The organism is Janthinobacterium sp. GMG1 (assembly GCF_034427795.1).
Taxonomy (GTDB): domain Bacteria; phylum Pseudomonadota; class Gammaproteobacteria; order Burkholderiales; family Burkholderiaceae_D; genus Janthinobacterium.
Genome location: NZ_JAXQNT010000016.1, coordinates 55586 through 112509 on the forward strand (window position 1 = coordinate 55586; position 56924 = coordinate 112509).

51 protein-coding genes (2 of these 51 running past the window's edge) are annotated in these 56924 nt (G+C 62.3%); 32 read left to right on the plus strand and 19 right to left on the minus strand.

Annotation, left to right across the window (positions count from 1 at the left end; all coding sequences use genetic code 11):
• Together SJI03_RS27270 and SJI03_RS27275 are read left to right on the plus strand one after the other, a co-directional pair.
• A protein-coding gene (locus SJI03_RS27270) for an IPT/TIG domain-containing protein (protein WP_322429276.1) crosses the window boundary here: on the plus strand, positions 1 to 1987 show its 3' portion. Its footprint begins 479 nt before the window's first position; only the last 1987 of its 2466 coding nucleotides appear in the window; the start codon falls outside the window, past its left edge; its stop codon occupies positions 1985 to 1987.
• A gap of 158 nt (positions 1988 to 2145) precedes the next feature.
• Positions 2146 to 2553, plus strand: coding sequence for a tautomerase family protein (locus SJI03_RS27275; RefSeq protein WP_176389135.1), 408 nt, complete (start codon positions 2146 to 2148; stop codon positions 2551 to 2553).
• On the opposite strand, the gene SJI03_RS27280 is transcribed toward SJI03_RS27275, so the two are convergent.
• From SJI03_RS27280 to def, 3 genes are all read right to left on the minus strand, one after another.
• Complete coding sequence (locus SJI03_RS27280) at positions 2554 to 3456, minus strand: LysR family transcriptional regulator (RefSeq protein ID WP_322429277.1); 903 nt, start codon at positions 3454 to 3456, stop codon at positions 2554 to 2556.
• A gap of 30 nt (positions 3457 to 3486) precedes the next feature.
• Positions 3487 to 4443 (minus strand): methionyl-tRNA formyltransferase, encoded by a 957-nt coding sequence (gene fmt / locus SJI03_RS27285; protein WP_322429278.1) that lies wholly within the window; start codon positions 4441 to 4443, stop codon positions 3487 to 3489.
• Between the two features lie 97 nt (positions 4444 to 4540).
• A complete protein-coding gene (gene def / locus SJI03_RS27290; RefSeq protein ID WP_099379962.1) occupies positions 4541 to 5083 on the minus strand; it encodes a peptide deformylase in 543 nt (180 codons plus the stop codon).
• 300 nt (positions 5084 to 5383) lie between these two features.
• Between def and dprA the strand changes: the two genes are divergently transcribed.
• The 3 genes from dprA to SJI03_RS27305 all read left to right on the plus strand — a co-directional run bounded on the left by dprA (position 5384) and on the right by SJI03_RS27305 (position 9983).
• Complete coding sequence (gene dprA / locus SJI03_RS27295; RefSeq protein ID WP_322429279.1) at positions 5384 to 6487, plus strand: DNA-processing protein DprA; 1104 nt, start codon at positions 5384 to 5386, stop codon at positions 6485 to 6487.
• Positions 6488 to 6581: 94 nt separating this feature from the next.
• On the plus strand, positions 6582 to 7046 hold the full coding sequence (locus tag SJI03_RS27300) for a DUF494 family protein (protein WP_099379960.1): 465 nt from the start codon (positions 6582 to 6584) through the stop codon (positions 7044 to 7046).
• A 273-nt stretch (positions 7047 to 7319) separates the two neighbouring features.
• Complete coding sequence (locus SJI03_RS27305; protein ID WP_035824548.1) at positions 7320 to 9983, plus strand: DNA topoisomerase III; 2664 nt, start codon at positions 7320 to 7322, stop codon at positions 9981 to 9983.
• 68 nt (positions 9984 to 10051) lie between these two features.
• Here SJI03_RS27305 and SJI03_RS27310 read toward each other — a convergent pair whose 3' ends face one another.
• From SJI03_RS27310 to SJI03_RS27325, 4 genes are all read right to left on the minus strand, one after another.
• Entirely contained in the window at positions 10052 to 10777 is a 726-nt protein-coding gene (locus SJI03_RS27310) for a hypothetical protein (protein WP_322429280.1), read from the minus strand.
• Positions 10778 to 10851: 74 nt separating this feature from the next.
• Positions 10852 to 12261, minus strand: coding sequence for an alkaline phosphatase (locus SJI03_RS27315; protein ID WP_416208792.1), 1410 nt, complete (start codon positions 12259 to 12261; stop codon positions 10852 to 10854).
• A gap of 29 nt (positions 12262 to 12290) precedes the next feature.
• The gene (locus tag SJI03_RS27320; RefSeq protein WP_416208793.1) at positions 12291 to 13742 is read right to left on the minus strand and encodes an alkaline phosphatase; all 1452 of its coding nucleotides are present in this window, start codon (positions 13740 to 13742) and stop codon (positions 12291 to 12293) included.
• A gap of 113 nt (positions 13743 to 13855) precedes the next feature.
• On the minus strand, positions 13856 to 14545 hold the full coding sequence (locus SJI03_RS27325; protein WP_322429281.1) for a hypothetical protein: 690 nt from the start codon (positions 14543 to 14545) through the stop codon (positions 13856 to 13858).
• A 99-nt stretch (positions 14546 to 14644) separates the two neighbouring features.
• On the opposite strand from SJI03_RS27325, the gene SJI03_RS27330 reads away from it, so the two are divergent.
• From SJI03_RS27330 to SJI03_RS27350, 5 genes are all read left to right on the plus strand, one after another.
• The gene (locus SJI03_RS27330; RefSeq protein WP_322429282.1) at positions 14645 to 15562 is read left to right on the plus strand and encodes a LysR family transcriptional regulator; all 918 of its coding nucleotides are present in this window, start codon (positions 14645 to 14647) and stop codon (positions 15560 to 15562) included.
• An 88-nt stretch (positions 15563 to 15650) separates the two neighbouring features.
• The gene (locus SJI03_RS27335) at positions 15651 to 16520 is read left to right on the plus strand and encodes an MBL fold metallo-hydrolase (RefSeq protein WP_322429283.1); all 870 of its coding nucleotides are present in this window, start codon (positions 15651 to 15653) and stop codon (positions 16518 to 16520) included.
• 20 nt (positions 16521 to 16540) lie between these two features.
• Entirely contained in the window at positions 16541 to 17197 is a 657-nt protein-coding gene (locus tag SJI03_RS27340; protein ID WP_322429284.1) for a DsbA family protein, read from the plus strand.
• 92 nt (positions 17198 to 17289) lie between these two features.
• Positions 17290 to 18753: a catalase gene (locus SJI03_RS27345; protein WP_322429285.1), complete on the plus strand. Its 1464-nt coding sequence runs from the start codon at positions 17290 to 17292 to the stop codon at positions 18751 to 18753.
• Positions 18754 to 18923: 170 nt separating this feature from the next.
• Positions 18924 to 19307, plus strand: coding sequence for a hypothetical protein (locus SJI03_RS27350; RefSeq protein ID WP_099379952.1), 384 nt, complete (start codon positions 18924 to 18926; stop codon positions 19305 to 19307).
• Between the two features lie 52 nt (positions 19308 to 19359).
• On the opposite strand, the gene SJI03_RS27355 is transcribed toward SJI03_RS27350, so the two are convergent.
• From SJI03_RS27355 to SJI03_RS27370, 4 genes are all read right to left on the minus strand, one after another.
• Positions 19360 to 22938 (minus strand): ABC transporter permease/M1 family aminopeptidase, encoded by a 3579-nt coding sequence (locus tag SJI03_RS27355; RefSeq protein ID WP_322429286.1) that lies wholly within the window; start codon positions 22936 to 22938, stop codon positions 19360 to 19362.
• A gap of 10 nt (positions 22939 to 22948) precedes the next feature.
• Positions 22949 to 23842, minus strand: a complete 894-nt coding sequence (locus SJI03_RS27360; RefSeq protein WP_034784750.1) for an ABC transporter ATP-binding protein — start codon at positions 23840 to 23842, stop codon at positions 22949 to 22951.
• Between the two features lie 170 nt (positions 23843 to 24012).
• The gene (locus SJI03_RS27365) at positions 24013 to 25209 is read right to left on the minus strand and encodes an ABC transporter permease (protein ID WP_322429287.1); all 1197 of its coding nucleotides are present in this window, start codon (positions 25207 to 25209) and stop codon (positions 24013 to 24015) included.
• Positions 25210 to 25212: 3 nt separating this feature from the next.
• Positions 25213 to 25992 (minus strand): ATP-binding cassette domain-containing protein, encoded by a 780-nt coding sequence (locus SJI03_RS27370; protein WP_322429288.1) that lies wholly within the window; start codon positions 25990 to 25992, stop codon positions 25213 to 25215.
• Between the two features lie 148 nt (positions 25993 to 26140).
• Here SJI03_RS27370 and SJI03_RS27375 point away from each other — a divergent pair, with 148 nt between their 5' ends.
• Together SJI03_RS27375 and coq7 are read left to right on the plus strand one after the other, a co-directional pair.
• Positions 26141 to 26572, plus strand: a complete 432-nt coding sequence (locus SJI03_RS27375) for a hypothetical protein (RefSeq protein ID WP_099379949.1) — start codon at positions 26141 to 26143, stop codon at positions 26570 to 26572.
• Positions 26573 to 26659: 87 nt separating this feature from the next.
• Entirely contained in the window at positions 26660 to 27304 is a 645-nt protein-coding gene (coq7, locus tag SJI03_RS27380) for a 2-polyprenyl-3-methyl-6-methoxy-1,4-benzoquinone monooxygenase (protein WP_099379948.1), read from the plus strand.
• A gap of 38 nt (positions 27305 to 27342) precedes the next feature.
• Here the strand turns inward: coq7 and SJI03_RS27385 are convergent, their stop codons facing one another.
• Positions 27343 to 27765: an OsmC family protein gene (locus SJI03_RS27385; protein WP_034749235.1), complete on the minus strand. Its 423-nt coding sequence runs from the start codon at positions 27763 to 27765 to the stop codon at positions 27343 to 27345.
• 225 nt (positions 27766 to 27990) lie between these two features.
• On the opposite strand from SJI03_RS27385, the gene rplM reads away from it, so the two are divergent.
• The 5 genes from rplM to erpA all read left to right on the plus strand — a co-directional run bounded on the left by rplM (position 27991) and on the right by erpA (position 30970).
• Positions 27991 to 28419, plus strand: a complete 429-nt coding sequence (gene rplM / locus SJI03_RS27390; protein WP_010393282.1) for a 50S ribosomal protein L13 — start codon at positions 27991 to 27993, stop codon at positions 28417 to 28419.
• A gap of 9 nt (positions 28420 to 28428) precedes the next feature.
• A complete protein-coding gene (gene rpsI / locus SJI03_RS27395) occupies positions 28429 to 28821 on the plus strand; it encodes a 30S ribosomal protein S9 (RefSeq protein WP_010393285.1) in 393 nt (130 codons plus the stop codon).
• Between the two features lie 170 nt (positions 28822 to 28991).
• Positions 28992 to 30029, plus strand: a complete 1038-nt coding sequence (gene argC / locus SJI03_RS27400) for an N-acetyl-gamma-glutamyl-phosphate reductase (protein ID WP_322429289.1) — start codon at positions 28992 to 28994, stop codon at positions 30027 to 30029.
• Between the two features lie 90 nt (positions 30030 to 30119).
• Positions 30120 to 30509, plus strand: a complete 390-nt coding sequence (locus SJI03_RS27405; RefSeq protein WP_035828615.1) for a bactofilin family protein — start codon at positions 30120 to 30122, stop codon at positions 30507 to 30509.
• A 98-nt stretch (positions 30510 to 30607) separates the two neighbouring features.
• Positions 30608 to 30970: an iron-sulfur cluster insertion protein ErpA gene (erpA, locus tag SJI03_RS27410; protein WP_029496047.1), complete on the plus strand. Its 363-nt coding sequence runs from the start codon at positions 30608 to 30610 to the stop codon at positions 30968 to 30970.
• 74 nt (positions 30971 to 31044) lie between these two features.
• Here the strand turns inward: erpA and SJI03_RS27415 are convergent, their stop codons facing one another.
• Both SJI03_RS27415 and SJI03_RS27420 read right to left on the minus strand, forming a co-directional pair.
• Positions 31045 to 32136, minus strand: coding sequence for an anhydro-N-acetylmuramic acid kinase (locus SJI03_RS27415; RefSeq protein ID WP_322429290.1), 1092 nt, complete (start codon positions 32134 to 32136; stop codon positions 31045 to 31047).
• 122 nt (positions 32137 to 32258) lie between these two features.
• Entirely contained in the window at positions 32259 to 33626 is a 1368-nt protein-coding gene (locus SJI03_RS27420; RefSeq protein ID WP_099379945.1) for a M23 family metallopeptidase, read from the minus strand.
• Positions 33627 to 33780: 154 nt separating this feature from the next.
• On the opposite strand from SJI03_RS27420, the gene tyrS reads away from it, so the two are divergent.
• The 11 genes from tyrS (at position 33781) to SJI03_RS27475 (ending at position 42890) form a co-directional block, all read left to right on the plus strand.
• Positions 33781 to 35046, plus strand: a complete 1266-nt coding sequence (gene tyrS / locus SJI03_RS27425; protein WP_322429291.1) for a tyrosine--tRNA ligase — start codon at positions 33781 to 33783, stop codon at positions 35044 to 35046.
• Entirely contained in the window at positions 35043 to 35492 is a 450-nt protein-coding gene (gene dtd / locus SJI03_RS27430) for a D-aminoacyl-tRNA deacylase (protein ID WP_099379943.1), read from the plus strand. The genes tyrS and dtd overlap by 4 nt, the downstream gene beginning before the upstream one ends.
• Before the next feature lie 26 nt (positions 35493 to 35518).
• Positions 35519 to 36157, plus strand: a complete 639-nt coding sequence (locus tag SJI03_RS27435) for a YbhB/YbcL family Raf kinase inhibitor-like protein (RefSeq protein ID WP_322429292.1) — start codon at positions 35519 to 35521, stop codon at positions 36155 to 36157.
• A gap of 3 nt (positions 36158 to 36160) precedes the next feature.
• Complete coding sequence (locus SJI03_RS27440; RefSeq protein WP_322429293.1) at positions 36161 to 36805, plus strand: histidine phosphatase family protein; 645 nt, start codon at positions 36161 to 36163, stop codon at positions 36803 to 36805.
• 118 nt (positions 36806 to 36923) lie between these two features.
• On the plus strand, positions 36924 to 37976 hold the full coding sequence (gene dusB, locus SJI03_RS27445) for a tRNA dihydrouridine synthase DusB (protein ID WP_099379940.1): 1053 nt from the start codon (positions 36924 to 36926) through the stop codon (positions 37974 to 37976).
• A gap of 168 nt (positions 37977 to 38144) precedes the next feature.
• Positions 38145 to 38378 carry a helix-turn-helix domain-containing protein gene (locus tag SJI03_RS27450; protein WP_008445162.1) on the plus strand — a complete coding sequence of 78 codons (234 nt, stop codon included), beginning with the start codon at positions 38145 to 38147 and terminating at the stop codon, positions 38376 to 38378.
• Between the two features lie 102 nt (positions 38379 to 38480).
• Positions 38481 to 40067, plus strand: a complete 1587-nt coding sequence (gene purH / locus SJI03_RS27455) for a bifunctional phosphoribosylaminoimidazolecarboxamide formyltransferase/IMP cyclohydrolase (RefSeq protein WP_322429294.1) — start codon at positions 38481 to 38483, stop codon at positions 40065 to 40067.
• A 98-nt stretch (positions 40068 to 40165) separates the two neighbouring features.
• Positions 40166 to 40705 carry a crossover junction endodeoxyribonuclease RuvC gene (gene ruvC / locus SJI03_RS27460; protein WP_099379939.1) on the plus strand — a complete coding sequence of 180 codons (540 nt, stop codon included), beginning with the start codon at positions 40166 to 40168 and terminating at the stop codon, positions 40703 to 40705.
• Positions 40706 to 40740: 35 nt separating this feature from the next.
• A complete protein-coding gene (gene ruvA / locus SJI03_RS27465) occupies positions 40741 to 41319 on the plus strand; it encodes a Holliday junction branch migration protein RuvA (protein ID WP_099379938.1) in 579 nt (192 codons plus the stop codon).
• Positions 41320 to 41325: 6 nt separating this feature from the next.
• On the plus strand, positions 41326 to 42381 hold the full coding sequence (gene ruvB, locus SJI03_RS27470; protein WP_034749202.1) for a Holliday junction branch migration DNA helicase RuvB: 1056 nt from the start codon (positions 41326 to 41328) through the stop codon (positions 42379 to 42381).
• Between the two features lie 32 nt (positions 42382 to 42413).
• Complete coding sequence (locus SJI03_RS27475) at positions 42414 to 42890, plus strand: YaiI/YqxD family protein (RefSeq protein ID WP_099380012.1); 477 nt, start codon at positions 42414 to 42416, stop codon at positions 42888 to 42890.
• Positions 42891 to 42931: 41 nt separating this feature from the next.
• Here SJI03_RS27475 and SJI03_RS27480 read toward each other — a convergent pair whose 3' ends face one another.
• The 4 genes from SJI03_RS27480 to SJI03_RS27495 form a co-directional block, all read right to left on the minus strand.
• Positions 42932 to 44071: an OmpA family protein gene (locus SJI03_RS27480; protein WP_322429295.1), complete on the minus strand. Its 1140-nt coding sequence runs from the start codon at positions 44069 to 44071 to the stop codon at positions 42932 to 42934.
• Positions 44072 to 44084: 13 nt separating this feature from the next.
• Positions 44085 to 45602, minus strand: coding sequence for an ice-binding family protein (locus SJI03_RS27485; RefSeq protein ID WP_322429296.1), 1518 nt, complete (start codon positions 45600 to 45602; stop codon positions 44085 to 44087).
• 282 nt (positions 45603 to 45884) lie between these two features.
• On the minus strand, positions 45885 to 46352 hold the full coding sequence (locus tag SJI03_RS27490; RefSeq protein ID WP_099379935.1) for a DUF2147 domain-containing protein: 468 nt from the start codon (positions 46350 to 46352) through the stop codon (positions 45885 to 45887).
• 115 nt (positions 46353 to 46467) lie between these two features.
• Positions 46468 to 49275 carry a valine--tRNA ligase gene (locus tag SJI03_RS27495; protein WP_322429297.1) on the minus strand — a complete coding sequence of 936 codons (2808 nt, stop codon included), beginning with the start codon at positions 49273 to 49275 and terminating at the stop codon, positions 46468 to 46470.
• 248 nt (positions 49276 to 49523) lie between these two features.
• Here SJI03_RS27495 and SJI03_RS27500 point away from each other — a divergent pair, with 248 nt between their 5' ends.
• Both SJI03_RS27500 and SJI03_RS27505 read left to right on the plus strand, forming a co-directional pair.
• On the plus strand, positions 49524 to 51830 hold the full coding sequence (locus tag SJI03_RS27500; RefSeq protein ID WP_322429298.1) for an ankyrin repeat domain-containing protein: 2307 nt from the start codon (positions 49524 to 49526) through the stop codon (positions 51828 to 51830).
• Between the two features lie 469 nt (positions 51831 to 52299).
• A complete protein-coding gene (locus SJI03_RS27505) occupies positions 52300 to 53379 on the plus strand; it encodes a porin (protein WP_322429299.1) in 1080 nt (359 codons plus the stop codon).
• Here SJI03_RS27505 and SJI03_RS27510 read toward each other — a convergent pair.
• Positions 53376 to 55460 (minus strand): putative bifunctional diguanylate cyclase/phosphodiesterase, encoded by a 2085-nt coding sequence (locus SJI03_RS27510; protein ID WP_099379931.1) that lies wholly within the window; start codon positions 55458 to 55460, stop codon positions 53376 to 53378. The genes SJI03_RS27505 and SJI03_RS27510 overlap by 4 nt on opposite strands.
• A gap of 235 nt (positions 55461 to 55695) precedes the next feature.
• On the opposite strand from SJI03_RS27510, the gene SJI03_RS27515 reads away from it, so the two are divergent.
• Both SJI03_RS27515 and SJI03_RS27520 read left to right on the plus strand, forming a co-directional pair.
• Positions 55696 to 56436, plus strand: a complete 741-nt coding sequence (locus SJI03_RS27515) for a Crp/Fnr family transcriptional regulator (protein ID WP_099379930.1) — start codon at positions 55696 to 55698, stop codon at positions 56434 to 56436.
• 49 nt (positions 56437 to 56485) lie between these two features.
• A protein-coding gene (locus SJI03_RS27520; RefSeq protein WP_233516299.1) for an ATP-binding protein crosses the window boundary here: on the plus strand, positions 56486 to 56924 show its 5' portion. 1466 nt of this gene lie beyond the right edge of the window; the window shows 439 of its 1905 coding nt (coding positions 1-439); it begins with the start codon at positions 56486 to 56488; its stop codon lies off the right edge, out of view.

The window sequence follows — 56924 nt, forward strand, 5'->3', positions numbered from 1 at the left end:
GGCCAGCAGCGTGACGGTGCTGGTGCCTGCGGGCGCCGCGACTGGCGCGCTGACGGTGCGCGGTCCCTACAACGATGTCGCCAGCGGCGACGCATACACGGTCCTGGCCAGCGTGGCGGTGACGTCGATCACATCGGCCGTCAACGGCACGACCTTGTCGGTGACGCTGCAGGGCAGCAATCTCGACCAGGTCAGCTCGGCTTCGGTGGGCAATACGCCGGCCGTCATCGTCAGCGCCAGCACCAGCCAGTTGCTGCTGTCCGCGCCAGCCTCGGCAACGGGCAACGTGATGCTGTCGGCCGCGTCGCGCATCGCCGTGAATGCGGGCACGGTGTCGGCCTTTACCCTGGGCAGCATTGATTTCGCGCAAGTACTGAATTTGAACGCCAGCAATACGGCCTTGCGCCTGACGCGCGGCAAGCCGGCCGCCGTACGGGTGTCCGTGCTGGCCACGCAGGCGGGCCAGACCAGCCCGGCTGTCACCTTGAATGCGACGGCCGCCAATGGCAGCAATCTGGGCAGCATCGCGATGACGGGGCCGGCGCTCTTGCCGGCGACGAAGAACGATGACAGTTTCAACGGCAATTTCAGTGCCGTCCTGCCTTCCGGCTGGATCTTGCCCGGCGTGCGCGTGCGCGTGACGGCCGTCGGCAATGACGGCGTGCAAGTGAGCCAGGAAGCGGCGCCCGTGGTGGCCAGCCTGGCCAAAATTCGTCTGGTGCTCGTGCCCTTGAGCACCGATGATGGCGTGGCGCAACTGCCTGACGCCGAAGTAATCCGTGCTGCGTTGCTGCGCGTGTATCCGTATGCGACGGAAAATATCAGCATCACCACGCGCACTGCGCTGAGCATGCCAGGCAGCAGCACGGCCGACAGCTGGTGGAGCGATGCCCTGGGCAAGCTGGAAAACCAGCGCGCGCTGGAAGACAGCGGCGCCTATTATTATGGTTTCGTGCCGAAGATGTCCGTCAACAACGCCGCCGGCCTGGCCTACATCAACCAGCGCAGCAGCGGCAGCGACTTTACGTCGGCCATCGGCCTCGATGCCCATTCCAACCGCATCGCAGCGGTCGACCCCTTCGGCAATCAATGGCCTCTATGGCTGACCACGCTCGTGCATGAGCTGGGCCACAACCACTCGCTGCAGCACGTTGCCTGCGGCGGTCCAGCCAATGCGGCTCCCGACTACCCGTATGCCAATGGCGATCTGGGCCCGCAAGCGCTGTACAACAGCAACTACGCGGGCAGCATCGGCCAACTGAGCAAGGCAGTCTACGGCAACACGCCGATGAAGGACGTGATGAGCTATTGCAGCGGCGCCTGGTTCTCCGACTACAGCTATGCGCGGGTGCAGCAATTCCTGGAAAAACGCAGCACGCAAGTTACGGGCAGCAATGTGCTGGCCGCCAGCATGTCCGTGGCCGAGAATGGCTATCTGACGATTTCCGGCCGCATCACGCCATCGGGCGTGGGTCTGCGTCCTGCCGTTGCTTCGTCGGTGCGCATCGGCGTCGCTGCCAGTGGCAGCGGCCATGCTTATACCTTGCGCGTGCTGACGGCGTCGGGGCAGACTATCGACTTGCCCTTCGATGCCGTCTCCGTGGCCGACCATGGCGGTAACGCCATGAGCCATTTCCGCGTCAGCTTCGCCAACCCGGGCGACATCAGCGACGTGCAAGTGCTGCAAAATGGCAAGGCTTTAGCCAAGCTGGAGCGCCCGGCGCGCCGCAGCAAGGTCGCCGCCAACGATGCCACGTTCGATGCGACACAAAGCGGCGGCAAGCTGGCGCTGGTCTGGAATGCCCAGTCGGAACCGTACGCCGCCGTGCTGCACGTGGCCGCCGATGGCCGCAAGACGGTGGTCGCCACTGACTTGACGGGTGGCAAAGCCAGCGTCGACGTGAGTGCCTTGCCGGCCGGCGGCCGTTTCGAGGTCAGCCTGTCGTCGTCCGTGGGCGCACGCCTGATGAAGGTGCAGCGCCGCTAAGCCAGGGCGCTGGATGCAACAAGGGCTTGCCGCGGCAAGCCCTTTTTTTATGTGCGCAGCATTCGTGCGCAAACTGCACAGATCCTGTGCCGGGCGCAGGCTGCCATTTCTCATCCCGCCTGCCTAGAATGGGACTTCATCCACTTGCGGAGCATCCCATGCCCATCCTGAACCTGCGTTTGTCCACCGCGCCCGATGCGCGCCAGTCGGCCGCCATCGCCGCCACCCTGAGCCAATTGACGGCGCAGCTGCTGCACAAGGCGCCCGAACTGACGTCGGTGGCGATCAGCCATCTTGACGCGGCGCACTGGTTTGTCGGCGGGCCATCCTTGCAAGCGCAAGGCAAGGCCAGTTTTTTCCTCGATATCCTGATCAGCGATGAAACGAATACGGCCGCCGAAAAGGCCGCGTATATCGCTGCCGTGTTCGCCGCCATGCGGGAGTATCTCGGCGCCTTGCATGACGTCAGCTACATCCACGTGCATGACGCGCGCCAGGCGGCCTGGGGCTACGGCGGCCTGACGCAGCAGTTCCGCGCCGTGCGCAAGGTGCTGCAGCAGCCGTGATCAATCCCAGCGGCGATCTTGATAGTGTTGCACGGCAAAATCGATGAAGGCCCTGACCTTGGGCGACAGCTGGCGGCTGTGCGGATACAGCGCGTACAGGGTGCGTGGACGCAAGGTGTAGCCGGGTAGCACTTCCACCAGCTGGCCGCTGCGCAGCGCGTCGCGCACGATGAAGGCGGCCGCGCCGGCAATCCCCATGCCGCCCACGGCCGCCTCGCGCAAGGCGACGCTGGTATTGGCTTGCAGGCTGCCGCGCACGGCCACCTTGTGCGCGGCGCCATCGCTATCCGTGAACGACCACTCCGCCGGCTTGTCGCCGGACGTGTACATCAGGCAATTGTGCTGCGCCAGCTCTTGCGGCGTGGCCGGATGGCCATGGCGCGCCAGGTAGGCGGGCGAGGCGACGGCCACCGTGCGGCTACTGGCCAGCTGGCGCGCCACCAGGGTGGAATCGGGCAAGCCGCGCGCGAGGCGCAGCGCCACGTCGAAGCCATCGTCGATCAGGTCGACGATGCGGTCATTGCAGACGAGGTCGATGTGGATGTGCGGGTATAGGCGGGAAAAATCGGGCAGCCAGGCGGCCAGTTCCAGGGTGCCGAAAGCCATCGGCGCATTGATGCGCAGGCTGCCGGACGGCTGCGCCTGGTGCATGGCGACGGCGCGGTCGGCCGCGTCAAGGGCGTCGAGGATGTCGCGGCTGGCCAGGTAGTATTCCTGGCCGGCGGCCGTCAGGGCGAAGCGGCGCGTGGTGCGGTTGAGCAGCTGGGCGCCCAGCTGGCTTTCCAGCTGGCGGATCTGGCGCGAGACGATGGAGTGGGAGATGCCCAGCGCGGCGCCTGCGGCCGTGAAACTGCCCAGTTCCACGACGCGGCGCAAGGCGCGCAGGGCGGTCAGCTGGTCCATGGGCGCGTGCCGCCGGTAGCGATTGCCGGCTTAAACGAAGCGTTTGCCTTCGAGGGGGAAGCCCTTGATGAACTCGGCAGCAGGCAGGCGCTTGCCGCCCGGTTTTTGCAGTTCCGTCAGACGCAGGGAACCATTGCCGCAAGCGACGACGATGCCGTGCTGGGCGTCGGCCGCCAGCACCTGGCCGGGCGCTTCCTTGCTGTCCGCTTCGATTACCTCGGCGGCCCAGATCTTGATGGTGGTGCCATCGACCTGGCCGCAGGCGCCGGGAAACGGATTGAAGGCGCGGATTTTCAGGCCCAGCTCCAGCGCCGGCAAGCTGAAATCGAGCGCCGCTTCTTCCTTGGCGATTTTCGCCGCGTAGGTCACGCCCGCCTCCGGCTGCGGCACGGCTTCGAGCGGTTGCTGCTGCATCTTGCGCAGGGTTTCGACAATCATCTTGCCGCCCAGGGTGGCCAGCTTGTCGTGCAGGGTGGCGGTGGAGTCGCCCGCTTCGATGGGCGTGCGCTCGATGGCCAGCATGGGGCCCGTATCGAGGCCTTCTTCCATCTGCATGATGGTCACGCCCGTTTCATCGTCGCCCGCTTCGATGGCGCGGTGGATCGGTGCGGCGCCGCGCCAGCGCGGCAGCAAGGAACCGTGGATATTGATGCAGGGTTTGAGGTCGAGCGTGCTGCGAGGCAAGATCAAGCCGTAGGCCGCCACCACCATGACATCGTAGTCCGTGGCCAGCAGGCGCTCGTGGGCCGCCTTCGCTTCGGCGGCGCGCTGCGGGTCCTTGCTGTCCATGCGCAGGGACAAGGGCTGCAGCACTTCGATGCCGTGCTGCTGTGCGTACTGCTTGACGGCCGAGGCGTGCAATTGCATGCCGCGTCCGGCAGGGCGGTCGGGCTGGGTCAGCACCAGCGGAATCTCGAATCCCGCTTCGTGCAAGTCTTTCAGGGCCGTGGCGGCGAATTCAGGCGTGCCTGCGAAGATCACTTTCATATGGTTCCTTGACGTGAGGTGCGCAGGCCCGCGCCCGAGGGCGCCAGGCTGGCGTGGTAAGACGACTACTGTTGCTGCTTAGTCTATCAGCAGTAGCTTAGAAACGGCGGTTCTGTGCACGCAAGCTCGCTTCGCGCTCGAGACCACGGATTTCCTTGATCATCTTGGTCTTGATGCGGTTGCGCTTGAGCGGCGACAGGTATTCGACGAATACCTTGCCCAGCAAGTGATCCATCTCATGCTGGATGCAGACGGCCAGCAAGCCATCGGCTTCCAGTTCGAACTGCTTGCCGTGGCGGTCCTGGGCGCGCACCTTGATGCGGGCCGGGCGCTCGACGCCGTCGTAGACGCCAGGCACGGACAGACAGCCTTCGTCGTAGACCTGCTTTTCCTCGCTGGCCCAGGTGATTTCCGGGTTGACGAACACTTGCAGCTGGTTTTTCTCTTCGGTGGTGTCGATCACCATCATCTGGATGTGTTCGTCCACTTGCGACGCGGCCAGACCAACGCCAGGGGCGTCGTACATGGTTTCAGCCATGTCATCGATCAGGGTTTGCAGGCGCGCGTCAAATTCGGTGACGGGCTTGGCGATCGTGTGCAGGCGAGGATCGGGGTAACGCAGGATATTTAATATGGACATACGGATTCGACTGGTTAAGGTGGGCGCCGGTGCGCCGGATTATTCATGCCTGGGCCATGCGAACGATGGCAGGGCTATTTTATTTGTGTACGCCTTGGGCGCGCATGGCACAACGACGCGGCAGATGCGTTTGCCAGTGCGCTAATCGTTTGCTGCAAAGGGAAATTTTATCACAGACGCCCATGCTCCTGTGGAGGAGGGACCGTTTTGCACGGCCATTGCACGCATTCTTGCGCGCGTCGGTATCGCGTGCGCGCCATGGCGCTAGCATGGGATGGCACAGTACACAGTGAGGTTGTCATGCATGCACTTGCCACGATGGCAGACACGGCCACGGAACTGGCGGGCTGGCTGCGCCTGCAGCATCTGCCCGGCGTGGGGCCGGTGGCGGCGCGCGCCTTGCTGGCCCGCTTCGGCTTGCCGCCGGCCATCTTCGCCGCATCATTCGAGGCCCTGCGCGAAGTGGTGCCGGCCAGCGCGGCGCGCGCCATCGTGCAGCCGCCCAAGCCGGTGGCCAACAGCCAGCTCGATCTCACCCTGCAATGGCTGCAGCGGCCCGGCAACGCCGTGCTGACCCTGGCTGATGCCGCGTATCCGCCCCTGTTGCTGGAAATCGCCGATCCGCCGCTGTTGTTATATGTGCGGGGGCGGGCGGAATTGCTGTCGCGTCCCGGCGTGGCCATTATCGGCAGCCGCAATGCCAGCGCGCAAGGCATGCAGAATGCGGACGCCTTTGCGCAGGCCCTCAGCGCGGCAGGCCTGACCATCATTTCCGGGCTGGCGCTGGGCATCGACACGCACGCGCACGAGGGCGGCTTGCGCGGCGCGGGCGGTACGGTGGCCGTGATCGGCACGGGCGCCGATCTGGTGTACCCGCGACGTAACCTTGATCTGGCGCAAAGAATCGCCGAACAGGGTTGCATCGTCAGCGAGTACGCACTGGGCTTACCCGCCATGCCAGGTAACTTTCCGCGTCGCAATCGCCTGATCAGCGGCCTGGCGCGCGGCGTGCTGGTGATCGAGGCGGCCGCGCAATCGGGTTCATTGATCACGGCGCGCCTGGCGGGCGAGCAGGGGCGCGATGTGTATGCCTTGCCCGGCTCCATCCATGCGACGTTGGCCAAGGGTTGCCATGCGCTTATCAAGCAAGGCGCCAAGCTGGTCGAGTCGGCCGATGACGTGCTGCAGGAGCTGCAATGGCTGGGCGGTGCTCCCTACGTACCTCCAACGGTGGAAGACGAACCGCCGCTGCTGGCCGCGCTGGGCCACGATCCCCTCGATGCCGATACCCTGGCCGCGCGCAGCGGCCTGGCCATGGGCACGCTGATGGGCGAATTGCTGGCGCTGGAGCTGGCGGGCCGGGTGGAACGCTTGCCCGGGGGACTGTTTCAACGCTGTAAATGACAGCTTGTCACTTGTGTGGCGGCCTTGCCGCACGGCGGCGCTTTGTCGGCGCGCACCCTTGTGTCGCAGCGAACTTAGCTGATAGAGTAGAGCCATGTTCGATATCCTGGTGTACCTCTACGAGACTTACTATCGCCCCGATGCCTGCCCCGAGCCGGCAGTCCTGGCGCGCAAACTGTCGGCCGTCGGTTTCGACGACGTGGAGATTTCCGAAGCGCTCGTGTGGCTGACGGATTTAAATGCCATGGCCGGCGTCGAACACACCCTGACGGCCAGTTCCACGGGCACGCGCTTTTATGTGCAGCAGGAAAGCGACGTGCTGGGTACGGCCGCCATCGGCTTCATCCAGTTCCTCGAAAGCGCCAAGGTGCTGTCGCCGCTGCAGCGCGAAATCGTCATCGAACGGGCGCTGGCGCTCGACGAGGCGCCCGTGTCGCTGGGCAAGCTGAAAGTCATCGTGCTGATGCTGCTGTGGAGCCAGGGCAAGGAACCGGACGCCCTGATGTTCGACGACCTGTTTGTCGACGATGAAGATCTGCCGCCGCGCCTGCTGCACTAATATATAAACGCCCTTGGCCGCACCTGGCGCCACTGCCGCGCCATCTCCCTTACTATATGCTGCGGCACCGCGCCCGCCAGCCCATTGTATTTGCGCTGGCGCATTCTTGCTTGCAGATAACTTGCCGAATTCTTCAATAGGCGCTTATCATTGGCCGCTTGACAAGACCACAAGTCACAAGGCCTTGCGCAGACAAAAGCGTCGGCGCCTGGCAATGCACTGTATGATGCGCATGCTGAAACTATCCTAGAGCATTTTTCGAGACTAAAAAATATGACAAAAACCCTCATCATCGCCGAGAAGCCTTCTGTCGCGAACGATATCGCGAAGACGCTTGGCGGCTTCACCAAGCACGATGAGTACTTTGAATCGGATGAATACGTCCTGTCGTCGGCGGTCGGCCACTTGCTGGAGATCGCCGTACCGGAAGAATTCGACGTGAAGCGCGGCAAATGGAGTTTCGCGCACTTGCCGATGATTCCACCGTATTTCGCGCTGAACCCGATCGCCAAGACGGAAGCGCGCCTCAAAGTATTAAACAAGCTGATCAAACGCAAAGACGTTACCACCCTCATCAACGCATGCGATGCGGGGCGCGAAGGCGAGCTGATTTTCCGCCTGATCGCGCAAAACGCGAAAGCCAAGCAACCGGTCAAGCGTTTGTGGCTGCAGTCGATGACGCCAGGCGCCATCCGCGACGGTTTCTCGCACCTGCGCAGCGACGAAGAAATGCTGCCGCTGGCGGACGCGGCCCGCTGCCGTTCGGAAGCCGATTGGTTGATCGGCATCAATGGCACGCGTGCCATGACGGCGTTTAATTCGAAAGAAGGCGGTTTTTACCTGACGACCGTGGGTCGCGTGCAAACGCCAACCCTGTCCATCGTCGTCGAACGCGAAGATAAAATTAAAAAATTCGTGCCGCGCGACTTCTGGGAAGTGCGCGCCGAATTCGTTTGCGCGGCCGGTATCTATGAAGGCCGCTGGCTGGACACGAAATTCAAGAAGGACGAGAACGATCCCGAGAAGCGCGCCGAGCGCCTGTGGAGCAAGACGGCTGCCGATTCGATCGCCACCGCCTGCCGCGGCCGCCAGGGCATCGTCACGGAAGAATCGAAGCCGACCACCTCGATGGCGCCGGGCCTGTTCGACCTGACCAGCCTGCAGCGCGAAGCAAACTCGCGTTTCGGCTTCTCCGCTAAAAATACCCTGGGTCTGGCCCAGGCGCTGTACGAAAAGCACAAGGTATTGACGTATCCGCGTACCGATTCGCGCCACCTGCCGGAAGACTACATGCCGACCGTGCTGCAGGCGCTGGAAACGGTCAAGGAAAACAGCAACTACCACCAGTTCGCCAAGCAGATCATCGACAAGGGCTGGGTCAAGCCGAACAAGCGCATCTTCGACAACACGAAGATCTCGGATCACTTCGCGATCATCCCGACGACGATCGCGCCAAAGAATTTGTCCGAGCCGGAACAAAAATTGTACGACCTGGTCACGCGCCGCTTCATGGCCGTGTTCTTCCCGCCTGCGGAATTCCAGGTCACCACGCGCTACACGGAAGTGTCCGGCCATCAGTTCAAGACTGAAGGCAAGGTCATGACCAATCCGGGCTGGCTGGCCATCTACGGCAAGGAAGCCTCGACGGACGCCGACAAGGAAAGCAATGGCAACGGCAATCTGGTGCCAGTGGCCAAGGGCGAGAAAGTACAGACGGAAAGCGTCAACGCCAACGGCCTGGTAACGAAACCGCCTGCGCGCTTCACGGAAGCGACCTTGCTGTCGGCCATGGAAGGCGCCGGCAAGCTGATCGACGACGACGAGCTGCGCGATGCGATGGCTGGCAAGGGCCTCGGCACGCCAGCGACGCGCGCGGCCACCATCGAGGGCTTGCTGACGGAACGCTATCTGATCCGCGAAGGCCGCGAACTGATTCCGACGGCGAAGGCCTCGCAGCTGATGACCTTGTTGAAAGGCCTGGGCGTCAATGAATTGACGGCGCCGGAGCTGACGGGCGAGTGGGAATACAAGCTGTCGCAGATGGAAAAAGGCAAGATTTCGCGCGAAGAATTCATGCGTGAAATCGCGCAGATGACGCAAATCATCGTCAAGCGCGCCAAGGAATACGATAACGACACGATCCCCGGCGACTACGCGACGCTGGAAACGCCATGCCCGAATTGCAGCGGCGTGGTAAAGGAAAACTACCGTCGTTTCGCCTGCACCAAGTGCGAATTCTCGATGAGCAAGACGCCTGGTTCGCGCCAGTTCGAAATCGCCGAAGTGGAGCAATTGCTGAAGGACCGTACCATCGGCCCGCTGCAAGGTTTCCGCTCGAAGATGGGCCGTCCGTTCGCCGCCATCCTGCGCATCGTGCGCGATGAAGAGATCAAGAACTTCAAGCTGGAATTCGATTTCGGCCAGAACGACGAGAGCGAAGATGGCGAAGGCGTCGATTTCACGGGCCAGACGCCCGTGGGACCTTGCCCCAAGTGCAATGCCGGCGTGTACGAAATGGGCCTGGCCTATGTATGCGAACACAGCATGGCCAAGCCGAAGACGTGCGACTTCCGCAGCGGCCGCATCATCTTGCAGCAGGAAATCTTGCCGGAACAAATGGCAAAACTGCTCAACGATGGCAAGACGGACCTGTTGCCTGGGTTCGTATCCCAGCGTACCCGTCGTCCGTTCAAGGCCTTCCTCGTGCGCGGCAAGGATGGCAAGGTGAGCTTCGAGTTTGAAGAGCGCAAGGCCAAGCCGGGCGCGAAGACGAAGGCGGCAGCCGTTGAGGCCGAAGGCGAAGAAGGCGCGGCGCCAGCGAAGAAAACGGCGGTCAAAAAGGCTGCCGTGAAGAAAGCGCCAGCGAAGAAAGCTGCGGCCGTGAAAAAGCCGGCCGCCAAGAAGGCGCCGGCGAAGAAAGCGGCTGCGGCGGAGTAATCTAGCCTCAGCCAGACAAAAGCCAGGGATGTCCCTGGCTTTTTTTACGTCCCGACTTTAGTTGGCGCTTAGTCCAGGTAGTCGGAATACTCGCGCTGCGCGTAATTCTGCAAATTCGCCCACGGCTGCGCCTTGCTGACGGTCGGCTGCAGCTTGACGTCGACCCGGCGATAGAAGGTATTCGCGCGATCGCCGCTTTCGATGACCAGCGGAATCTGTTTTTGCTCATCCCACAGGATGCGCTGGAACACGCCATTCTTTTCCACTTCGCGCCAGCGCGCGCCCGTCACGGTCGATGCCTGTTTCGAAAGCGGCATGGCGGCCACCAGTTTCGGGTCCAGCAGGTAAAAACTGTTTTCCCAGGAACCGTCGAAATTCACGTTTTCGTACTCGGCCTTGGGGATGGCGACGACGATCTTGTCATGTGCATCGATGTATTCCACGCGCACGGTGTTCTTTTCCAGCATCACGTGGCGCGGGATCAGCACGGGATTGAAGTGCTTGTGTTCATGCTGCGTGGCCTTCAGCGCCACTTTCCTGTTGTCGCCATGGTTGTGGCCCGCATGCGCATCGGTCGATGGCGCCAGTACGCGCTCGACCCACACGTGGCCGGGGCGGCGCAGCATCTTTTCTTCGTAGCGGCTCTCGCGCGTCACGCCTTCCGGCGTCAGGACGCGGCTGTAATAGGTGATGCCCATGTCCAGGTCGGCAGGAGCGGATGGCGTGGCGGGGGCGGCTTGCGCGCTGGCGGCAAAGCCGGCGGCGAGGAGGATGGCGATCAGGGACGATTTCATGGTGTTGCCTTTACGTGCAGAGGGGCGGAGGGCTTGCGCCATCCGCCCCGGTGGGGTTGCCGTGTTGATGTGGATCAGAAGCCGAACGCTGCCTTCAGCAAGTCAAACACCTTGGTGTTGTCCAGGGTGCCCTTGAAGGGTTTTGCGCCGGCGCCCGTGGCCAGCAGCTTGACGTCGCCGCCGCCGTGGGTTTCGCTGGCCAGACGCACGCCTGTTTCTTGCAGGTAGTTGTCTTTCAGGGCCGTGGCGCTGTCGACGTTGCTGCGCAGGGCAGGGCGGTTCGGGCCATTGCCGAACACCAGGGTGGTGTAGGTATTGCCATCGGCATCCTTGCTCGGCTGGTTATCCTTGTAGCCGCGGTTGATGTCGAGGATATTGTTGCCGCGTTTGCCATAGCCGTTGAAGGCCAGGGTGTGGTCATGGTCGGCCGTGACGACGATCAGGGTATTGGCCAGGGTCGGATCGGTTTCCTTGATCTTGGCGATGGCGGCCTTGATGGCGTCGTCGAAGGCGATGGTGTCCGTCAGCGCGCGCTTGGCGTTGATGCCGTGCAAGGCGTGGTCGATGCGGCCGCCTTCAACCATCAGGAAATAGCCATTCGCGTTTTTCGACAGCAAGTCGATGGCCTTGAGGGTCATTTCCGACAGGCTAGGCTGGGTCGCGCCTTCGCCCAGCGGTGGCGTGGCCGTGCGGTCCAGTTCATATTCCAGGTGGCTGCGGGTGCTGTACAGGCCGATGAATTTTTTTCCGCTAGGCGCCGCCGCCATTTCCGCTTTCGTCGCGGCCACGGTGTAGCCCTTGGCGGCAAATTCCGTCAACAGGTTGCGGCCATCGGCGCGGCCATACTTGTTGCTGGCCGACCAAGGCGTGAAGTGGTTGCGGCCGCCGCCCATCAGCACGTCGACGCCGTCGCCCAGCGCCGTGTTGTAGCCCGTGCCGCCTGGCGTCGCTTGCGCGGCGATCGCGTATTGCGCATTGCGGTTGCAGATGTGCGAGAACGTCGTCGCCGGCGTGGCATGCGTCAGTTCCGTGGTGGTGATGGCGCCCACGGCCTTGCCCTTGGCTTTCGCCAGTTCCAGGATGGTTGGCGCGCTCTTGCCGCCGGCCGGGCAGTTGTCCACGCCCAGGTTGCCGTTGGCGTCGCGGCCGGGCTCTTTGGCGACCGTCTCCTGCGCCATCGAGATGACTTCATTGTTCATCTTGACGCCGGTCATGTAGGCGGCCATCGATGGCGCGCTGTCCGTCGTTTGCGCATCGTTCGAGAACGTCTTGATGCGCGCCGTGCGCTCCAGCGTGTCCATCGTCAGGCTGCCGTTTTCGCCGTATTGGTAGATGCGCGACGCCGTCACGACGGACGGGCCCATGCCGTCGCCGAGGAAGAAGATGACGTTCTTGGCGTCGGCGGCGTAGGCGCTGGCAACGCTGGCGGCCACGAGCGTGGTCAGCAGCGACAGTTTCAAGGCGGATTTCAATGCTGGTTTCATATGCTTGTCCAATTCTTGTCTCTTGGGGATTACAGACCGCCGGCCGTCTTGACCAGGCCGAATACTTTGGTGTTGTCGATGGTGCCCAGGAAGGTTTCCGAACCCTTGCCGATGGCGCCTAGGAAGACGTCGGTGCCGCCGTGGGTTTCGTTGCCTGCCGCCGTGCGTATCACCGCTTCCTGGTGGTAGGTATTGGCGCTGGTGACGGTTTCATCGAGGCTGGCCATGGCGGCGCGGCTCGATTGCGTGCGGTTTTCGCCATTGCCGAAGCCGATGATCGAATACGGTGCGCCATCGAGGTCTTTTTCGACCGCGCCGGTGACGTAGTTCTTCACCACGCCCAGCACGCCAGGGTTGCCGGCGGCCGTCTTGCCCGTGCGCTTGGCGTAGCCGTTCAGCACCAGGGTGTGGTCATGGTCGGCCGTGACGACGATCAGGGTATTGGCCAGGGTCGGGTCGGTCAGCTTGGCTTTCTCGATGGCGGCCTTGATGGCGTTGTCGAAGGCGACGGTGTCTTGCAGCGCTTTCTTGGCTGTCGTTTCATGCAGCGCATGGTCGATGCGGCCGCCTTCGACCATCAGGAAGTAACCCTTCTTGTTCTTGGCCAATACGTCCATGGCCTTGGTGGTCATTTCCGCCAGGCTCGGTTCCTTGGCTGCATCGCGGTCCAGGTCGTAGCTCATGTGGCTGGACGTGAACACGCCGAACAAACGCTCCGTCTTGGCGGCATCGACGGCCTTGAAGTCGGCGCCCGTGTTGGCCACTGTGTAGCTCTTCGCTTTCAGTTCGGCCAGCAGGTCGCGGCCGTCGGAACGCTTGCCGCCATCCTTGAACGGTTTGAAGAATTGTGCGCCGCCGCCGAGGACCACGTCCAGGCCGGAGGTGCCCAGCGCGCTGTTGTAGCCGGTGCCGCCCGGTACCAGGGCCGCGGCGATATCGTTTTCCAGGTCGCGGTGGCAGATGTGCGAATAGGTCGCGGCCGGCGTGGCGTGCGTCACGCGCGCCGTGCTGACGACGCCGGCGGCAAAGCCCTTGGCCTTGGCCAGTTCCAGCAGGGTGGTGGCGGGCGTGCCGTTGCCGGTGCCGCATTTGTTGACCAGCTTGTTGCCGTTCGCATCCGTGCCAGGATCGATGGCGACCGTGTTGGCCGACATCGAGATGACTTCATTGTTCATTTTGACGCCGGTCATGTAGGCGGCCATCGATGGCGCGCTGTCCGTCACTTGCGCATCATTCGAGAAGGTCTTCACGAAGGCCGTTTCCGGCAGGGTGTCCATGGTCAGCGAACCGTCTTCGCCCACCGAATAGATGCGCGCTGCCGTCATGGTGGTCAGGCCCATGCCATCGCCGAGGAAGAAGATGACGTTTTTCGGCGGCGCTTCAGCCACTACTTCTTCTTTTTTTGCATCGCTGCCGCAGGCGGCCAGCATCAGGGTGATGGCGACGCTGCAGCCAGCGACGGAAATTTTTCTGCGTGTCATGTGGTTCATCCGGCTAGGTTTGAAAGAGCTAGCAAGATAACAATCCAATGTGACACCCTCATGACGCTGTGACACATTTGGCCACGCCGGTACGCGTCCCCGGTCGTGTTGTTTTAGCGCACGTCCTCGGTGGAAAAGTACAGCGTGCCGCGCAAGCGCGCCGTTTTTCCCAGCTGCGCGCGCAGGGCGGCGATCGGGGTTTGCCGTATGCCGGACTTGGCCACCACGATGTCGCCGTGCGGCGCCTGAGCAGGACTGCTCCAGGCGACGATATGCTCGAAATCGGGGCGGCTGTCGATACGTTTGACGAGGAAGCGCTGCGTGCCGTCGCCCACCTGCAGGTAGCGCGCGCTGGCGCTGCTGGCTGGCGCCGGCGACAACCGGCGCATCAGCAGGACGCGCTCGACGATGATGGCGGCGGCGCCGTAACCGGGTTCGGCTTTTCCATCTTTCTCGAAATGCCCGCGCACCACCGTCGCGCGGAACTGGCGCAGCGGCAGCGGCGCGGCCGGCAGCAGGCGCGCCAGCTCGAAGCGCTCCGGCTCGAGGGTCCACAGGGCGGTCTTGCCATCGAGCTGCTGGCGCAGCCGCGCATCGAGTGCGGGATCGGCCAGCCGCACTTGCAGCACCACCTGGTAATCGTGCGGCGCATGGAACATCGGCAGGTGCGAGGCATACAGTCCTTGCTTGCCGCCAAACAGCACCATGCCGTGCAAGCCCCAGGTCAGGGGCGTGGCGTGGGCGAGGCTGGAGGCGAGCAGGAAGAGGGAAAGGAAGAGGGAAAGGAAGAGGGTGCGCAGCATGGGTTTCATCGGTGAGTGGGAATGCCCGGATGATAGAGGCGGTATCATGAACGGTACAGCAACCATTTTTCACTTTTCGTGTCCTATCTGGAAATTATCATGCACATGAGCCTTGCCGACCTGCGCGTGTTTTGCAGCGCCGCGCGCCAGCCGACCCTGGGTGCGGCGGCGCTGGAATTGCACCTGACGCCATCGGCCGTGTCGAAAGCCTTGCGCCGCCTGGAAGGCGACATGGGCGCCCCCCTGTTTGATCGGAGCGGCAAGCAATTGCTGCTCAACGACAGCGGCCGTCTGCTGCTCGAGCGTGCGCGCACCTTGCTGGCGCTGGCCGAACAGGCACGCCTGGACGTGATGGGTGAGCGGGGCGCCATCGAAGGCCGCATCGCCGGCCCCGCCTTGCTGCTGTGGCGCCACGCGGACGCCCTGGCGGCGGCGCTGGACGCCTATCCGCAGGCCAGTGTGCGGCTGCAGCCGGCGTTCGAGGATGCGGCGCTGGCAGCCCTGGCGCGCGGCGACTGCCATGCGGCCCTGGTGACGCAGGACGCCATCGCCCAGCGCGGCGCCGACTGGCCTGCCAGCTGGCGCAGCACGCCGCTGGGCAGCATGCGCATGCTGCTGGCGGCCGGACGCGGCCATGTGCTGGCGCGCGGCGTGCCGGCAGCCTGCGCATCCGTGCGCTGCGGCATGCAGGACATCTTGCCGCACGCCTTCGCCAGCCCGACGCATTCCCTGCTGTGCGGCGAGGAACGGGGCCGCCATGCCGATGGCTGGCGCGGCGTGGCGGCACGTTCCATCCGCTACTGGAGCGACGACGTGCAATTGCTGCTAGGCTATGTGCAGTCCGGTCGGGCCTTGGCCTACCTGCCCGACTTCGCCGTGCGCGCGCACGATCTGGTGCAGGTCGAGCTGGCCGGCAGCGTTGATTGCAGCGAACAGGTGCTGCTCGTGTGGGATGGCGAACTGGCGGGGCAATGGCTGCATGCATTGGCACGGCATTTGTCGATTCATCCGAATTAAGCAACAAACTATTGCGATTTTACGGGTTTTTCTACCGAATTGAGCAACGTAAGATGCATGCATCCCAATCATCTTGTGAAGGCACATCATGTTCTCCAAATCCATCAGCAGCGTTCTCGTTTCCACCGTGTTTGCCGCCGGCGCCGCCTCGGCCGCCGCCAGCGCTCCCCTGACCCTGGAAGTCTTCAACCCGGGCGAAGCGGCCATCTTCCCCGTCGCTTCCGTGCTGGTCGCGGGCAAGCATGACGCCGTGCTGATCGATGCGCAATTCTCGCGCGCCGAAGCGCAAAAGCTGGTGGAAAAGATCCGCGCCAGCGGCAAGAAACTGACGACGGTATACATCAGCCACAGCGATCCCGATTTTTACTTTGGCCTCGACGTGATCAAGGCAGCGTTCCCGCAGGCAAAGATCGTCGCCACGCCTGAGACCGTCGCGGAAATCCGCCGCAAGGCCGACGCCAAAGTCGCCTACTGGGGGCCTATTCTGAAAGACAATGCGCCGCACGGCATCGTCATTCCGGAAGCGTTGAAGGGCAAGCGCATCAGCCTGGAAGGCCAGTCGCTGGATATCGCCGGCCCGACGCCAGCGCGCACCTATGTGTGGATTCCATCGATCAAGGCCGTCGTCGGCGGCGTGGTGCTGTTTGGCAACTTGCACGTGTGGACGGCCGATACGCAAAGCCTGCAATCGCGCCAGGACTGGCTCAAGACCCTGGACGGCATCGCCGCCCTGAAACCGGTGACCGTCGTGCCGGGCCACTTCAAGGTCGGTTCGCCGCTGACGCCGGACAGCATCGGTTTTACGCGCGACTACCTGGTGACGTTTGAAGCGGAAACGGGCAAGGCCGCCAATTCGGCCGCGCTGATCGAGGCGATGAAAATGCGCTATCCGAAGCTGGGCCTGGATGGCGCACTGGAAACCAGCGCGAAAGTGGCAAAAGGTGAAATGAAATGGTAAGCGGCAACAAGGAGGCTCTCATGCCCACACTGCACTACATCTTCGATCCCCTGTGCGGCTGGTGCTACGGCGCCGCGCCGCTGGTCGAGGCGGCGCGCGCCGTGCCAGGTCTGACGATGGCGTTTCACGCCGGCGGCATGATGACGGGCAGCAATCGCCGCCAGATCACGCCCGCATGGCGCGGCTATGTGCTGCCGCATGACCGGCGCATCGAGCAATTGTCTGGCCAGCCCTTCGGCGACGCCTACGTCAATGGCTTGCTGAACGACACGACGGCCATGATGGATTCCGAACCGCCGATCACGGCCATCCTGGCGGCGGAAGTCCTGGCCGGCAAGGGCCTGGACATGCTGCAGCGCGTGCAGCGCGCCCATTACGTGGACGGCTTGCGCATCGCCGACCTGCCCGTGCTGGTGACCTTGGCGCAAGGGCTGGGCATGGATGGGGCGGCATTCGAGGCCGAGTATGCGCGGCAGGCGGGCGCCGCCACGCAGCAGCACATCGATGCCAGCCGCGCCTTGTTGGCGCAGGTGGGTGGGCAGGGCTTTCCCACCTTCGTGCTCGACGATGGCAGCGGGAAATTGTCCGTGATCGACATCGGCGGCTTCCTGGGCCAGCCGGCGAAGTTGCAGGCGCAGCTCGGCGGCGTGTGTGACGCCCAAGGTTGTGCATTGTAAATATCTATCGGATCGATAAAATCAATTAACTTTTCCTTTGTTGTTGACCTCGTTACACTAGTTCCATTAGTCAACAACGAAGGAAAAGCAGCATGAGCCAACAGCCGCCATTCAGTACCGCCTCGGGCATCCCCGTCGCCGACAACCAGAATTCCATCAGTGCCGGCCCCCGCGGCCCGCTGCTGCTGCAAGACTTTCACCTGATCGAAAAACTCCAGCATTTCAACCGCGAGCGTATCCCCGAGCGCGTCGTGCACGCCAAAGGTTCTGGCGCCTACGGCACCTTTACCGTCACGCACGACATTTCGCGCTACACCAAGGCCAAATTGTTTGCTGAAGTGGGCAAGCAGACGGCGACTTTCGCCCGTTTCTCCACCGTCGGCGGCGAACGCGGCAGTGCAGACACGGAACGCGATCCGCGCGGCTTTGCTGTGCGTTTCTATACGGAAGAGGGCAACTGGGATTTGGTTGGCAACAACACGCCCATGTTTTTCATCAAGGACCCGATCAAGTTCCCCGATTTCGTCCACACGCAAAAGCGCGATCCGCAAAGCAACTTGAAATCGGCCGAGATGATGTTCGATTTCTGGAGCCATGCGCCGGAAAGCCTGCACCAGGTCACCATGCTGTTCTCGGACCGGGGCACGCCGGACGGCTACCGTCACATGGATGGCTTCGGCAGCCACACGTATAGCCTGATCAATGCCGACGGCCAGCGCGTGTACGTGAAATGGCACTTCAAGACGCGCCAGGGCATCAAGAATTTACCTGCGGCGGAAGCGGGCCGCTTGGCCGGCGCCGATCCCGATTACGCCCAGCGCGACCTGTTCGGCGCCATCGAGCGCGGCGATTTCCCGCAGTGGGAAGTCAAGCTGCAGGTGGCGACGCAAGAGCAACTCGATGCATGGGAACAGCGCACGGGCTGGAACCCGTTCGACCTGACGAAAGTGTGGCCGCACGCGGACTTCCCGCTGCTGCCGGTCGGTATTTTCGAGCTGAACCGCAACCCGGACAACTACCACGCGGAAGTCGAGCAAGCCGCCTTTTCGCCGGCCAACGCCGTGCCCGGCATGGGTTACTCGCCGGACAAGATGCTGCAAGGTCGCTTGTTCGCCTACCACGACGCCCAGCTGTACCGGGTCGGCACCAACCACCAGCATCTGCCCGTGAATGCGGCCCGCTGTCCCTTCCACAACCAGCAGCGCGATGGCGGCATGGCGATCCACAACGGCGGCGCAGCGCGCAATTACGCGAACGTGGCGGCGGCAGGCACGCAGCCGCAAGGGCTGGGCCACGGCGAGGGGGCGCTGGCGCTCGATGGCGGCGCGGCGCGCTACGATGGTCGCGGCGTGGAAGATGACTTTACGCAAGCCGGCAAACTGTTCCGCTTGATGTCCGCCCAGGCGAAGCAAAACCTGTTCGACAATCTGGCTGGCCCGTTGAGCCAGGTGCGGACGGAAACCTTGCAGCGTCAGCTCGGGCATTTCGAGCGGGCCGATGCGGCCTACGGCGCCGGCGTGCGTGCCGCCTTGCAGGCGCGTGGCGTGACCGTGTAAGTGGATGTTGCAGGCGGAACAAGTATGTTCCGCCTGCTGTTGATGCAGCACAAATTAGAGTGGGATACCAAATATTGCCGTATGGACATATTTGCCTTCCATGCGTAGACTTGTCGGTCTGATGATCGCGCCGCCTTCCTGGCGGCGTCCTGACTAGAAAGTCTTGCAATATGAATATGGCGAAGCTGTCGGTGCATGGGGACGACCCCACGCTCAAATCCATCCTCGAAGTCTTGCCCACGGATCCCGAACGGCAATGGCGCAAGGGCGAGGCGAAGGGCGCGGGCCGCGTGCATCTCGATTCCGGTTTTGAAGTGCTGATCGCGCAGGCGCCCAAATCGCAAGTATTGCCCTCGCGCATACGCAGCTACCTGGCCGAATGCCGCTCGCGCGGCGTCAGCTTCACCATGCCGCGCATCGTGGCCGAACTGCAACTGGAACTGAGCGGCGACGACACGGTCGACACGCCGCTGGACCTGACCCTGGCCGACATGCAGCACCTGACGGAAATGGGCATCAGCCTGAGCCTGGTGACGCGCTGCGCCGAGGCTTGATGGACGCCTGACACTGAAAAAATGGCCACCTGTTCAGGGTGGCCATTTTTTGTCATGGTTCGGCGATGTCAACGGTGACCATATTGTCGTCGGGCTTGCGGTCGATCAGCTTGTTGTCGGGATCGATGCCCGCCTTGCCGGGTCGGCTGCCGACGATGACGGTATAGCTCGCTTCTCGCGCCGTCATGCGCAGGCGTTCGCGCAGCAGCGGATGGCCATTCGCGTCGTCGACGCCGATCTCGATCCAGTCGTGCAGGGGCGCGTCGTGTTCCTCTCCCTGTTCGCCAGCCGTCAATTTGCTGGCCTGCACCTTGACGGTGACGGCGTACTTGCCATCGCTGCGTTTAGTGGCCGTGGCCGACAGGGCGCGGTTGTCGAACAGCACGATTTTTTCGAACAGGTCATCGATCAGGTAAGCCTGCTCGGGCGGCGTGACCTGGCGCAAGCCCTGGACCAGGGCCGTTACGCTCGCATACGGCGGGCCTTTCTGGCCATGGGTCTTGAGCAGCTCGCGCAGCACGCCGTTGACCTTGTCTTCGCCGATGATGTCTTGCAGCAAGTACATGGCCAGGCTGCCCTTGTGATAGTGGATGTAGGCCTGGTTTTCATTCTCGGCCAGCGGCAATTCCTTCTTGCGCTCTTCGCTGCGTCCCATCAGGTATTGATTCAGGTCATAGCGCAGGAAGCGGCGCATCTTGGCCGGCCCCACGCTTTTCTTCATCACCATCAGGGCCGAATATTCGGCCAGGGTTTCGCTGAGCACGGTAGCGCCCCTTGTATTGCCGCCCACCAATTGATGCGCCCACCATTGGTGCGCCACTTCATGCGCCGTGACGTAGAACGGATAATCGATGTCCTTCGGGTTCTTGTCGTCGACCCTGGCGATGAAGCCCAGCCCTTCCGAATACGGAATCGTGTTCGGGAACGATTGCGCAAACGTGGCGTAGCGGGGGAACTCGACGATGCGCAGGATCTTGTGCTGGTAGGGGCCGAAGTTTTTCGAGTAGTACTCGAGCGCTTCCTTGCTGCCGCGCACGAAGCGATCGAGGTTGTATTCATGGCCAGGGTGGTAATACACGTCGATGGCCACGTCTTGCCAGCGCTCGTGCTTGACGGCGTAGCGGGCCGACTGGAACGCATAGAAATTCAGGATCGGCTGTTCCATCGTGTAATGGAAGTAATGGCGGCCCTTGGCGATCCAGTCGTTGTCGAGCATGCCCGGCGCGATGGCCGTCTGGCCGTCGACGGTGCTGACGGTGGCGTCAAAGTTGATGCGGTCGGCGTCGTTGCTGACGTAATTGTCGGCCAGTCCCTTCGCATCGTCGCGCGGCAAGGCCCGTTCGCGCGCGGGCAAGCCATGTTTCTTGCGGTCGCGCGGGTCCGTCAGTTCCTGCTGCGGCTGGTAGCCGATGTGCGGCAGCACGGCATTCGTGAAGAAGGTGCCGTTGGCCACCACGGGCGTATCCTGGCCCAGGCCGAAGATGCCGCACGGCGCATAGCGGACGTCGAAATCGAGGCCCAGGGTGGCGCCCGGCGCCAGCGGCGCGGCCAGGCGGTAGCTGTAAAAGCCCAGCTTGCCGTCATCGAGGCCGGGATGCACGCGCGCATCGAAACGCAGGCGCATGGTGGCGGTCGGGTCTTGCTGCACAAAAATGTGGCTGATCGGCAAGCTGGTCTTGTTTTGCAGCACATAGCGGCCCGTGACGGTGAGGCTGCGCTGCGCCGGGTAGATGGCCACGTCGAGTTTCACGTCGGTGATTCTCGGCTGTGGCGTGGTGGCAAACTTGCGGTACTGGCGCTCGACACTGGCGCGGTCCGCATCGCGGGCGTAGTCGGATTTGTAATCGTTGGCCACGTGGAAGACGTAGAACAGCACCGCGCCGGCGCCGACGAAGAGCAGGGCGCCGCCGGCAAAGCTGGCCAGCACGCCCTGCGTCAGGCCGTGGCGCGCCAGGCGCAGGCGGATGCGCCAGCTGTCCTGAGCGCCGCGGGGCCAGAACAGCAGCGACAGCACCGTCAGCATGACGGCCGCGCTGCTCCAGTACAGCAAGTACCAGCGCTCGCGCAGCAGATAGTGGCCGGCGCCGTTCATGGCCGAATACACGAAGCCTGGCGTGTTGCCGTACAGCAGCAGCGGATCGCCCAGGCCCAGCGAGGAAAAGCTGATGCTGGCGATGTGGTACAGAATCATGGCGAAATACGCCAGGTATTTGTGATTGATCAATACCTGCAGGAAGATGGCCAGCACGGCGATCAGCGCGTAGGACGGCAGGTGCGACAGGAACAGCGATTCCAGGTACAGGCCGGGGTCGAGGCGGTAATAGCCCTTGAAGACCTGGATCGACATACCGCACAGCATGATGACCAGACTCAGCAAGGCTTGCAGGCCGATCAGCGCAAACAGTTTCGACAGCAGGGGCAGCCAGTTCGGCACGGGCAGGGCGTCGAGCATCAGGTACGTGCCCGCCTCGCGTTCGCGCCACACCAGTTCGCCCGCATAGAAGGTGGTAATGATCAGCATGAACAGGGCGAACGAGGCGCTGACCATGTCCAGCACCTTTTCCGTCACCGGATATGTATTCGTGCCGTAGATGGAGCCCATGTCCAGCGCGCCCGCATACATGGTCAGCACGCCGGCCAGCACGATGACGACAAAATAGATGTTCTTGATGGTTTCGCGCAGGTTCAGCCAGCTCATCTTGACGAGCAGGGCGGCCAGGTTGCGCTGCGCGAAGTCCGGTGTTTCCTGCGTCGACAGCGAAGCGTTCGACAGGCGCAGCGGCACGTCGCCTTCGCTGCGGCGCTTGCCGGCGCCCGCGTCCGTCGTGGCGTGGAACTGGAAGCGCCAGTAGCCGAGCAGCAAGGCCACCAGGGCGAAGCCGGACCAGATGGCGCGGTTCAGCAGGTACACGCCCTCCAGGGTCAGCAGGCGCGTGTTGCGCTCCGCATTCGGCCAGTACTCCGTCAGGCGTATCAGTGCCGTGGTGCCGAAGGGGTCGATCAGGGCGGCCAGGGTCTTGTAGTCGAGGTCGCGCGCCAGCGAGGGCGCCACCAGGTAGCCGATCAGCATGACCACCGAGCTGATGTACACGGGCAGCATGCGCCGCGTCAGGGCCGCGATGACGAAGAAGATGGCGCCAAAGATGAACAGGTTCGGCAGCAGCGTAAAGACGTAGGGCATCAGATAGGCCAGCGCCCGTTGCGGTCCCAGCCGTTCCGGATCGATGCCGGGCAGCCAGGCGCCCAGCCAGGCGCCGATGACGATGCTGGAAAACACCACGGCCAGTACCAGATAAGCACCGAGGAAGCGGCCGAATACGTACTGGTACTTCTTGATCGGTGCGCTGAAGAAGAAATGCTGCATGCCGTACTCGAAATCCTGCTGCACCGAGCGGCCCATCATGGCGGCCACCACCACGGCGCCGAAACAGCCCAGCAGGCTGCACGTAAATGCCAGCGAGCGGGGCGCGTTGATCAGGAACTTGCCGCCGAAACTGATGCTCGCTTCCTTGAAGACGCCGCCGGCCGCAGCCATCCACAGCATGGCCAGCGCCAGGAACATGACGAAATACACCCAGGTGGACAGCAGCTTGAGCCGCTGTCGCGCTTCAAAGCGGGCGATGGCAAACATGGCTGCCCCCTCAGTCGCATTGCGGGGCGACGCGGTGGCGCCCGGCAATGGTGGCGAAATACAGGTCTTCCAGGTCGCCGATGGCTTCCTCGAAGCCGTCGCCCGGATCGTCGTCGCTGTAGACGTGGATCAAGGTGCGGCCCGACAGCAAGCGCGTGGAAATGACGGCGTGGCGTTGCTGGAAGCTGGCCAGCTCTTTCTTTTCGACAAAGCGCGCCCAGATCTTGCAGCTGACTTCGTCGATCAGTTCCTGAGTCTTGCCGCACAGCAGTAAATGGCCCTTGTTGATGATGGCCATGTTGGCGCACAGGTCGGCCACGTCGGAGACGATATGGGTCGACAGGATTACCGTCTTGTCTTCGCCGATGTCGGACAGCAGATTATGGAAGCGCACGCGCTCCTGCGGGTCGAGGCCGGCCGTCGGCTCGTCGACGATGATCAGTTTCGGGTCGCCCAGCAGGGCTTGCGCGATGCCGAAGCGCTGGCGCATGCCGCCGGAAAAGCTGCCCAGGCGCTGGTGGCGCACGTCGAACAAATTGGTTTGCTGCAACAGGCCATCGACGACTTCGCGCCGGCGCGCCCGTTGCGACAGGCCTTTCAAGGTGGCGAAGTGGTCGAGCAGCTCGTAGGCCGTCACTTTCGGGTACAGGCCGAAGTCTTGCGGCAGGTAGCCCAGCATGCGGCGGATCTCGTCCTTGTCGTCGAGCACGTCGTAGTCGCCGAAGAAGATGGAGCCGGAATCGCATTCCTGCAAGGTGGCCAGGGTGCGCATCAGGGTCGACTTGCCGGCGCCATTCGGGCCCAGCAAGCCAAACATCCCGGGCGGTATCGTCAGCGACACGTTATCCAGCGCCGCCACGCCATTCGCGTAGGTCTTCGACAATTTGCGAATTTGCAATTCCATACAACTCCTAACTCATGCGTTGCAGCCCGATGGTGCAGGGCTTCTCTATGCTGGCATTGTATTGAATTTAAGACGTACTGGGCAGTTGCATGCGATACACGGCATTTTCGCGTGCCCAGAGTGCAGCTGAGCGGGGTGGACGGCACCCCGCTTCGCCCTTGTTCGCCGGTCTAGTTGCGGAAGAGTACGGATTCGCGATTGAACCACCAGCGGCACAGCATCAGCAGGGCGCCCGCGATCACCGTGGTCGAGGCCAGGATCACGCCGAACATGCGGTAATCCATGGTGCCCTTGACCAGTTCCTTCATGGCCAGCGACACGTTGGTCAGCGGCACCATGGCCCACATCCAGTTCAGCTCGACGCCGGGCAGCATGGCCGCCACCGTGGGCAGGATGACGAACAGCATCAATGGCGTGATCATGCCGGCCGCTTCCTTGTAGCTTTTCGCGTAGATCGAGATCGACAGCAGCAGCGAGGCGAAGATGGCGGCTGTCGGCACCAGCATCAGGGTCACCATGGCCAGGTCGGGCAAGCCGATGCTGCGCACCATGACGGCCATGTTGCCTTCCAGCGAACTGCCGAAGATGGCCAGCAGGGCGCCCATGCTGCCCACCATCAGCACGGCCGAGGTCATGCCGACCGTAAACAGCACGAGGAACTTGGCCAGCACGATGGCGCTGCGCGGCACGGGCGCCAGCAGCAGGGTTTCCAGGGTGCCCCGCTCCTTTTCGCCCGCGCCCAGGTCGATGGCCGGGTACATGGCCGCCGTCAGGCACACCATCAGCAGCAGATAGGGCAGCATGCCGCCGACGATGGCGCCCATCTGCTCGCGTTCGTTGGCCGTCGACTGCTTGTCGAGCACGATGGGGTGCAGGGCAAAGGCCAGCTGGGCCGGGCTCAGGTTCAGGGCCGACAGCGCGCTTTCGCGCAGGCTGGCGTTATACGCCTCGACGATCTCGCGCACCCGTTGCTGCGTCACGTCGACCGTGCTGGCGCTGTTGTAGTGCAGCACTACCTTGGCTTGCTGCTGTTGCTGCAGCGCCTCTTCAAACCGGGGCGGAATGACGACGGCGAACTTGATCGTGTCGTCGCCGATGGCGCGGCGGATGTCGCCCTCGCTGGCCAGCGGCACTTCGCGCAGGTTGTGCTGCTGGGTAAAACGCCCGCTCAAGCCCGGCGAATGGTCCTTGCCGAACAGCGCGTAGCGCATTTCCGCCGTCTTCGCGTTCTTGAACATATTGCTTGAAACATAAGCAAAGCCGCCAAAGATCAGCGGCATGGCAAAGATGGGGATGAGGATGGTGAAGATCAGCGTCTTGCGGTCGCGCGTGAGTTCCAGCAACTCTTTCAGATAAATGGTCCACATGGCTCAGGCTCCCTGGTTGATGACGCTGACAAAGGCGTCGTACAGATCGGTACTGCCGCCCAGGTGGCGCAGTTCGTTGACCGTGCCATTGAAGGCGGTGGTGCCGCGGTTGATGATGCAGACGCGGTCGCACAGCTTTTCCACCTCGTGCAGGTGGTGCGTGGAAAAGATCAGCGGCACGCGCAGCGCCTTGTAGCTGGCGATGAAGTCGAGCAGGATCTTGGCCGACATCACGTCCAGGCCCGAGGTCGGCTCGTCGAGGATCACCACCTGCGGCTCGTGCACGACGGTGCGGGCGATCGCGCACTTCTGTTTCATGCCCGTCGACAATTGATCGGCCCGCTTGCCGCCGTATTCCTCCATCTGCAGCAGGGAAAACAGTTCGTCGCAGCGGCGTTTCAGCTTGTCGGCCGGCATGCCATGCAGGCGGCCAAAATATTCCACGTTCTCGCGCGCCGTCAGGCGGCCATACAAGCCTGTCGAACCGGACAGGAAACCGATGCTCTGGCGCGCCACCAGCGGCTGGCGCAGCACGTCGACGCCGTTGACGAGGGCGCTGCCCGCGTCCGCTTGCAAGGCCGTCGACAGCAGGCGCAGGGTGGTCGTCTTGCCGGCGCCATTCGGGCCCAGCAGGCCCAGCACTTCGCCGGGAGCGCAGCTGAAACTGACATCACGCACGGCGTGAAACCAGCCCTCATGTTCGCGCGGATCGCTGACGTGCACGGCCTTGCCTTTGTGGGGCGGCATGCGGAAACGTTTTGCCAGGTGCTTGACCTCAATCATGTGCTTCATCCATTTAACGGTGAAGAACGAGAGTAGCATGCAAAAAATGTAACTTGCAAGGTGGAAATATCGTTTGGTCTATTGAAAAAAACAGCATCTTCATGCAAGCTGGCCCGGTGGGCGCCGGCGGACGGCGCAGGAGAGCGCAATGCAAACGATCGATCAGGCGATGCAGGACAAGGTACTGGCCGTGGCGCGCGCCGGCATGACCAGTGCCGAAGCCATCGGTTTCTTCCGCGTCAGCCTGGGGCTGTACTACCTGGCCGGCCTGATGACGGAGGAAACCCTTGATTTCAAGCAGATCGACGCGAAGTACAACCGTTTTATCTACCACTCGCTGGGTGGCGGGCACAGCATTGCCAGCGTGCTGCAATTCATGAGCGGTGAGAAAGTCTTGCGCGTGCTGCAATCGGAGCGTTTTCGCGCCGCGTTTGCCGAATACTGCCCGGACATTCCCGTCGACAGCATTTCTTTCCTGATTTCACTGAACCTGGGCGTGGCGAAAAGCCTGTCCGGCCTGGACGCCGTCGGTCCCGTGGTGGACTGGATCGAGCAGGAAAAAGCGCGCACAAGTCAATAAAGCCCCGTTCACCCTGCGCGCGGCGTGGGGACTGCTGGCCCTGATCGTCCTATAATTCATGCTTTACTACTCATGAGCATAGCCACGATGACCGCGAACCGCCACTTTGACCCCCTGGATCGTTTGATTGTTGGCGCCGACAAGGCCCTGCGCGTCATGGCTGGCGTGGCCTCCGCTTCGCGCCCCACGCCGGCCGCACATGCGCCCGATGCGCAGCTGAGCCCGGCCGAACAGCGCCACAGCGCCGGCTTGATGCGCGTCAACCATGTGGGCGAAGTGTGCGCGCAAGCCCTGTACAACTCGCAGGCGCGCTATGCGCATAGCCCGGCCATCCGCGCCCAGTTCGACGAAGCGGGACGCGAAGAGGAAGATCATTTGGCCTGGACGGCGCAGCGCCTGACGGAGCTGGGCTCGCGTCTGAGCCTGCTCAATCCCCTGTGGTATGCGGGTTCGTTTGCGCTGGGCACCATCGCCGCGCGCATGGGCGACGGCCGCAGCCTGGGTTTCGTGGTGGAAACGGAACGCCAGGTGGAAGCGCACCTGGCCAGCCACTTGCAGGAATTGCCGCCGCAGGACGCCAAGTCGCGCGCCATCGTGAGACAGATGGCCATCGATGAAGTGGAGCACGGCGCTGCGGCCCAGCGGCTGGGCGCCATCGATACGCCGGCGCCCGTCAAGGCGCTGATGGGCATCATGGGTAAAGTGATGACGAAAACCGCGTATTACATATAAATAAGCGATAAAAAAGGCGCTCCGTGGAGCGCCCTGCATTATTCCTCGATGATTTCAAAGGAATGTGTAATCTCCGCCGTTTTGGCCAGCATGATCGACGCCGAGCAATATTTGTCATGCGACAAGGCCACGGCCCGTTCCACGGCCGTCGGTTTCAGGGCCTTGCCCCGCACGGTGAAGTGGAAGTGGATCTTGGTAAACACTTTCGGATCGGTGTCGGCGCGGTCGGCCTTCAGGGTCACTTCGCAGCCACTGACGGCTTCGCGTCCGCGTTTCAGGATCAGCACCACGTCATAGGCAGTGCAGCCGCCCGTGCCCAGCAAGACCATTTCCATGGGGCGTGGCGCCAGGTTGTGGCCGCCGCCATCGGGCGCGCCATCCATGGTCACCAGGTGGCCGGAACCCGTTTCTGCCCGAAAACTCATGCCCGACGGGCCATTCCAGCTGACTTTGCATTCCATCGTACTCTCCGAAAATTGTAAGCGTTTTGTATTGTAATAGAGGAATGCCCATCCATGTGCCGCCCGCCGGCCCGCAGCCGGCCTCGATTGCGGCTTGACGCGGCAAGCCAAAGCCGCTTATACTTGTCGGCTTTCCGTTCGCTCAGGAAAAGTAAATAAGGCAGAGTCCGCATAGCAGCATCGGCGGAACCACCATTTGAGCGTGTAATCTATTAGGAAGTCAACATGAAAACATTTTCCGCTAAAGGACATGAAGTCCAGCGCGATTGGTTCGTGGTTGACGCGACGGACAAAGTCCTCGGACGTGTTGCCAGCGAAGTGGCACTCCGACTGCGCGGCAAACACAAACCAGAATTTACTCCTCACGTCGATACCGGCGACTTTATCGTCGTCATCAACGCAGGCAAACTGCGTGTGACCGGTACCAAAGCTACTGAGAAAATTTACTACCGTCACTCTGGCTATCCAGGCGGCATCTACGAAACCAACTTCCAGAAAATGCAACAGCGTTTTCCAGGTCGCGCGCTTGAGAAAGCGGTCAAAGGCATGCTGCCTAAAGGCCCACTCGGCTACGCAATGATCAAGAAGCTGAAAGTGTACGCGGAAGGTTCCCATCCGCACGCTGCTCAGCAACCTAAAGCACTTGTTCTCTAAGGAACTGACATGATCGGTAATTACAATTATGGAACCGGCCGTCGCAAAAGTGCAGTGGCTCGGGTTTTTATCAAAGTTGGCACAGGCTTGATCGTTGTTAACGGCAAACCAGCAAACGAATACTTTTCGCGCGAAACGGGTCTGATGGTCATCCGTCAACCACTGGAACTGACCGGCAATGTCGAGCGTTTCGACATCAAAGTCAACGTCCATGGCGGCGGTGAGTCGGGCCAGGCTGGTGCAGTTCGTCACGGCATCACCCGCGCTCTGATCGACTACGATGCAGCGTTGAAACCGGAACTGGCGAAAGCCGGCTTCGTGACCCGCGATGCACGTGAAGTCGAGCGTAAAAAAGTTGGTCTGCGCAAAGCACGTCGCGCAAAGCAATTCTCGAAGCGTTAATTTCTACGCTACAGCACCTTCCGGGGTGCTGGTCGAAAAGCCGCTGGACTTCGGTCTCGCGGCTTTTTTGCATTTCAGCGGGATACGCCGTTGCGCTGTAAAATACGCGGAAAACCCGCAGGGGGAGCATTTCCCCTCATCTTTATGCACTCTATACACAAGGAAAGAACATGATCAAAGTTGGCATCGTCGGCGGCACTGGATACACGGGCGTGGAATTGCTGCGCTTGCTCGCTACCCATCCAGATGTCGAGTTGACGGCGATTACCTCGCGCAAGGAAGATGGCTTGCCCGTTGCTGACATGTATCCTTCCCTGCGTGGCCACGTGAAACTGGCGTTTTCCTCGCCCGATAAAGCCAATCTGGAGCAGTGCGACGTGGTCTTCTTTGCCACCCCGCATGGTGTTGCGATGGCGCAAGCACCAGCCCTGCTGGCCGCCGGCGTGAAAGTCATCGACCTGGCCGCCGACTTCCGTCTGAAAGACCAGGCCAAGTTCGAGCAGTGGTACAAGATTCCCCATACGGCGCCAGAGTTGATCGAGCAAGCCGTGTACGGTTTGCCGGAGCTGAACCGTGAAGACATCAAGCAAGCGAAGCTGATCGCCAACCCCGGTTGCTACCCGACCACCATGCAGCTGGGTTTTTACCCGCTGCTCAAGGCGGGCCTGGTCAACGCGGGCGGCTTGATCGCTGACTGCAAGTCGGGCGTGTCGGGCGCCGGCCGCAAGGCGGAAATCGGTATCCTGTTCTCGGAAAGCAGCGACAGCTTCAAGGCCTATGGCGTGGCCGGCCACCGCCACCTGCCGGAAACGACGGCGCAATTGCAGCGTTTCACGGATGAGAAAGTGGCGCTGACCTTCACGCCGCACCTGGTGCCGATGATCCGCGGCATGCATTCGACCCTGTACGCGCAGCTGAACAAGGATGTCAGCAATGAAGAGCTGCAAGCATTGTTCGAAGAGCAATACAAGGACGAGCCTTTCGTCGACGTGATGCCTTTCGGCTCTCATCCGGAAACCCGCTCCACGCGCGGTTCGAACATGTTGCGCCTGGCCTTGCACCGTCCTGAAGGCGGCAATACCGTCATCGTGCTGGTGGTGCAGGACAATCTGGTCAAGGGCGCGTCCGGCCAGGCCGTGCAATGCATGAACTTGATGTTTGGCTTGAAAGAAACGGCCGGTTTGCAACACATCGCCCTGCTGCCGTAACGATACGCGACTGTGCTTGCGCAGGTCCGGCGCCTTTTTGCCGGACCTGTGATAAATTGGACTGCCACGTACCCCGACAGGATGACGTTCATGTTCGAGCGCAACGCGAAAAACCCCATCGATACCCTGATCGGCGCTGCCACGCGGATCGAGGGCGACTTGCTGTTTTGCGGCGGCCTGCGCATCGACGGCCATGTGCGCGGCAATGTCACGGGCGAGCCGGGCGAGCCCACGTATGTGGTGCTGGGCGAGGCGGGCCGCATCGATGGCGAGGTGCGCTGCTCGAGCCTGGTCGTCAGCGGCGAGATCAATGGCCCCGTGTATGTGTCCGAAATGCTTGAAATCCAGCCAAAAGCCCGCATTGTAGGAGAGGTCTATTACAAGGTGCTGGAAATGCACAGCGGCGCCCTGGTGCAGGGCAAGCTCAGCCGGCACGACAGCGCCGACCCCGTGCTGCACCTGGCCGTATCGGAAATGTGAGCAGGAACAACACCGTCCAGCCGCATCAGCGGCGGCCGCAGCGCGAGTTGCGCCAACAGTCTATAATGACTTAATGTTTTCTAGTAGGAGTGCCTGATATGAATGCCGTCGCTGAAATGCAAGATGTGATCCCTTCCCCTATTATCTTTACCGATAGCGCCGCTGAAAAAGTCGCGCAGCTGATCGAAGAAGAAGGCAATCCCGACCTGAAATTGCGCGTCTTCGTGCAGGGTGGCGGCTGCTCCGGTTTCCAGTACGGTTTCACCTTCGACGAAATCGTCAACGAAGATGACACCACCATGGTCAAGAACGGCGTCCAGCTGTTGATCGATTCCATGAGCTACCAGTACCTGGTGGGCGCGGAAATCGACTACAAGGATGACCTGGAAGGCGCGCAGTTCGTGATTAAAAACCCAACAGCAACGTCGACCTGCGGTTGCGGTTCGTCTTTCTCCGTTTAAGTACTAAACTGGGCAAGCAAGAAAATAGCGGATCGATGATCCGCTATTTGTGTTTCTGGAATAGTTATTCCATGTCAACGTGGGTACAGCGCTCCCAGTACCCGCAGCCCCTGCGCACCCGTCACCGTGGGTAAATTGCCCGGCTTGCGTTGCGTAAAACGCCAGGCCAGCCAGGCGAACGCCAGCGCCTCGACCTGGCTCGGCGCCACGCCCAGCGCTTCTGTGGATTCCGCCGCCATGCCCGGCAATTGCCGGGCCAGCGCCGCCATCAGGCTGGCGTTCTGCGCGCCGCCGCCACATACATAGACCGTTTCCGCCTGTGCCCCGTCGCGCAAGATGGCGTGCGCCAGGCTGGCGGCCGTCAGCTGCGTCAGGGTCGCCTGCACGTCGGCAGGCTTGGCCAGCGGATAGTTGCTCAGCTTGCTATTCAGCCAGTCGGCATGGAACAGGTCGCGTCCCGTGCTTTTTGGCGCCGGCAAGTCAAAATACGGGTCGTTGAGCAATTCCGCCAGCAGGGCAGGGATGACCTGGCCTGTCGCTGCCCAGGCGCCGTTGGCATCGTAGGGCTGGCCCAGGTGCTGCAGGACCCAGCCATCCATCAGCGCATTGCCGGGACCCGTGTCGTAGCCCGTCACCGTGCCGTCCGCGTGCAGCACGCTGATATTGCTGATGCCGCCGATATTGGCAAGCACGCGCGTGTGGCCGGGCAAATTGAAAATGGCCTGGTGAAAAGCAGGCACCAGCGGCGCGCCCTGGCCGCCGGCCGCCACGTCGCGGCTGCGCAAGTCGGCGATGACGTCGATGCCCGTCAGTTCAGCCAGCAGGGCCGGGTTGTTCAGCTGGCGCGTAAAGCCCAGCTCGGGGCGGTGGCGGATGGTCTGGCCATGCGCGCCGATGGCGACGATGGCGTCCGCGACTATGCCCGCGTTGCCTAAAAGCATGGCGACGCAATCGGCGTAATGGCGCACGAGTTGGTTTGCCGCCAGCGCTTCACGTTCGATTTCATTCTGGCCGGCACTTTGCAACGCCATCAGGTCGGCGCGCAGGCTGGCGGGGAAGGGAATGTACGCATCGCCCAGGCCGCGCGTGCCCTCGTCGGAAAAGTCGACCAGCGCGCCGTCGACGCCGTCCAGGCTGGTGCCCGACATTAAACCGATATACAGCATGGTGTTTCCTCGCGTGCGTAAGTGATAGATGCATTGTGCCGCATTTTCCTGCGCACATAAAACAAAGGCACCGGCCATCTGCATGGGCGGTGCCTTTATATATTGCCCGAAGGCAGTGTTGCTTAACGCGACGCCAGCGCCGTGTCGTTCGGACGCAGCAGGGTGAAGCGGTGCATCATGTCATTGGACACCATGCGGAAGCGGCTCAGCTCGGCAGCCGTCAATGGCGCCTGGGCTTGTACGTTCAGCTTGCTTGGGTCTTGTGCCACGCCGCCGACGCGGAATTCATAGTGCAAATGGGCGCCCGTGGACCAGCCGGTGGTGCCGACGTAGCCGATCACATCGCCCTGGCTGACTTTTTGACCTTTTTTCAGGCCCGAAGCGAAGCGGCTCATGTGCGCATAGGCGGTGGTGTAGTTGGCCCAGTGTTTCAGGACAACAACATTGCCGTAACCGTTTTGGCTGCCAACGGAATCGACCACGCCGTCGCCCGAAGCGCGGATAGGGGTGCCCGTTGCTGCAGCGAAATCGATGCCCTTGTGCGCTTTCCAGTTGCCGGAAATCGGGTGCACGCGCATGGAGAAGCCGGACGAGATGCGGGAGAATTCGAGAGGGGATTTCAGGAAGGCTTTTTTGAGGGACTTGCCGTCGAAACTGTAGTAACCGCCGCCTTGCTTGCTGGCTGGGTCTTCGAACCAAACGGACTGGTAAGTCGTGCCGCGGTTGGTGAATTCACCGGCCAGGATACGGCCCGCTCGGACAAATTCGCCATCTTGCCAGAACGTTTCGTAGACAACATTGAACGAGTCGCCGCGTTTCAGGTCGGAGCGGAAGTCGATATTGGTGGAGAACATTTCCACGATTTGCGCGGAAATCGAGTCTGGCAGGCGGGTGCCGTCCAGGCTGGAGTCGGTGGCGGCGAACAGGGTGGAAGTAATCTTGCGCGCGTGCATTTCAACGCGGCGTTCCAGTTGGGCTGCCACTTCCGTGGCCACGAACTTGTCGCCCTTGCGGGTGATCAGGATGTTCTTGACCGATTTGTCCGTGCCGTCGACGAGGGTGGCGCGCATCCAGTTGAGGTCGCCGTTTTCGGACGTTTGCGCTTGCACGCGCTTGCCCGATTTCAGCAACATCACGCCGCGCGCGATCTTGTCGGTTTTGATGAAATTGGCGGCCACAGGATCATCCACGCCGAGACGTGTCAGCAGGGTGGCGAGGGTATCGCCAGCGCGGACTTTTTCTTCGTGGGTGAAATTCTGGTCTACCTGTTCCATCGCGGAAATTTGCGAGGCGAGATCAGGCATTTCCAGGTTCTGGGCGATGGACGTGACTGGCAAGTCAGACGCATCGGGCGCCATGGGCGACACAGCGACCGCGCCGAAAGCGGCCACGGCGAGCAGCACTGCGGACGCGCCGATAATGCGTGCCTTGCGTGTCGTCGTCAACTGTGTGTACAAGCGTGAGCCTGTGATTTTATGTATAGGGTTCATGCAATCAGTTAAAATTTGCCCTTGAACGATTCGTGAACTAGTGCTCTTTGTTATTGTTATTTTGGTTCGTTTTCATACGGCAAGATTGATGGGATCGAGCATTATAGCAAACTCCGCAAACCTACTACCATTTTGAGATCTACAGTCAAATTTTATGGAAATCAACACCACCGCATCGCCTACAAAGGCTAACGCCGCTCAGACCGCGCTTCCGCTGTCGGACAGAGTACAAGAAGCCCTCGCGATTACCAAGCGTGGCGTCGACGAACTCTTGATCGAAAGCGAATTTGCGCAAAAATTAGCACGCTCCGAGAAAACCGGTGTTCCACTGCGCATCAAACTGGGCCTGGACCCGACCGCACCCGACTTGCATCTGGGCCACACTGTCGTGCTGAACAAGATGCGCCAGCTGCAAAACCTCGGTCATCAAGTCATTTTCCTCATCGGCGACTTCACGTCCATGATCGGCGACCCTTCGGGCCGCAATGTCACGCGCCCGCCGTTGACCAAGGAACAGATCGAGATTAACGCGATGACGTATTTCGCGCAAGCATCTTTAGTGCTGGACGCCAGCAAGACCGAAATCCGCTATAACTCCGAGTGGTGCGATCCGCTGGGCGCGCGCGGCATCATCCAACTCGCTTCCCACTACACGGTGGCGCGCATGATCGAGCGCGACGACTTTACCAAGCGCTTCCAGGGCGGCATTCCTATTTCCGTCCATGAATTCCTGTACCCGCTGATGCAGGGTTACGACTCGGTGGCCCTGAAATCGGACCTGGAACTGGGCGGCACGGACCAGAAGTTCAACCTGCTGGTGGGCCGCGAACTGCAAAAGCAGTACGGACAGGAGCAGCAGTGTATTTTGACCATGCCGCTGCTGGAAGGTTTGGACGGCGTGGAAAAAATGTCCAAGTCGAAGAATAACTACATCGGCATCACGGAACCTGGCAACACCATGTTCGCCAAGCTGATGAGCATTTCCGACGTCATGATGTGGCGCTACTACGAGCTGCTGTCGTGGCGCTCGATCGCCGAACTGGCGCAGCTGAAGCGTGAAGTCGAGGAAGGCCGCAATCCGCGCGACGCCAAGGTTGCGCTGGCGCAAGAGATCGTCGCCCGCTTCCACTCGCAGCAGGCGGCGGAAGATGCGCTGGCCGACTTCGTCAACCGCTCGAAGGGCGGCATCCCCGACGATATCCCGCAAGTGACCTTGGCCGGCGCACCGCTGGGCATCCCGCAGTTGCTGAAACAGGCTGGCCTGTGTCCGTCGACGTCGGAAGCCATGCGCAAGATCGACCAGGGCGGCGTGCGCATCGATGGCGCCGTCATCAGCGACAAGGGCTTGCAAGTGGACGCCGGCCAGTTCGTGTTGCAAGTTGGCAAGCGCAGTTTCGCGCGCGTCACCTTGACGGCATGATCGCGCTGTTGCAGCGCGTTACGCAGGCGAAGGTCGATGTTGCCGGCGCCACCATCGGCGCCATCGACGCTGGCCTGATGGTGCTCGTGTGCGCGGAGCGGGGTGATACCGAGAAGGAGGCAGACGCCCTGCTGGCCAAGCTGCTCGGCTACCGCGTGTTTACCGACGAGGCGGGCAAGATGAACCGCAGCGTGACGGACGTGGCCGGCGGCCTGCTGCTGGTGCCGCAGTTCACCTTGGCGGCCGACACCAAGTCCGGCACGCGCCCGTCGTTCACGCCGGCGGCCGCGCCGCAGGACGGCTTGCGCCTGTTCACGCATTTCGTGGACCAGGCGCGCAGCCGCCATGCGACCGTGCAAACGGGGCAGTTTGGTGCCGACATGCAAGTGTCGCTGACGAACGACGGCCCGGTGACCTTCTGGCTGCAAGTGAATGCCAAGCAATAAATAAAAACTATAAAGAGGAGCAAGCGATGAAATTGTGGAGCGAGACGTTTCGTGATGGCGGCCTGATGCCGGCCGAATATACTTTTGCCGAGATCGATCCGGCCAGCCGCGTGCGCCTCGCAGGCAACCGCAATCCCCATCTGGCCTGGGATGAGGTGCCCAACGGTACCGAGTCGCTCGCCCTGTTCTGCATCGACCCCGATGCGCCGCAAGACGCCAGCCTGGCCAACCGCGATGACCAGGCGTTGCCGCTGACGGCGCTGCGCGGCGACTTTTATCACTGGAGCTTGCTCGACTTGCCGCCTGCCATGCGGGTTATTGCCGCCGGAGAATTTTCCAGCGGCATCACCCCGCGCGGCAAGGCTGCCGGCACTGGTACAGGGCTGCGTCAGGGCCTCAACGACTACACGGCCTGGTTTGCCGGCGATGCGGCCATGGCCGGCGATTATTACGGTTATGATGGCCCGTGCCCGCCGTGGAACGACGAGCGCATCCATCACTATATCTTCCGTCTGTACGCGCTCGACGTGCCACAGTTGGCCTTGCCCGAGCGTTTTACGGGGCAGCAAGCGCATGCCGCCCTGTACGGCCACATCCTCGACGAAGCCCAGCTCGTCGTCGCCTATTCTCTCAATCCCGATTTGGCACTTACCCTGAAGAAATAAAGCATGAGCACCACGATCTTACTGATACGCCATGGCGAAACGGCCTGGAATGCGGGCCGCCGCCTGCAGGGCCATATCGACATCGCCTTGAACGAGGCGGGCCTGGCGCAAGCGGCCGCGCTGGGGCAGGCGCTGGCGGACGAACCGCTGGCCGCCATCCTCGCCAGCGATTTGCAGCGCGCGCAGCAGACGGCGCAAGCCGTGGCCGACGTGAAAGATTTACCCGTGCAAACGGATCCCTTGCTGCGCGAGCGCTGTTATGGCGCCTTCGAAGGCTTGCTGTATGCGGATATTGCCGCGCGCTATCCGCACGAGTATGCGCAGTGGCAATCGCGCCAGATCGATGCCGTGATGCCGTCGGGCGAGCGCCAGGCCGAAAGTTTCCGCCAGTTTTATGCGCGCGCGAATGGCGCCATCGCCCGCTGGGCCCGGCAGTACGACGGCCAGACGATCGCCATCGTGGCCCACGGCGGCGTGCTCGAGTGCGCTTACCGCGAGGCGGTCGGCATGACGCTCGACAGTCCGCGCGACTTCCAGGTCAAAAATGCCAGCGTCAACCGTTTTTCTTACGCCGACGGCAAACTGCATTTAGTGCACTGGGGAAATATCGAACACCTGAGCGCGCCCGCGATGGACGAGCTGGGCTAAGAGCGCTCCAAGCGGCCTCATCGTCACTCTGACGCACTGAGCTAAAAAAATAGTGCTTATTAATTAGGCAGGGAATCGGTTAAAATAGCAGGTTCCTCCGTCCATTCCAGGTTCTTCAGTGCAAATCGGCCCTCACATTCTGCGCAACAACGTTTTCGTCGCTCCCATGGCGGGCGTGACGGATCGGCCTTTCCGCCAGTTGTGCAAGCAGTTGGGTGCCGGTTACGCCGTGTCGGAGATGGCGGCGTCGAATCCGCGCCTGTGGGCGACGGAAAAAAGCTCGCGCCGCACGGACCATGAAGGCGAAATGGAACCGAAAGCCGTGCAGATCGCCGGCGCCGATCCGCAAGACCTGGCCGACTGCGCCAAGTTCAATGTGGACCGGGGCGCGCAGATCATCGACATCAACATGGGTTGCCCAGTCAAAAAGGTGTGCAACAGCTGGTGCGGTTCGGCCCTGCTGCAAAACGAAAGCCTGGTCGAAAAGATCTTGCACGCCGTCGTCAACGCCGTTGACGTGCCCGTCACCCTGAAATTTCGCACGGGCTGGAACCGCGAAAACAAGAACGCCCTGAAAATCGCCCGCATTGCCGAGCAAGCCGGCATCCAGATGCTGACCCTGCACGGCCGCACGCGCGCCGATGGCTACAAGGGCGATGCCGAATATGAAACCATTGCCGCCGTGAAAGCATCGGTGGGCATTCCCGTGGTGGCCAATGGCGACATTACCAGCCCGGAAAAGGCCCGTTTTGTGCTGGATCAAACGGGCGCCGATGCCGTCATGATCGGCCGCGCGGCGCAGGGCAGGCCGTGGATTTGCCGCGAAATCGACCATTTTTTGCGCACCGGCACCTTGCTGCCGGCGCCGTACGTGGATGAAGTGCGTAGCCTGATGGATGAGCATTTGCGCGCCCATTACGCGTTTTATGGGGAATTTCTCGGCGTGCGCACGGCGCGCAAGCACATCGGCTGGTATGTCAAGGATCTGGAAGGCGGCGAAGCGTTCCGGCAGCAAATGAACTTGCTGGAGTCGACGGACGCGCAGTTGCTGGCCGTCGATCAATTTTTTGAGTCGCAATGGAAATTTGGCGAACGGTTACAATACCGCCTCTCCGAATCCAGTGAAAGTGGCCTGATCGATGTGATCAAACCGATGGCCACGGCAGCATGAGCAGATAGCAACAAGCAGGGTAAATCAGTTACCAGCAGTACAAGGGCGAGCGCCTATACAGAGCGTCATGCAATATTAATTACAACACCGAGGCAAGAGGGCAGCACGCGGACCGCATGAGCGACGCGGCACCGGATAGCCAGGTGTTCAGCCGGTTGAAGCATAAAAATGAGCAAAGAAAGCATTCAGGAAGTCGTACAGAAAAGTCTAGAAGATTACTTCAATGACCTGGGCGAACAGCAAGCATCGAATATCTATGACATGGTCGTGCTGACCGTGGAAAAGCCCATCCTGGAAGTCGTGATGACACGCGCCGATGGCAACCAGTCGCACGCCGCGCAGATGCTGGGCATCAACCGCAATACCCTGCGCAAGAAATTGCAGGAGCACGGTTTGCTGTAATGCCGGCATGCAAGTGACGCCAAGATTTGAATCCGCCGCCGCCTCAGCCAGACGACTGAGCGGCGCCATTCGCCAAGAACACTTAACCACCTAGCCACAGCCATGATCAAACAAGCTCTCCTCTCCGTTTCCGACAAGACCGGCGTTCTCGAATTCGCCCGCGCCCTGTCCGCCCTCGGCGTCAACCTCCTGTCCACCGGTGGCACCGCCAAATTGCTGGCCGACAACGGTGTTCCCGTCACGGAAGTTGCCGATTACACGGGTTTCCCGGAGATGCTCGATGGCCGTGTGAAAACCCTGCACCCGAAAGTGCACGGCGGCATCCTGGCGCGCCGCGATTTCCCTGAGCACATGTCGAAACTGGTCGAGCACGACATGCCGACCATCGACATGGTGGTGGTGAATCTTTACCCGTTCCAGGGCACGGTCGCCAAGGCCGATTGCACCCTGGAAGACGCGATCGAAAACATCGATATCGGCGGCCCGACCATGCTGCGTTCGGCAGCAAAGAACCACAAGGACGTGGTCGTCATCTGCGACCCGAGCGACTATGACGCGGTGCTGGCGGAAATGCGCTCGGCTGACGGCAAGGCGGGCGACGTCAGCTACGATACCAAATTCATGCTGGCGAAAAAAGTCTTTGCGCACACGGCGCAATACGATGGCGCCATCACCAACTACCTGACCAGCCTGGGCCCGACGAAAGTGCACGCCGAGCGCGGCGCCTATCCGCAAATCCTCAACGTGGCCTTTGAAAAAGTACAAGACATGCGCTACGGTGAAAACCCGCATCAGAGCGCCGCCTTCTACCGCGATCTCGTCACCACCGATGGCGCGCTGGCCAACTACCGCCAGCTGCAAGGCAAGGAATTGTCGTACAACAACATCGCCGACGCCGATGCGGCGTGGGAATGCGTGAAGAGCATGGGCGGCTTCGAGCAAAGCGCCGCTTGCGTCATCGTCAAGCACGCGAACCCGTGCGGCGTGGCCCTGGGCAAGAATGCGGCGGAAGCGTATGCGCGCGCCCTGCAGACGGACCCGACCTCGGCATTCGGCGGCATCATCGCCTTCAACACGGAACTCGACGGCGCCACCGCCGGCGAAATCGCCAAGCTGTTCGTGGAAGTGCTGATCGCCCCGTCGTTCTCCGCCGAAGCGAAACAGATTCTGTCGAGCAAGCAAAACGTGCGCATGCTGGAAATCCCGCTGGGCAGCGGCGTGCACGCCATGGACTTCAAGCGCGTCGGTGGCGGCTTGCTGGTGCAATCGCCGGACGCGAAAAACGTCGGTATCGGCGACTTGCGCGTGGTCAGCAAGCTGCAGCCAACGCCGCAGCAACTGGCCGACCTGATGTTCGCCTGGAAAGTGGCGAAATTCGTCAAGTCGAACGCCATCGTCTTCTGCGGCAATAACATGACCCTGGGCGTGGGCGCAGGCCAGATGAGCCGTATCGACTCGGCCCGCATCGCTTCCATCAAGGCGCAAAACGCCGGCCTGAGCCTGACCGGTTCCGTGGTGGCGTCGGACGCCTTCTTCCCGTTCCGCGACGGCCTCGACGTCGTTGTCGACGCGGGCGCAACCTGCGTGATCCACCCGGGCGGCTCCATGCGCGACCAGGAAGTGATCGATGCGGCGGACGAGCGCGGCGTCGTAATGCTTTATACCGGAACGCGTCACTTCCGTCATTGATCTGGAACAGGCCGGGATTCCATACTCGGCCAGCAGTAACTCAGCGGCAGGCACCGGTTATTCACCGGTGCCTGCCGTATTCATTATAGAATCTGGCGATGATTATTCTTGGCATCGATCCTGGCCTGCGCACGACCGGCTTTGGGGTCATTGAAAAACACGGCAACAAGCTGCGCTATATCGCTTCGGGTACCGTCAAGACGGGTTCCGAAGGGGAATTGCCGCCGCGCCTGAAGATCATCCTGCAGGGCGTGAGCGAAATCGTCGGCACCTACCAGCCCGATTGCGCGGCCATCGAAAAAGTGTTTGTCAACGTCAATCCCCAATCGACCTTGCTGCTGGGCCAAGCGCGTGGCGCGGCCATTTGCGCGCTGGTCAACGCCGACCTGTCGGTGGCCGAATACACGGCGCTGCAAGTGAAACAGGCCGTCACGGGCCATGGCAAGGCAGCCAAGGAGCAGGTGCAGGACATGGTGTCCCGGCTGCTGTCCTTGCCTGGCTTGCCTGGCACGGATGCGGCCGATGCCCTGGGCGTGGCTATTTGCCACGCCAACAGCCTCGACGCGCTGGCCATGCTCGGCGCGCTGGCGCCGCAACTGCAGGGCTTGCGCATGAAGCGCGGCCGCCTCGTTGGATAAGGCATCACTCTGAAATTTAACATTAGGAACACGCGATGATAGGCCGTCTCTCCGGTATTTTGCTTGAAAAGAATCCGCCACAATTGCTGGTCGATTGCCAGGGCGTCGGCTATGAAGTCGACGTGCCGATGAGCACCTTTTACAACTTGCCCCACGTGGGTGAAAAAGTCGTGCTGTTCACGCACCAGGCCATCCGCGAAGATGCGCATTTGCTGTTTGGCTTTGGCAATACGGCCGAGCGGGCCGTATTCCGCCAGTTGATCAAGATCACGGGCGTGGGCGCGCGCATGGCCTTGTCGATTCTCTCCGGCATGACGATCGCCGACCTGGCCCAAGCCATTACCCTGCAGGATTCTGGCCGCCTCGTGAAAGTGCCCGGCATCGGCAAGAAGACGGCCGAACGCCTGCTGCTGGAATTGAAAGGCAAGCTGGGGGCCGATATCGGCGCCGGCGGCGCGCATGCGGCGCCGGATGCGCAATCGGACATTTTGAATGCCCTGGTCGCGCTCGGCTATTCGGACAAGGAAGCGCTGGCCGCGGTGAAAAACGTGCCGGCCGGCACCGGCGTGTCGGACGGCATCAAACTGGCGCTGAAAGCGCTGTCGAAAGGCTGATAGGGCATGAGCATCCAGACCGACAGCTTCACGGAACAGCGCATCATCGACGCGGCGCCCATCTCGCACAACGAAGAGGCCATCGAACGGGCCTTGCGTCCGAAGCAGCTCGACGAGTATGTGGGGCAGGAAAAGATCCGCGACCAGCTGGAAATCTTCATCACGGCTGCGCGCCAGCGCAAGGAAGCGCTCGACCACACCTTGCTGTTCGGCCCGCCGGGCCTGGGCAAGACGACCCTGGCGCACATCATCGCGCGCGAAATGGGCGTCAATTTGCGCCAGACCTCCGGCCCCGTGCTGGAGCGCCCGGGCGACCTGGCGGCGATCCTGACGAACCTGGAAGCGAACGACGTCCTGTTCATCGATGAAATCCACCGCCTGTCGCCGGTTGTCGAGGAAATTTTATATCCGGCGCTTGAGGATTATCAGATCGATATCATGATCGGCGAAGGCCCGGCCGCCCGTTCCGTGAAACTCGATCTGCAACCGTTTACATTGGTGGGCGCCACCACGCGCGCCGGCATGCTGACCAATCCGTTGCGCGACCGCTTCGGCATCGTCGCGCGCCTGGAGTTTTACAACACGGGCGAACTGACGAAGATCGTCACGCGCAGCGCCGCCTTGCTGAAAGCGCCGATCGACCCGGAAGGCGCGCACGAAATCGCCCAGCGCGCGCGCGGCACGCCCCGCATCGCCAACCGCCTGCTGCGCCGCGTGCGCGATTTCGCGGAAGTCAAAAGCAATGGCGAGATCACCAAGGTGGTGGCCGACCGCGCGCTGGCCATGCTCGACGTCGATTCCGCTGGCTTTGACGTGATGGACCGCAAGCTGCTCGAAGCCGTGCTGTTCAAGTTCGGCGGCGGCCCCGTCGGCATTGGCAACCTGGCGGCTGCCATCGGCGAGGCGGCCGATACCATCGAAGACGTGCTGGAACCGTATCTGATCCAGCAAGGCTTTTTGCAGCGCACGCCGCGTGGCCGTGTCGCCACGCCAGCCGCCTACCTGCACTTCGGCGTCAGCGCGCCGCGCATGGGTCCTGGCGGCGAAGCGTGGGAACTGTGATGGCGGACGGCAGCCAGCAGGCCACGCCGGGGATGCAGATCTGGATCGACGCCGATGCCTGTCCCGTTGTCATCAAGGAAATTTTGTATAGAGTCGCCGACCGCCTGGAATTGCCGCTCACCCTGGTAGCCAACCAGGGCTTGCGCGTGCCGCCCTCGCGTTTTATCCGCACCGTGCAAGTGCCGTCCGGCGCAGATGTGGCCGACCAGGAAATCGTGCGTCTGTTGAATCCTGGCGACCTCGTCATCACGGGCGACATCCCGCTGGCCGCCGACGTGCTGACCAAGGGCGGTTTTGCGCTGAACCCGCGTGGCGAGTTTTACACGAAGGATAATATCGCCCAGCAACTGACGATGCGCGCCTTCATGGAAGAATTGCGCAGCGGCGGCGTCGACACGGGCGGCCCTGCCGCCTTCAGCCAGTCCGACAGGCAGCAGTTCGCCAACAGCCTGGACCGGCATTTGAGCAAGCATCACCGCAAGCCGGCGGCGGTCTTGCGCCAGACGTAAAAAAACCGGCGCAAGCCGGTTTTTTTACGCGTTAGTTTGATCTAGCGCAGCACTTTTCTTGTACCCACCACTTCCACCGTCACGCGGCGGTTCTTGGCGCGGCCGGCGGCACTCGTGTTGTCGGCCATGGGCTGCGTTTCTCCCTTGCCTTCCGTGTAGACGCGGTTCGTTTCCACGCCTTGCGCCACCAGATAGGCCTTGACGGCTTCGGCGCGGCGCTGCGACAGTTTCTGATTGTAGGCGTCCGGGCCGACGGCATCCGTATGGCCGACCGTGACGATGACTTCCAGATCCATGCCCTTCAACTGGCCCAGCAACTGGTCCAGCGCCGCCTTGCCTTGCGGCTTGAGCGTCGATTGATCGAAATCAAACAATGCCTCCGAAGCAAACGACACTTTTTCCGCCACGGGCACCGGTGCGGGCTTGGCTTCGATCAGCGGCGCCGGCATCGCGACGACCGGGGCGACTTCGGGCGCCGGCTGGTAGGCGGGCGCGGCGCTGGTCGGGCGGCCCAGCTTATACACGAGGCTGACGGAATACAGGTCCGCATCGCCGCGGTTGCCGACGGCGTCGTTCAGGCGATAACGCTCGACTTCGCCGCGCAAGGCCAGCGCTTCGCTGAACTTGTATTCCAGGCCCAGGCCCAGCTTGGCGTTGAGCTTGCGCTCGCTGGCATGCATATTGGTCGAACCCAGCAGGCGATTGCCGCTGAACTCCGTGTTGGTCTTGGTGTAGTGCATGCCGACACGGCCCAGCAGGGACAAACGCTGCGACAGCGGCAGCTGGCCCAGCAAGTCCAGGTTCACGCCGCGAAAGGCCGCTTGACCGTTCAGCACGCCGTTGCCGCTGGTGGTCGACTGGAAATCGAACTTGCCCAGGTCAAAGTAGCCCGCTTCCACGGCGACATACTGGTTCAGTTGCCGTCCGACAAACAGTTTATAGCCGGTATCGCGCTGGTCCTTGCTGAAACCGGTGACGGTTTCGCCGTTGGCGGCCAGGCTGGCGCGCAGGCGCGGCTCGTCGATGGTGGCGCGCGACTGGCCCACGCCCGCGCCGATATACCAGGCGCTGTTGGCCCAGTCCGGGTTGATGAACGTGTTGTCCTGCGCTTGCGCCGATTGGGCTGCCAGCAAGGCGCCGGTGATGACGCTCAGGGCGCCCAGTGTGTGTGCGATAGTCATGGTCATGTCCCGGTTACTTGGTGATCTGGTTGTTGCGCAGGGTAACGGCGGCAGCCGTCAGCACGCGGCCATTGAGCAGGGTCGTGTTGTCGCCCACCGTGATGGCGGCCGACTGGCCCAGGATATTGCCCTTGAAGACGCTGTTCGCGGCCAGGGTGGTGGGGCCGACGGGCAGCCAGCTGACGTTGTCGGCCGTGGCGCCATTGTTCAGGGCAACTACCGAATTGACGGTCGAATCGAGCGTCAATGCCGTGCGGAAGATGTACACGCCAGGACCGTTCAGTGTCAGGGTACCCGTGATGCTGATGGCGCCCGCGTAGCAATACACGCCGGGGCCGAAGGTCTGGCCACCGAGGTCGATGCCGCCGGCAAAGCTGACGTCGCAGGTACGGCTGTTGCCGTCCGTGATCGCCGCTTGCAGATCCGTCATGGCACCGGCCAGGATGGCACCTGACTTGTAGTTGCTAAAGCCGGCCGCCTGGGTCGGATCGGTGGTCTGCGACGGCGCACCGACGTCGCCCGTGATCAGGGTGGTGCCGCCCGAATTATTCGTGATCGAAGTGCCGGCCAGCACGCCGAACGGTGCCGCGCGGCCCAGGATGATCGGGTTCAGGACGGGCGGGATGGCGACGGCCGTGACGGTCAGCAGCGCGCTGCCCGACTGGCCGCCGGCTGTGGCCGTGATGCTGCTGGTGCCGACGGCGATGCCGGTAGCGACGCCCGTGTTCAGTACCGTGGCATTGGCAACGGTGCCTGACGTCCAGATGGCGCCGTTGGTGATGATGGCGTTCGAGCTGTCCGAATACGTTGCGGTGGCAATGAACTGTTGCGTGGCGCCGACAGCGATGCTGGCGGTGGCTGGCGTGACGGCGATGCTGACGATGGTGGCAGCAGGCACGGTGGCGGTGGTGCTGGCCGTCTTGCCGTTGAAGCTGGCGTTCATGACGCTGCTGCCGGTGGCAAGGCCGATGACCAGGCCGCCGCTGGCGACCGTGGCGACAGCAGGCGTAGCAGAAACGAAGCTGCTGCCGGCCGTGACGTCAGCGGTGCTGTTATCCGAATACGTGGCAAGGACGGCCAGCTGGCGCGTCGCGGCGACGGGGATGATCGGGTTCTGCGGCACGACGGCGATCGACAGCAAGGTGGCTGGCGAGACGGTCAACTGGGCTGCCGCGCTCTTGCCGCCAAACGTGGCGCTGATGCCGCTGCTGCCGGCAGCGATGCCGGTGCTCAAGCCTGTGGCGGCATTGACGGTCGCGCTGGCCGGCGTGGCCGACGTCCAGGCCGACTTGGCGCTGACGTCTTGCGAGGAGCCGTCGCTATACGTGGCGATGGCCGTGAATTGCTGGCCCGCGCCGATGGCGACCGTGGCCGTGGCTGGCGTGACGACGAGGCTGGACAGGGTAGCGCCCGGCAAGCCGAGGATGGGATCGCGCCCCTGGTCACCGCCGCCGCAGCCGGCGAGGGCGGCCATGGCCAGCAGACCTGCCGAGACGAGCAGCGGGTTCAGATATCGCTTGAAGAGATTCATAGTGTTCCTTTGTGCATGGCAGTCATTGCCGGGCATCCGCGGATGAGGTCATCCGGCAGAGCCATGCCGCCCGTCGCTACAGGCGATGGCGTCACAGGCATGCACTATTTCATTTAGGAAACTTCAAGTATGTTCGGTGGCGCGCATAGCTTGTCTTAGACTGGAAATGGGTTCCAAAGGGTGCGATTCGGCCTGAAAAACAACGGCCGTGTGCGGAGCACAGGCGCAAAAAAGCCGGCGCAGGGCCGGCTACATCAGGGATCAGGGCAGGGCGTGCGTTGCTTACTCTTCGCGCACCCACGTCTGCGAGCGGCCAAACATCGGCACGCCGACATAGCCGCGCACTTGCAGCTTGGTGCCGCCTTCCTGCAGTTCGGCCTTGCTCTTGTAGACCTTGCCGCTGGCCGGGTCCGTGATTTCACCGCCCGTCCATGCATCGCCGTCTTTTTTCAAACCCGTCAGGATGACCAAGCCGATGATGGGCTGGTCCTTGTTGGCGCCCGTGCACTTGTCGCACTTGGGGTTCTGATCTTCATTCGGGCCACGGAACAGCTTTTCGATCTTGCCTTGCAAGACGCCATTGTTTTCCGTGATGACAACGAGGGATTTCGGCTTGCCGCTGGCGTCGTCGATAGTTTTCCACGTACCCACGGGGGTGTGGTTATCGTCGCGCGCGGTGGCGCTGCCGGCGATGGCCAGGGCGGCCACCAGTACGCCTGCTTTAACACTTGCTGTGAATACTTTATGCATCGCTAGTCTCCATTGGTTTTTTTGATCGGATCACGAACAGTGTATATACCAAGGCAAGACCAGCGGTATTGCGCGGCGTCACGGGGGACGGCCGCGCAATCCTTCCAAACTTGCCTTATGCGCTGGCTAGTTTAGCAAACTGTTCGCGCAATTTTTCAATTGTGGCCGAAAAACTGAGCAAACGCTCGTTTTCTTGCGCAACGATGGCGGCAGGGGCGCGCGCGACAAAGCTTTCATTGCCTAATTTGCTATTTACTTTGGCAATTTCTGCTTCGATGCGGGCGATTTCCTTGCCCAGGCGCTCGCGTTCGGCCGCCACGTCGATTTCCACTTTCAGCATCAGCTTGGTGGTGCCGACGATGGCGACGGCCGCTGGCGAGTCCGGCAACGCATCGACGATCTGCACGTCGGCCAGCTTGCCCAGCGACTGGATGTACGGTGCGTACGACGCCAGTGCTTCTTTTTCGCTGGCATTGCCCGCTTCGACGATCAGCGGCACGCGCACGGAAGGCGAGATTTGCATTTCGCCGCGCAGGTTGCGCGTCGCATCCGTCAAGGCTTTCAGCTGCTGCATCCACGCTTCGGCCGACTCATCGATCTTGTCGGTGTTGGCGATCGGATACGGTTGCATCATGATCGAATCGCCTTCCGCCTTCAGGGTCTTGCCGGCCAAAGGCGCCACGGTTTGCCACAGGGCTTCCGTGACGAAGGGGATGATCGGATGGGCCAGGCGCAGCACGACTTCCAGCACGCGCAGCAGGGTGTGGCGGGTGGCGCGCTGCTGGCCTTCCGTGCCTTGCTGTACTTGCACCTTGGTCACTTCCAGGTACCAGTCGCAATACTCGTCCCAGACGAATTTGTAGATCGATGCGGCGATATTGTCGAAACGGAAGTCTTCAAAGCCCTTGGCCACGTCCAGTTCCGCCTTTTGCAGCAGGGAAATGATCCACTTGTCCGCTTGCGACAGGTCGGCGTCGTTCGGCGTGCAATCCTTGCCTTCCGTATTCATCATGACGAAACGGGTGGCGTTCCACATCTTGTTGCAGAAGTTGCGGTAGCCTTCGCAGCGGCCCAGGTCGAAATTGATGTTGCGACCCAGGGAAGCATAGCTGGCCATGGTGAAGCGCACGGCATCCGTGCCGTAGGCCGAAATGCCTTCCGGGAATTCCTTGCGCGTCGCCTTGGTGATCTTTTCCGCGTCGCGCGGGTTCATCAGGCCCGTGGTGCGCTTGACGATCAAGCCTTCCAGGTCGATGCCGTCGATCAGGTCGATCGGGTCCAGGGTGTTGCCCTTCGACTTGGACATTTTCTGTCCCGTCGAATCGCGCACCAGGCCGTGCACGTAGACGGTTTCAAACGGTACCTTGCCCGTGAAATGCGCCGTCATCATGACCATGCGCGCAACCCAGAAGAAGATGATGTCGAAACCCGTCACCAGCACGGACGATGGCAGGAACGCCTTCATGTCCGGCGTTTCTTCCGGCCAACCCATGGTCGAGAACGGCACCAGGGCGGACGAGAACCACGTGTCGAGCACGTCGTCGTCGCGCTTCAACGGGCCCGTGCTGCCGGCCGCCTGCGCCTTGGCTTGTGCCTCGGCTTCCGTCTTGGCAACGAAGATATTGCCGGCGTCGTCGTACCATGCGGGGATTTGATGGCCCCACCACAGCTGGCGCGAGATGCACCAGTCCTGGATGTTGTTGAGCCACTGGTTGTAAGTGGTGCTCCAGTTTTCCGGCACGAACTTGATTTCGCCGTTGGCGACCTTGTCCAGCGCCGTTTCGGCGATCGACTTGCCTGGGAAGAAGGTGCCTTCCGGGGCCGGCTTGCTCATGGCGACAAACCACTGGTCCGTCAGCATCGGCTCGATGACGACGCCCGTGCGGTCGCCGCGCGGCACCATCAGCTTGTGCGGTTTGACCTGTTCCAGCAAGCCTTGCGCGTCGAGGTCGGCGACGATCTGCTTGCGCGCGGCGAAGCGGTCCATGCCGCGGTAGGCTTCGGGCGCGTCGTCGGTGATCTTCGCGTCCAGGGTCAGGATGACGATCTGTGCCAGTTTATGGCGCTGGCCGACAGCGTAATCGTTCATGTCGTGCGCAGGAGTAATCTTGACGCAGCCGGTGCCGAATTCCTTGTCGACGTATTCGTCGGCGATGATGGGGATTTCGCGGTCGCTCAAAGGCAGTTTGAGCATCTTGCCCACCAGCGGCAGATAGCGCTCGTCCGTCGGATCGACGGCCACGGCCACATCGCCCAGCATGGTTTCAGGACGGGTGGTGGCCACCGTCAGGAAACCGCTGCCGTCGGCCAGCGGGTACTTGATGTACCACATGGAACCGTCCTCTTCCTCGGACACCACTTCCAGGTCGGATACAGCCGTGCCCAGCACGGGGTCCCAGTTGACCAGGCGCTTGCCGCGGTAGATCAGGCCTTGCTCGAACAGGCGCACGAAGACGTCGGTGACGACTTTCGAGCGCGGCTCGTCCATCGTGAAGTATTCGCGCTGCCAGTCGGCCGAGGCGCCCAGGCGGCGCATCTGGCCGGTGATGATGGAACCGGATTTTTCTTTCCATTCCCACACTTTTTCCACGAATTTCTCGCGGCCCAGGTCATGACGCGAAATCTTTTGCGCGTCCAGCTGGCGTTGCACGACGATTTGCGTGGCGATGCCCGCGTGGTCGGTGCCGGGAATCCAGGCCGTGTTGTGGCCCAGCATGCGGTGGTAGCGGGTCAGGCCATCCATGATGGTCTGGTTGAACGCATGGCCCATGTGCAGGGTGCCGGTGACGTTCGGCGGCGGCAACTGGATGCTGAAGGAAGGTTTTCCGGCATCGAGGGTGGCGGTGAAGTAACCGCGCTGTTCCCACTCGGTGCGCCAGAATTGTTCAATGTCGGCGGGCTCGAAAGACTTGGCTAATTCCATGATTTGGCGTGTGATTGGCAAAAGGAACCATTATAAGGGGTGCATAAAGCATGCGCAGCAAATAGCGGGCCTGGATGACCCGAAAAGCCGCGCACGATTGCGCAATATTGCTGCATTGTATTTTTTCTAAGCTATCATCTTTGCAACATTATTTGAAAGCTTAGACAATCATGAAAAAATTGTGGCAATTGGCTGTGCTCGGCGCAGGATGGGCTGCCGGTGGCGCGTGCGCCGGCGTTCCGGAGGCGATGGCGGCTCTGCAGGATGGGCGCTGCAGCAAGGCCGTGGCGCAATTGCGCGGACCGGCGCAAGGTGGCAATGTCGAGGCGCAAAAGGTCCTCGCCGATATCTACATGGGCGAGAAAGGATGCCGGGACGCGGAGCGCAGCGAGGTCGAAGCGGAGCGCTGGTATCTGCTGGCGGCCAAGGGCGGCGATCGCGCCGCGCAGGAGGCGCTGGTTTTCATGTATGCATACGCGCCGGGCCGCATGCTCAATCCATCGCGCGCGCGGCCCTGGTTGGGCGTCATGGCCGCGCAGGGTGACGGCAAGCCGCTGCAGGACCTGGCACAAATGTATGAGCGGGGCGAAGGCGGGCCGGTCGACCGAGTGCTGTCGTATGCACTCAACCTGCTGGCGCTGCAAGACAAGGAGTGGAGCGGTGCGGCCGCGATGGAGAAGTCCCTGCCGGCGCGTCGTGGCAGGATGTCGCCGGACCAGGTCGACGAGGCCGTGCGCTTGGCCGGCCTTTGGCAGCGCGGCGCGCCTCTGCCGACGACGTCGCTGACGGGACAGCGTTCGCCGCAGGATTGGTACCGCCGCGCCGCCGAGGGGGGCGACATGGAAGCCGCCTACCAGCTGGGTTTGCTGTGCTGGAAAGGCACGGGCGGCCTGGATGAAAAGCAGGCCGCCCGCTGGCTGCGCAAGGCCGCTGAAAGCGGCATTGGCAAGGCCCAGCTGCAGCTGGCCGTGCTGTATGGCGAGGAGGCGGGCGTGCCGCAGGACTATGTGCTCGCCTCCATGCTGAGCCAGTTGGCGGCGGCGGGCGGCGCGGCGGGCGCCGGCGACGCCGTGGCCCGCTGGACAAAGAAACTGAATGTGGCGCAACAGGCCGAGGCGCAGCAGCTGGCGCGGGCATGGAAAGTGGGCATGCCGTTGCCGCAGGTCTCGGTGCATGGCATGGAACGCTTGATCAATTATGTGCGCGAGGCACGCAACAAGCTGCCGCCGACGCCAGAGGTGACGGCGTTGTTCAGGGCTGCCAAAGAGGGCGATGAAGCTGCCTTTGGCAAGCTGCTGGCCGGCGTCGCCGAGCCGGGCGCCTATGCGCTCGACAGGAGTCCCTTGCTGAACTATTTGATTTTGCCTCCATCGAGCATGTATGAAGCCGAAGTGGCATGGCTGAAGGCGCAAACCCGGCAGGACGACGATCAGCAGCGACTGGCGCAGGCGCCGCTGCAGGCGCGCCGCCAGGCGCTGCGTGAGTGGTACGCCGCGCTGTTGCCCGCCAAGCTGCTCATGATGACGCTGCTGTTGCAACGCGGCGTGCCGCTCGGCGAAGGCGATACGCTTTACCACGCCGCACCGCTGCATCTGGCTGCCCTGTACGGCAATGCCGCAATGGTGCGCCTGTTGCTGGCGCATGGCGCCGATGTGCGGCAATACGGCGGCGAAAACCACACGCAGGCGCCGCTGGAATACGCCTTGCAGCAGGAGAATGCGGGCATCTTGCCGGAATTGATCGACGCGAATGAACGTACGGCCAGCATGATCGCCATGCTCGACGCAGGCGCGGGCCGGCCATATTTGCTGGTAGACCAGTACCTGGCAGAGAAAAAGGCCAAGAAAGGCGGGGCTGCGCAGCCAGCGGAACGGCCGCTGGCCGATTCTTTGCTATGGGGGCGCTTGCTGCGCCTGACGCGCGGTACCGAAGTGCTCGATAAAATGCTGGCCACCGGCACCACGCCGAATACTGATGAGCAGGACAAGTCGTTGTATGCCTATGCCGCCGAAGCGGGCAACGCCGGCGCGCTGGACTGGCTCAAGCAGCGCGTGCCCCGGCATGACGCGAAGGGAAAGGACCGCTGGCTCGACGCTGCGATGCGCGCCATGTACAACTACCAGCCGGCGTCCGAGGACGTGCTGCGCCAACTGGTGGTGTCCGGCATGCCATGGCAGCAAGTCGGACCCGCCGCCGAAGAGTCTTACCAGGGACAGCAGGCGGCGCTCGATTCGCGGCGTCTGGAAAAGGAGACACTGCTGTGGCATGCGGTGCGCAGCCAGCGGCACGACTGGGTCGCCCGCCTGGCCGCGATGGGCGCGCCCATCGTCACCGACGGTTATCTGCCGCCCTTGCTGGCGGCTGTCGAAAATAGCGACGCGGCGATGGTCAAGCTGTTGCTGAGCCTGGGCGCCGATCCGCTGGGCGGGGAATTCCCCGTATTGAAGATGGCGCAGCAACGGGCGTCGACGCCGGAAAGTAAAGCGGTGCTGAGCTTGCTGAAGGCGGCCGCCGCGGCGCGCAAGCCTGCGGCAGCCGCGCCGTTGCTGCAATAACGTTTGCCTGGTCGGCATGCGTCATCTTGCCCGGCGACAACGCTGTGTTTTGGCGGCCTGGCGAGTCGTTTTCCCGCAACAGAACGGGGATAGGGGCGGCGCCGATGCTATAATGCCGGCCTCGGCGCTTCCTGCCTCATCCTTGCGGACGGCGCCAGCAGACGCGGTTGTATTCACGTTGCATATCCAGCACTCGTCCGCGTCTCAAGGCCAGCGCATCCGCGATGCCAGCCACCTTCAGAGCGTCCCCTTCGGGCCGGGCGCCTGAGCCACGCGCACCGCCAGCGGTGCACCATTCACGGCGGAATCAAAGCGGCGTCATTGCACGCCGCTGCCGCCACAGCTTCGCCAGGAATCACGTTGCCTGGCCAGTCGTCTTTCGATACGGCACTCCCCAGCGCGCCTTTGGCGCCTGTGGCTGCGCCATGGCCGCGCGCTTTCCCGGTTTTGCCTTGACAAGGAAACCAGCATGAAAAAAATCTCGATCACCGTCGGCCTTGTTTCGACCATCGCCACTATGGGCGCCTTGCCTGCCGCCCACGCCCAGTCGTCCGTCGACCCGTCTTCAGTCACCCCGTCGTCAGTCACCTTGTATGGCTTGATGGATGCGGGCCTGGTGCAGGAAGGCGGCGTCAGCAAGCTCACCAGCGGCGTCTCGGCCGGCTCGCGCCTGGGCTTGCGCGGCACGGAATCGCTGGGCAATGGCTTGCAAGCCGTGTTCACCCTGGAAGCGGGTGTCCTGAGCGACACGGGCCGCTCGGACCAGGCGGGCCAATTGTTCGGCCGCCAGGCGTTTGTCGGCCTCAACAGTCCGCTGGGCATGCTGACCGTGGGCCGCCAGTACAACCTGCAAAGCCAGGCGCTGACCGACGTGGCCGATCCATTCGAGGGCGGTCTGGCCGGCGCGGCGACCAACCTGGCCGGCTATTCGGCCACGCGCATCGACAATACCGTGCGCTATACCTCGCCGGAATGGCGCGGCGTGACGGCCACCGTCATGTATGGTGCCGGCGAACACACGGCGATTGCGGCGGACCAGCGTTCGCTGGGCCTGGCCCTCGGCTACGTCAACGGTCCATTGACCTTGCGCCTGGCGCGCCAGAGCCGTGCTGGCGAACCCGGCAAGGCCGACGTGAACAACACCATTCTGGCCGGCAATTACAACTTCGGCGTGGCCACGGCGTTTGCCGGTTATGGCCGCAACACGGGCGATGGCAGCAGCATGTTCTTTGCCGAGAATCCGTACGGCGCGGCGCAGGCGCCGGCCCAGTCCAGCGACAGCCGCGACGCCATCGTCGGCGTGTCCGTGCCGCTCGGCGCGACGACCTTGCTCGCCTCGTACGTCCACAAGGATGACCGCGATGCGGCCAACCGCGACGCGCAACAGCTGGCCATCGGCGCCACGTATGCTCTGTCCAAGCGCAGCAAGGTGTATGTTGCCTACGCGCATATCCGCAACCGCAACGACGCCGCCTACATGGTGGGTAATGCAACCGAAGTGGGCAGCGGCAACCGCGCCTTCAACGTCGGCCTGCGCCACGCGTTTTAAGCGGGCAGCATGCTGCCTTCGAGCAGCAATGTTTCGAATGCGTCGGCGGCCAGCGGTCGGCTGAACAAATAGCCCTGCATCTGGTCGCAGCCGTGCTGGCGCAGGAAGGCCAGTTGCTGCGCCGTTTCCACGCCTTCGGCGATGACTTTCAGGCGCAAGCTGTGTGCCAGCGAAATGATAGCGCGCACGATGGCCGCGTCATCGTCGCTGTGCGTGATGTCGCTGACGAAAGTTTTGTCGATTTTCAATACGTCGATGGGGAAGTGGCGCAGATAGGCCAGGCTGGAATAGCCGGTGCCGAAGTCATCGATGGACAGTTGCACGCCCAGCGCCTTCAGGTTGGCCATGATGGCCGTGGCTTGCTCCACGTCATGCATGACCATGCTTTCCGTCAATTCCAGTTCCAGGTGGGCCGCGGCGAGTCCCGTTTCCGCCAGTGCCTGCGCCACCGCGTGCAGCAGATTCTTTTGCTTGAATTGCCGCGCCGACAGGTTGACGGCCAGGCGCAGCGGGCCATGGCCGGCCAGTTGCCAGGCCCGTGCCTGCGCGCATGCCGTGCGCAGCACCCAGTCGCCGATGGGCGTGATCAAGCCCATTTCCTCGGCCAGGCCGATGAAACTGGCAGGCGGAATGCGTCCCAGCTGCGGATGTTGCCAGCGCAGCAGCGCTTCCATGCCCACCACTTCGCCGCTGGCCAGGTCCAGCTGGGGCTGGTATTCGAGGTGGAATTGCCCCCGCTCCAGGGCGTGGCGTAACTCGCTCTCCAGTCCCAGCCGTTCCAGAGTGCCCGCATTCATGCTCGAGGCATAGAATTGCCAGTGGCCCCGTCCCTGTTCCTTGGCGCGGTACATGGCGATGTCGGCGTGCTTGATCAGGGTGTCGGCATCGTCGCCATCGTCGGGATACACGGCCACGCCCATGCAGCAGCTGAGAAAAAATTCATATTCACCCAGTTGCAGCGGCTGCGCCACGGCGTCCAGGATGCGCTGCAGGATGGCCGCGCCCGGTTCGCCATTGCCATGCTGGGGCAGCAGCAGCACGAATTCATCGCCGCCCAGGCGCGCTACCGTGTCGACTTCGCGCGTCGCGTCGCGCAGGCGCTCGGCCACGCTTTTCAGCACCAGGTCGCCCGCATCGTGGCCCAGGGTATCGTTGACGAATTTAAAGCGGTCGAGGTCGATGAACACCACCCACAGGGGCAGCCCGCTGCGCCGCGTCACGGCCATCGCCTGCTCCAGCCGTTCGCGCAGCAGGGCCCGGTTGGCGAGGCCCGTCAGGATATCGTGCCGGGCCTGGAATTCCAGTTCCTGTTCGAAACGCATGACGGTGCTGATATCGTATTGCGCCACGACAAAGTGGCTGAGCGCGCCATCGCCATCGTCGCGCACGGGGGCGACGAACAGCTCGCTCCAGTAGCAGCTGCCATCCTTGCGGAAATTGCGCACGATAGCCTTGCCTTCGCGCTGTTCGCGCAGGGCCGCCGTAATGGCGTGCATGTCTTGCCGCCCCTGCTCGGGACCCTGCAAGTCTTCCAGGCGCTGGCCGATGACTTCGCTTGCCGCATAGCCGGTGATGCGTTCGAAGGCGGGATTGACGTATTCGATCAGGTAGCCGGGCGCGTCGGCACTGCACAGGATGATGGCATTGGCCGACACTTCGATGATGCGTTCGCGCAAACGCAGCGACTTTTCATTGTGCATGCGCGCGGCGATGTCTTCGGACAGGCGCAAATTGGCAAACTGCAGCGCCGCCGTGCGCTCGCCCGTGATGCGGGCAATCACGGAATTGCGGGACACCAGCTGATACACATACGCGGCCGCCAGCAGGCTCGACAGCATTCCACCCAGCAGCACATACAGCGAGCCGCGATGGCTGGCGTCCAGGCCCATGCCTTTGGCCGGCAGCAGGGCGGCGCCCAAGGTGTGCCCGCTGGCGTGGTACTGCAGCAGTAGCCGGGCGCTTTCCGCTTCGATCTGGCGCGCAGAGGCGTAGCACAGGGCCGTCAGGCACAGTCCGCACGCCAGGGTGAGCAGGGCCGAAGTGGAAACGGAAATGGAGATGCGCTTGAAGAATGATTGCATGGTGAGTCCCGTGGCAGCGCCGGTGCCGATCCATGATCAGGCAGGCCGGGCAGTGACTGACTGTAGGGCGCATGGCGAAATGTCTCCGTTCGCTACCGAACGGACGGCCATGCCAGCAAGAAATATAGTCGGGGCACCGTGCCAGCGCTGTGTTACGCTGCACCACATGGCGGCCCTCGTTCGGACGCCTTTCATCGATCCCCTAGCTGACGACTGGAAACCAGGAAACCTGCCCATGTCGAGTCCGCATGCCCAGCTGCACAACCCGAATCAAAACCATTTGCTCGCCGCCATGCTCGACGCCGATTTCGCGCGCCTGGCCCCCCACCTGGAGCAAGTGTCGATGCTGCTCGGTGACGTGATCTACGATTCGGGCGACAAGCTGCAGCATGTGTATTTCCCCACCACGGCCATCGTTTCCATTCACTACCTGCTGGAAAACGGCGGCTCGTCGGAAATTGCCGGCGTCGGCAATGAAGGCGTCGTGGGCGTGTCGCTGTTCATGGGGGGCAATTCGACGCCGAGCCGCGCCGTCGTGCAGACGGGTGGCGTCGGCTACCGCCTGAAGGCGCATCTGCTGATGGAAGAATTCGACCGCGCCGGTCCCGTCATGCGCTTGCTGCTGCGCTATACGCAAGCCCTGATCACGCAAATGTCGCAGACGGCCGTGTGCAACCGCCACCATACGGTGGAGCAACAATTGTGCCGCTGGCTGCTGTTGACCATGGACCGCCTGCCGAACCGCGAGCTGACCATGACGCAGGAACTGATTGCCAACATGCTGGGCGTGCGCCGCGAAGGCGTGACGGAAGCGGCCGGGCGCCTGCAGACGCGCGGCTTCATCAGTTACCGGCGCGGCCATATTTCCGTGCTGGACCGCAGCGGCCTCGAAGGCCATGTGTGCGAATGCTATGGCGTGGTCAAAAAGGAATTCGCGCGCCTGCTGTCGGATGTACGCCAGCGCCAGGCTTCTTGAGCACGGCACTCCCTCTTATTCTTATCGTTGTCACAGCCCGGGCTACCCCATGCAATCTGTCGAAAAAATTCCCCCGCGCGCACCGTCGCGCTGGCCCATGGCGCTGGCGTTTTCCTTCAGCGCCATCGTGCTGCTGGCCATCGGCCTGCTGGCCTGGCGCGCGCCGTTCGAGACGGCCTGCGCCATCGACGCGCTGGTCTTTTTGCTGCTGATGCTGCTCGTGGCGCTATACCGGCGCACCCTGGCGGCCAGCCTGCCGCGCCAACTGCTCAAGGCGGGCGCCTTGCAGGATGCGATTTTCAACAGCGCCAATTTCTCCTGCATCGCCACCGATGCGCAGGGCGTGATCCAGATTTTCAATGTGGGCGCCGAACGCATGCTCGGCTATGAAGCGAGCGACGTGGTCGACAAGCTGACACCGGCCGGCATTTCCGATGCGCAAGAAATCGTCGCGCGCGCGGCGGCCCTCAGTGCCGAACTCGACAGGG

What these genes read in the sequence shown, in the direction of transcription:
- SJI03_RS27325 (WP_322429281.1), bottom strand. Translation starts at nt 14,545, where the DNA reads ATGCTGCGCACCCTCTTCCTTTCCCTCTTCCTTTCCCTCTTCCTGCTC.
- SJI03_RS27505 (WP_322429299.1), top strand. Translation starts at nt 52,300, where the DNA reads ATGAAAAAAATCTCGATCACCGTCGGCCTTGTTTCGACCATCGCCACT.
- SJI03_RS27435 (WP_322429292.1), top strand. Translation starts at nt 35,519, where the DNA reads ATGAAATTGTGGAGCGAGACGTTTCGTGATGGCGGCCTGATGCCGGCC.
- rplM (WP_010393282.1), top strand. Translation starts at nt 27,991, where the DNA reads ATGAAAACATTTTCCGCTAAAGGACATGAAGTCCAGCGCGATTGGTTC.
- dtd (WP_099379943.1), top strand. Translation starts at nt 35,043, where the DNA reads ATGATCGCGCTGTTGCAGCGCGTTACGCAGGCGAAGGTCGATGTTGCC.
- dprA (WP_322429279.1), top strand. Translation starts at nt 5,384, where the DNA reads ATGCATGCACTTGCCACGATGGCAGACACGGCCACGGAACTGGCGGGC.
- SJI03_RS27320 (WP_416208793.1), bottom strand. Translation starts at nt 13,742, where the DNA reads ATGACACGCAGAAAAATTTCCGTCGCTGGCTGCAGCGTCGCCATCACC.
- SJI03_RS27335 (WP_322429283.1), top strand. Translation starts at nt 15,651, where the DNA reads ATGTTCTCCAAATCCATCAGCAGCGTTCTCGTTTCCACCGTGTTTGCC.
- SJI03_RS27500 (WP_322429298.1), top strand. Translation starts at nt 49,524, where the DNA reads ATGGCGGCTCTGCAGGATGGGCGCTGCAGCAAGGCCGTGGCGCAATTG.
- rpsI (WP_010393285.1), top strand. Translation starts at nt 28,429, where the DNA reads ATGATCGGTAATTACAATTATGGAACCGGCCGTCGCAAAAGTGCAGTG.
- SJI03_RS27515 (WP_099379930.1), top strand. Translation starts at nt 55,696, where the DNA reads ATGTCGAGTCCGCATGCCCAGCTGCACAACCCGAATCAAAACCATTTG.
- SJI03_RS27350 (WP_099379952.1), top strand. Translation starts at nt 18,924, where the DNA reads ATGAATATGGCGAAGCTGTCGGTGCATGGGGACGACCCCACGCTCAAA.
- SJI03_RS27345 (WP_322429285.1), top strand. Translation starts at nt 17,290, where the DNA reads ATGAGCCAACAGCCGCCATTCAGTACCGCCTCGGGCATCCCCGTCGCC.
- SJI03_RS27330 (WP_322429282.1), top strand. Translation starts at nt 14,645, where the DNA reads ATGCACATGAGCCTTGCCGACCTGCGCGTGTTTTGCAGCGCCGCGCGC.
- SJI03_RS27375 (WP_099379949.1), top strand. Translation starts at nt 26,141, where the DNA reads ATGCAAACGATCGATCAGGCGATGCAGGACAAGGTACTGGCCGTGGCG.
- SJI03_RS27450 (WP_008445162.1), top strand. Translation starts at nt 38,145, where the DNA reads ATGAGCAAAGAAAGCATTCAGGAAGTCGTACAGAAAAGTCTAGAAGAT.
- SJI03_RS27495 (WP_322429297.1), bottom strand. Translation starts at nt 49,275, where the DNA reads ATGGAATTAGCCAAGTCTTTCGAGCCCGCCGACATTGAACAATTCTGG.
- SJI03_RS27485 (WP_322429296.1), bottom strand. Translation starts at nt 45,602, where the DNA reads ATGAATCTCTTCAAGCGATATCTGAACCCGCTGCTCGTCTCGGCAGGT.
- SJI03_RS27370 (WP_322429288.1), bottom strand. Translation starts at nt 25,992, where the DNA reads ATGATTGAGGTCAAGCACCTGGCAAAACGTTTCCGCATGCCGCCCCAC.
- fmt (WP_322429278.1), bottom strand. Translation starts at nt 4,443, where the DNA reads ATGAAAGTGATCTTCGCAGGCACGCCTGAATTCGCCGCCACGGCCCTG.
- SJI03_RS27475 (WP_099380012.1), top strand. Translation starts at nt 42,414, where the DNA reads ATGCAGATCTGGATCGACGCCGATGCCTGTCCCGTTGTCATCAAGGAA.
- tyrS (WP_322429291.1), top strand. Translation starts at nt 33,781, where the DNA reads ATGGAAATCAACACCACCGCATCGCCTACAAAGGCTAACGCCGCTCAG.
- erpA (WP_029496047.1), top strand. Translation starts at nt 30,608, where the DNA reads ATGAATGCCGTCGCTGAAATGCAAGATGTGATCCCTTCCCCTATTATC.
- purH (WP_322429294.1), top strand. Translation starts at nt 38,481, where the DNA reads ATGATCAAACAAGCTCTCCTCTCCGTTTCCGACAAGACCGGCGTTCTC.
- SJI03_RS27365 (WP_322429287.1), bottom strand. Translation starts at nt 25,209, where the DNA reads ATGTGGACCATTTATCTGAAAGAGTTGCTGGAACTCACGCGCGACCGC.
- SJI03_RS27480 (WP_322429295.1), bottom strand. Translation starts at nt 44,071, where the DNA reads ATGACTATCGCACACACACTGGGCGCCCTGAGCGTCATCACCGGCGCC.
- SJI03_RS27510 (WP_099379931.1), bottom strand. Translation starts at nt 55,460, where the DNA reads ATGCAATCATTCTTCAAGCGCATCTCCATTTCCGTTTCCACTTCGGCC.
- SJI03_RS27360 (WP_034784750.1), bottom strand. Translation starts at nt 23,842, where the DNA reads ATGGAATTGCAAATTCGCAAATTGTCGAAGACCTACGCGAATGGCGTG.
- SJI03_RS27280 (WP_322429277.1), bottom strand. Translation starts at nt 3,456, where the DNA reads ATGGACCAGCTGACCGCCCTGCGCGCCTTGCGCCGCGTCGTGGAACTG.
- SJI03_RS27420 (WP_099379945.1), bottom strand. Translation starts at nt 33,626, where the DNA reads ATGAACCCTATACATAAAATCACAGGCTCACGCTTGTACACACAGTTG.
- argC (WP_322429289.1), top strand. Translation starts at nt 28,992, where the DNA reads ATGATCAAAGTTGGCATCGTCGGCGGCACTGGATACACGGGCGTGGAA.
- SJI03_RS27315 (WP_416208792.1), bottom strand. Translation starts at nt 12,261, where the DNA reads ATGAAACCAGCATTGAAATCCGCCTTGAAACTGTCGCTGCTGACCACG.
- SJI03_RS27355 (WP_322429286.1), bottom strand. Translation starts at nt 22,938, where the DNA reads ATGTTTGCCATCGCCCGCTTTGAAGCGCGACAGCGGCTCAAGCTGCTG.
- coq7 (WP_099379948.1), top strand. Translation starts at nt 26,660, where the DNA reads ATGACCGCGAACCGCCACTTTGACCCCCTGGATCGTTTGATTGTTGGC.
- SJI03_RS27300 (WP_099379960.1), top strand. Translation starts at nt 6,582, where the DNA reads ATGTTCGATATCCTGGTGTACCTCTACGAGACTTACTATCGCCCCGAT.
- ruvB (WP_034749202.1), top strand. Translation starts at nt 41,326, where the DNA reads ATGAGCATCCAGACCGACAGCTTCACGGAACAGCGCATCATCGACGCG.
- SJI03_RS27490 (WP_099379935.1), bottom strand. Translation starts at nt 46,352, where the DNA reads ATGCATAAAGTATTCACAGCAAGTGTTAAAGCAGGCGTACTGGTGGCC.
- SJI03_RS27340 (WP_322429284.1), top strand. Translation starts at nt 16,541, where the DNA reads ATGCCCACACTGCACTACATCTTCGATCCCCTGTGCGGCTGGTGCTAC.
- SJI03_RS27310 (WP_322429280.1), bottom strand. Translation starts at nt 10,777, where the DNA reads ATGAAATCGTCCCTGATCGCCATCCTCCTCGCCGCCGGCTTTGCCGCC.
- SJI03_RS27405 (WP_035828615.1), top strand. Translation starts at nt 30,120, where the DNA reads ATGTTCGAGCGCAACGCGAAAAACCCCATCGATACCCTGATCGGCGCT.
- def (WP_099379962.1), bottom strand. Translation starts at nt 5,083, where the DNA reads ATGTCCATATTAAATATCCTGCGTTACCCCGATCCTCGCCTGCACACG.
- SJI03_RS27385 (WP_034749235.1), bottom strand. Translation starts at nt 27,765, where the DNA reads ATGGAATGCAAAGTCAGCTGGAATGGCCCGTCGGGCATGAGTTTTCGG.
- SJI03_RS27305 (WP_035824548.1), top strand. Translation starts at nt 7,320, where the DNA reads ATGACAAAAACCCTCATCATCGCCGAGAAGCCTTCTGTCGCGAACGAT.
- SJI03_RS27275 (WP_176389135.1), top strand. Translation starts at nt 2,146, where the DNA reads ATGCCCATCCTGAACCTGCGTTTGTCCACCGCGCCCGATGCGCGCCAG.
- SJI03_RS27415 (WP_322429290.1), bottom strand. Translation starts at nt 32,136, where the DNA reads ATGCTGTATATCGGTTTAATGTCGGGCACCAGCCTGGACGGCGTCGAC.
- ruvA (WP_099379938.1), top strand. Translation starts at nt 40,741, where the DNA reads ATGATAGGCCGTCTCTCCGGTATTTTGCTTGAAAAGAATCCGCCACAA.
- ruvC (WP_099379939.1), top strand. Translation starts at nt 40,166, where the DNA reads ATGATTATTCTTGGCATCGATCCTGGCCTGCGCACGACCGGCTTTGGG.
- SJI03_RS27440 (WP_322429293.1), top strand. Translation starts at nt 36,161, where the DNA reads ATGAGCACCACGATCTTACTGATACGCCATGGCGAAACGGCCTGGAAT.